This is a genomic window from Cohnella lubricantis (assembly GCF_014212015.1).
Lineage (GTDB): Bacteria > Bacillota > Bacilli > Paenibacillales > Paenibacillaceae > Cohnella > Cohnella lubricantis.
Window position 1 is genome coordinate 1 of the sequence record NZ_JACJVN010000026.1, and the last position, 43763, is coordinate 43763.

The 43763-nt window shown below is 54.2% G+C and carries 40 protein-coding genes and 2 pseudogenes; 10 read left to right on the top strand and 32 right to left on the bottom strand.

Annotation, left to right across the window (positions count from 1 at the left end):
* Positions 1–107 precede the first annotated feature (107 nt).
* Entirely contained in the window at positions 108–653 is a 546-nt protein-coding gene (locus H4Q31_RS06675; RefSeq protein WP_185178304.1) for a TetR/AcrR family transcriptional regulator, read from the bottom strand.
* Between the two features lie 158 nt (positions 654–811).
* Between H4Q31_RS06675 and H4Q31_RS06680 the strand changes: the two genes are divergently transcribed.
* Positions 812–1141 carry a YkgJ family cysteine cluster protein gene (locus H4Q31_RS06680; RefSeq protein ID WP_311771697.1) on the top strand — a complete coding sequence of 110 codons (330 nt, stop codon included), beginning with the start codon at positions 812–814 and terminating at the stop codon, positions 1139–1141.
* Between the two features lie 158 nt (positions 1142–1299).
* Complete coding sequence (locus tag H4Q31_RS06685; protein ID WP_185178305.1) at positions 1300–3336, top strand: methyl-accepting chemotaxis protein; 2037 nt, start codon at positions 1300–1302, stop codon at positions 3334–3336.
* Positions 3337–3384: 48 nt separating this feature from the next.
* Here H4Q31_RS06685 and H4Q31_RS06690 read toward each other — a convergent pair whose 3' ends face one another.
* Entirely contained in the window at positions 3385–4179 is a 795-nt protein-coding gene (locus H4Q31_RS06690) for a MeeY/MeeF family manganese export membrane protein (protein WP_185178343.1), read from the bottom strand.
* A gap of 269 nt (positions 4180–4448) precedes the next feature.
* Between H4Q31_RS06690 and H4Q31_RS06695 the strand changes: the two genes are divergently transcribed.
* Positions 4449–6497, top strand: coding sequence for a methyl-accepting chemotaxis protein (locus tag H4Q31_RS06695; RefSeq protein WP_185178306.1), 2049 nt, complete (start codon positions 4449–4451; stop codon positions 6495–6497).
* A gap of 49 nt (positions 6498–6546) precedes the next feature.
* On the opposite strand, the gene H4Q31_RS06700 is transcribed toward H4Q31_RS06695, so the two are convergent.
* From H4Q31_RS06700 to H4Q31_RS06710, 3 genes are all read right to left on the bottom strand, one after another.
* Positions 6547–8367, bottom strand: a complete 1821-nt coding sequence (locus H4Q31_RS06700) for a beta/alpha barrel domain-containing protein (RefSeq protein WP_185178307.1) — start codon at positions 8365–8367, stop codon at positions 6547–6549.
* Positions 8368–8710: 343 nt separating this feature from the next.
* Entirely contained in the window at positions 8711–10105 is a 1395-nt protein-coding gene (locus H4Q31_RS06705; RefSeq protein ID WP_185178308.1) for a glycoside hydrolase family 32 protein, read from the bottom strand.
* 164 nt (positions 10106–10269) lie between these two features.
* Entirely contained in the window at positions 10270–11550 is a 1281-nt protein-coding gene (locus tag H4Q31_RS06710) for a methyl-accepting chemotaxis protein (RefSeq protein ID WP_185178309.1), read from the bottom strand.
* 169 nt (positions 11551–11719) lie between these two features.
* Between H4Q31_RS06710 and H4Q31_RS06715 the strand changes: the two genes are divergently transcribed.
* Positions 11720–12508, top strand: coding sequence for a nucleotidyltransferase domain-containing protein (locus H4Q31_RS06715; RefSeq protein WP_185178310.1), 789 nt, complete (start codon positions 11720–11722; stop codon positions 12506–12508).
* A 159-nt stretch (positions 12509–12667) separates the two neighbouring features.
* Here H4Q31_RS06715 and H4Q31_RS06720 read toward each other — a convergent pair.
* Positions 12668–12823, bottom strand: a pseudogene (locus tag H4Q31_RS06720) (MATE family efflux transporter); the annotation flags it as partial.
* Between the two features lie 85 nt (positions 12824–12908).
* The gene (locus H4Q31_RS06725) at positions 12909–13787 is read right to left on the bottom strand and encodes a LysR family transcriptional regulator (RefSeq protein ID WP_185178311.1); all 879 of its coding nucleotides are present in this window, start codon (positions 13785–13787) and stop codon (positions 12909–12911) included.
* Between the two features lie 114 nt (positions 13788–13901).
* On the opposite strand from H4Q31_RS06725, the gene H4Q31_RS06730 reads away from it, so the two are divergent.
* A complete protein-coding gene (locus H4Q31_RS06730; protein ID WP_185178312.1) occupies positions 13902–15080 on the top strand; it encodes an MFS transporter in 1179 nt (392 codons plus the stop codon).
* A 63-nt stretch (positions 15081–15143) separates the two neighbouring features.
* On the opposite strand, the gene H4Q31_RS06735 is transcribed toward H4Q31_RS06730, so the two are convergent.
* The 4 genes and pseudogenes from H4Q31_RS06735 to H4Q31_RS21570 all read right to left on the bottom strand — a co-directional run.
* Positions 15144–15656 (bottom strand): DUF2798 domain-containing protein, encoded by a 513-nt coding sequence (locus H4Q31_RS06735; RefSeq protein ID WP_185178313.1) that lies wholly within the window; start codon positions 15654–15656, stop codon positions 15144–15146.
* Positions 15657–15678: 22 nt separating this feature from the next.
* Complete coding sequence (locus H4Q31_RS06740) at positions 15679–16233, bottom strand: TetR/AcrR family transcriptional regulator (RefSeq protein ID WP_185178314.1); 555 nt, start codon at positions 16231–16233, stop codon at positions 15679–15681.
* Positions 16234–16600: 367 nt separating this feature from the next.
* Positions 16601–18133 (bottom strand): MGH1-like glycoside hydrolase domain-containing protein, encoded by a 1533-nt coding sequence (locus tag H4Q31_RS06745; protein ID WP_185178315.1) that lies wholly within the window; start codon positions 18131–18133, stop codon positions 16601–16603.
* Positions 18134–18496: 363 nt separating this feature from the next.
* Positions 18497–18694, bottom strand: a pseudogene (locus H4Q31_RS21570) (antibiotic biosynthesis monooxygenase family protein); the annotation flags it as partial.
* Between the two features lie 8 nt (positions 18695–18702).
* On the opposite strand from H4Q31_RS21570, the gene H4Q31_RS06750 reads away from it, so the two are divergent.
* The gene (locus H4Q31_RS06750) at positions 18703–19146 is read left to right on the top strand and encodes a LysR family transcriptional regulator substrate-binding protein (RefSeq protein WP_245347413.1); all 444 of its coding nucleotides are present in this window, start codon (positions 18703–18705) and stop codon (positions 19144–19146) included.
* 209 nt (positions 19147–19355) lie between these two features.
* On the opposite strand, the gene H4Q31_RS06755 is transcribed toward H4Q31_RS06750, so the two are convergent.
* The 3 genes from H4Q31_RS06755 to H4Q31_RS06765 all read right to left on the bottom strand — a co-directional run bounded on the left by H4Q31_RS06755 (position 19356) and on the right by H4Q31_RS06765 (position 21215).
* Positions 19356–19703 (bottom strand): aspartyl protease family protein, encoded by a 348-nt coding sequence (locus H4Q31_RS06755; RefSeq protein ID WP_311771698.1) that lies wholly within the window; start codon positions 19701–19703, stop codon positions 19356–19358.
* Between the two features lie 29 nt (positions 19704–19732).
* Positions 19733–19990 carry a hypothetical protein gene (locus H4Q31_RS06760; protein WP_185178317.1) on the bottom strand — a complete coding sequence of 86 codons (258 nt, stop codon included), beginning with the start codon at positions 19988–19990 and terminating at the stop codon, positions 19733–19735.
* A gap of 784 nt (positions 19991–20774) precedes the next feature.
* On the bottom strand, positions 20775–21215 hold the full coding sequence (locus H4Q31_RS06765; protein WP_185178318.1) for an Lrp/AsnC family transcriptional regulator: 441 nt from the start codon (positions 21213–21215) through the stop codon (positions 20775–20777).
* A gap of 169 nt (positions 21216–21384) precedes the next feature.
* On the opposite strand from H4Q31_RS06765, the gene H4Q31_RS06770 reads away from it, so the two are divergent.
* Complete coding sequence (locus tag H4Q31_RS06770; RefSeq protein WP_185178319.1) at positions 21385–22680, top strand: APC family permease; 1296 nt, start codon at positions 21385–21387, stop codon at positions 22678–22680.
* Between the two features lie 95 nt (positions 22681–22775).
* Here the strand turns inward: H4Q31_RS06770 and H4Q31_RS06775 are convergent, their stop codons facing one another.
* From H4Q31_RS06775 to H4Q31_RS06805, 7 genes are all read right to left on the bottom strand, one after another.
* Entirely contained in the window at positions 22776–23366 is a 591-nt protein-coding gene (locus H4Q31_RS06775) for a TetR/AcrR family transcriptional regulator (RefSeq protein ID WP_185178320.1), read from the bottom strand.
* Between the two features lie 88 nt (positions 23367–23454).
* The gene (locus tag H4Q31_RS06780) at positions 23455–23757 is read right to left on the bottom strand and encodes a hypothetical protein (RefSeq protein ID WP_185178321.1); all 303 of its coding nucleotides are present in this window, start codon (positions 23755–23757) and stop codon (positions 23455–23457) included.
* Positions 23758–24154: 397 nt separating this feature from the next.
* Positions 24155–25957 (bottom strand): DUF262 domain-containing protein, encoded by a 1803-nt coding sequence (locus H4Q31_RS06785; RefSeq protein WP_185178322.1) that lies wholly within the window; start codon positions 25955–25957, stop codon positions 24155–24157.
* A gap of 84 nt (positions 25958–26041) precedes the next feature.
* Positions 26042–26521, bottom strand: coding sequence for a 23S rRNA (pseudouridine(1915)-N(3))-methyltransferase RlmH (gene rlmH / locus H4Q31_RS06790; protein ID WP_185178323.1), 480 nt, complete (start codon positions 26519–26521; stop codon positions 26042–26044).
* A gap of 214 nt (positions 26522–26735) precedes the next feature.
* Positions 26736–27374: a GDSL-type esterase/lipase family protein gene (locus H4Q31_RS06795; RefSeq protein WP_185178324.1), complete on the bottom strand. Its 639-nt coding sequence runs from the start codon at positions 27372–27374 to the stop codon at positions 26736–26738.
* 53 nt (positions 27375–27427) lie between these two features.
* Entirely contained in the window at positions 27428–28183 is a 756-nt protein-coding gene (locus tag H4Q31_RS06800; protein ID WP_185178325.1) for a class I SAM-dependent methyltransferase, read from the bottom strand.
* A gap of 452 nt (positions 28184–28635) precedes the next feature.
* A complete protein-coding gene (locus H4Q31_RS06805) occupies positions 28636–30123 on the bottom strand; it encodes a DEAD/DEAH box helicase (protein ID WP_185178326.1) in 1488 nt (495 codons plus the stop codon).
* Positions 30124–30326: 203 nt separating this feature from the next.
* Here H4Q31_RS06805 and thrC point away from each other — a divergent pair, with 203 nt between their 5' ends.
* Together thrC and H4Q31_RS06815 are read left to right on the top strand one after the other, a co-directional pair.
* Complete coding sequence (gene thrC / locus H4Q31_RS06810; protein WP_185178327.1) at positions 30327–31718, top strand: threonine synthase; 1392 nt, start codon at positions 30327–30329, stop codon at positions 31716–31718.
* 130 nt (positions 31719–31848) lie between these two features.
* Positions 31849–34146 (top strand): putative bifunctional diguanylate cyclase/phosphodiesterase, encoded by a 2298-nt coding sequence (locus tag H4Q31_RS06815; protein WP_185178328.1) that lies wholly within the window; start codon positions 31849–31851, stop codon positions 34144–34146.
* A 244-nt stretch (positions 34147–34390) separates the two neighbouring features.
* Here H4Q31_RS06815 and H4Q31_RS06820 read toward each other — a convergent pair whose 3' ends face one another.
* Genes H4Q31_RS06820 through H4Q31_RS06830 form a run of 3 tightly spaced genes read right to left on the bottom strand, consistent with a single transcriptional unit; the run spans position 34391 to position 37335 of the window.
* On the bottom strand, positions 34391–35281 hold the full coding sequence (locus tag H4Q31_RS06820; protein ID WP_185178329.1) for a glycine betaine ABC transporter substrate-binding protein: 891 nt from the start codon (positions 35279–35281) through the stop codon (positions 34391–34393).
* Positions 35274–36116, bottom strand: coding sequence for an ABC transporter permease (locus H4Q31_RS06825; protein WP_376698224.1), 843 nt, complete (start codon positions 36114–36116; stop codon positions 35274–35276). The genes H4Q31_RS06820 and H4Q31_RS06825 overlap by 8 nt, the downstream gene beginning before the upstream one ends.
* Positions 36106–37335: a quaternary amine ABC transporter ATP-binding protein gene (locus H4Q31_RS06830; RefSeq protein ID WP_185178331.1), complete on the bottom strand. Its 1230-nt coding sequence runs from the start codon at positions 37333–37335 to the stop codon at positions 36106–36108. The genes H4Q31_RS06825 and H4Q31_RS06830 overlap by 11 nt, the downstream gene beginning before the upstream one ends.
* Positions 37336–37572: 237 nt before the next feature.
* Between H4Q31_RS06830 and H4Q31_RS06835 the strand changes: the two genes are divergently transcribed.
* A complete protein-coding gene (locus H4Q31_RS06835) occupies positions 37573–38139 on the top strand; it encodes a GbsR/MarR family transcriptional regulator (RefSeq protein WP_185178332.1) in 567 nt (188 codons plus the stop codon).
* A gap of 350 nt (positions 38140–38489) precedes the next feature.
* Here H4Q31_RS06835 and H4Q31_RS06840 read toward each other — a convergent pair whose 3' ends face one another.
* From H4Q31_RS06840 to H4Q31_RS06875, 8 genes are all read right to left on the bottom strand, one after another.
* A complete protein-coding gene (locus tag H4Q31_RS06840; protein WP_185178333.1) occupies positions 38490–38960 on the bottom strand; it encodes a hypothetical protein in 471 nt (156 codons plus the stop codon).
* Between the two features lie 22 nt (positions 38961–38982).
* On the bottom strand, positions 38983–39573 hold the full coding sequence (locus H4Q31_RS06845; protein WP_185178334.1) for an ATP-binding protein: 591 nt from the start codon (positions 39571–39573) through the stop codon (positions 38983–38985).
* Positions 39574–39618: 45 nt separating this feature from the next.
* Complete coding sequence (locus H4Q31_RS06850) at positions 39619–40194, bottom strand: hypothetical protein (RefSeq protein WP_185178335.1); 576 nt, start codon at positions 40192–40194, stop codon at positions 39619–39621.
* A gap of 107 nt (positions 40195–40301) precedes the next feature.
* Positions 40302–40889 carry a CDP-diacylglycerol--glycerol-3-phosphate 3-phosphatidyltransferase gene (pgsA, locus tag H4Q31_RS06855; protein ID WP_185178336.1) on the bottom strand — a complete coding sequence of 196 codons (588 nt, stop codon included), beginning with the start codon at positions 40887–40889 and terminating at the stop codon, positions 40302–40304.
* A gap of 13 nt (positions 40890–40902) precedes the next feature.
* On the bottom strand, positions 40903–41619 hold the full coding sequence (locus H4Q31_RS06860; protein ID WP_185178337.1) for an endonuclease/exonuclease/phosphatase family protein: 717 nt from the start codon (positions 41617–41619) through the stop codon (positions 40903–40905).
* The gene (locus H4Q31_RS06865; protein ID WP_185178338.1) at positions 41619–42008 is read right to left on the bottom strand and encodes a hypothetical protein; all 390 of its coding nucleotides are present in this window, start codon (positions 42006–42008) and stop codon (positions 41619–41621) included. The genes H4Q31_RS06860 and H4Q31_RS06865 overlap by 1 nt, the downstream gene beginning before the upstream one ends.
* Positions 42009–42047: 39 nt before the next feature.
* Positions 42048–42431 (bottom strand): hypothetical protein, encoded by a 384-nt coding sequence (locus H4Q31_RS06870; RefSeq protein ID WP_185178339.1) that lies wholly within the window; start codon positions 42429–42431, stop codon positions 42048–42050.
* Positions 42432–42476: 45 nt separating this feature from the next.
* The gene (locus tag H4Q31_RS06875; protein ID WP_185178340.1) at positions 42477–43409 is read right to left on the bottom strand and encodes a polysaccharide deacetylase family protein; all 933 of its coding nucleotides are present in this window, start codon (positions 43407–43409) and stop codon (positions 42477–42479) included.
* Between the last annotated feature and the right edge of the window lie 354 nt (positions 43410–43763).

Genomic DNA, 43763 nt, shown 5'->3' on the forward strand with positions numbered 1-43763 from the left:
ACACGATTTCATAAAAAAAGGACTCTTGCTCCTTAAAGCGCCCGGCCTGCTTCGGATGAGGCAGACCGGCTACCCAGCTACCCGCCTGTCTGCTCTCCTTAGCTCTCTCAGCAGCTGTCGTCATCCGAATCCAATATCGCCAACTCCGGCAGATCCAGCACCTCCGACAGGGAGATGATCATACCGTACGCGATGAATTGGTTCGCCAACAGCTTGGGATTCGGCAATCCGGCATTCTCGAACCGCTTCACGATCAACTCGAGAATTCGCTCGAACTGCCCGCGCACATGCGCTCGAACGTCCGCCTCGGGCGTCGTGAACGACTGCATGCACAGCAGAATCTCGTCGCGGTGCGTCTCCATCAACACGTTGAAGGCGTTGCCCATCCGATGGGCGAGCTCCTCAGGCGGCGCCTCGACGCCTTGAAACGCCTCAACCAGCCGGCCGGTCGCCCGATCGAGAACAGCCAGGTACAGCTCTTCCTTGGACTTGAAAAAATGGAATACGTACGGCTGCGTCACGCCAACCTCGGCAGCGACCATTGCCGTTGTCGTCTTGTAGTAGCCGTTCGTCGCGAACAGAGTCGCCGCAGCGTCCAAGATTTGATCCTTGCGATTAGGGGAGACGAGGTGACTATTCTTCGGTCTGGCCATGGCGTACCTCTTTTTATTTATTTACCAATAAATTAATATATGGACTCGACGATGTCAACTATCTTTTCCCCCTAAAATAATCTTGCGCCCGCTTGCAGACGTGCCTATAATCCTCTAAGCTTGTAATACTTATGGAAGCTTGGGGGGGGAATGAACTCGTGGAATGCCGAATAGGCTGCGCCGCGTGCTGCATCGTCATCTCGATCTCCTCGCCGATTCCCGGAATGCCGAATGGCAAGCCGGCCGGCGTCCCCTGTGCGAACCTAACGGCTGACAAACGATGCGGCCTGTTCGGCAAGCCCGAACGCCCTGCCGTCTGCGGCAGCCTGCCCCCGTCCCTCGACATGTGCGGAACGACGAACGAAGAAGCTTACGCCATCCTAAGCGCGCTTGAGCAGGCGACCCGTCCCCGCGGTTCCGCCGCTTCAAGCCATCAGCCCATCACCCCCCCTGCCCACTATCAAGATATCGGCGAGACATCGATCTAGGCACTCTGATGGGTGTCTTTTTTACTATTTCTCGGGTTATAGGTGTGTAAATCTTTGCGGAATTCTGTCGAATCTAGTAGAATTAATTGCCAATGAACCTCTCACAATCTGGAAGACAAGGGATGGTCCAACATTCACATCAGGAGGCTATTACTTCAATGACGGTCAAAGGACTTAAGCTTCGGCTTGCCGTAAACGGCAAGCAATTCTCGCTCAGATCCATCCGAACGAAGATCATCGCTTTATTCCTCGTAATCTCGCTTGTTCCGCTCGTATCCATCTCCATCTTCTTCTCTACTTATTTGAAGAATATCGTTACCGACGAGATTCACGCCAAGCAGGATGCTTATGTATCCTCGAACGTCGAAGCGATCGACAATACGATTCAACAGGATGTCTCTGTCCTGACGCAGTTGCTGAAGAACGAAGCGATTCAGAGCGGCAATGAGGAAGAGATTGTTGCCTTGCTTCGCACGATGCAGCAGACCAATTTGGAAGTAGGCGAATATACGTATGTAACGGCTGATGATATAGCCTTAACCGCCAATGGAGAGCACATATCGGTAGCCGATCGCGATTACGTGCGGCAAGCGCGAGAGACCAAACAACTGGTCATTAGCGACATGATGATCAGCAAGTCAACAGGGGACTATATCGTCATTGTTTTCTTACCGCGGCTTGATGAGAATCAGAACTATATCGGCGGTATCTTCTGCGCGCTGAACCCGGACAACCTAAGCGTATTCACCAACAGCATCAAAGTGGGAGACAGCGGCTTCGGTTATCTGGTCTCCCCATCGGGCAAGCTCCTCACTTACCCGGATCCGTCCAGTGTCGGCAAGAGCCTTGAAGAAGCCTTCGCAGCCGAAGATGCCGCGAGCCTGCGAGCAAAGCTACTGCAAGAAGCGCCTAAGGGGACCTTCACCTACGTGAGCAGCAGCTCGAACGCATCGATGGAGATCAGTTACGAGACGGTGCCGACGACTGGCTGGCGGCTGGCGACCTTCGCCATGGCGAACGAGATGTACGCCTCTGTCGACAAGGCTAATCAAACGTCTGTCACCTTGATCATCATTACGGCAGTCGTTGTCATGGCCATCGCCTTAGTCATGGGCTTCCTCATCGCCAAGCCGATCATTACTATCACGAGAACCGTGCGAACATTAGCCACTGGCGATCTCACGCCGCGGCTAACGATCAGAAGCAAAGATGAATTCGGCGAGCTCGGCAGCCAAATGAACTACATGCTGGATTCGTTCACCGATATCATCAACAAAGCCAGCAACGTATCGGAGCAGCTGGCCGCAGCTTCAGAAGAGCTTACTGCGGCCTCATCCGAATCCGTCGGCATCTCCAACCATATTGCGAGCGCTACTCAGGAAGTGCTGAGCGCAAGCGAAGCCCAGCTGCAAGGCTCCGAGCAGACCTCTACGGCTATGACCGAGATGGCTCTTGGCGTCCAACGGATCGCGGAGTCCTCCGCTGTGGTAGCCGAAGCCGCCAATCATTCGATGGATGAAGTCCAGCAAGGAGACGCTGCCATCCAGCAAGCCGTCAGCCAGATGAAGGCCGTTCGCGAGTCCGTCAGCCGATCCTCCGAGAAGCTTCGTACGCTCGAGACCTATTCGAAGCAGATCGACGAAGTCGTCGCGGTCATTACCGAGATTACGAACCAAACCCGGCTTCTATCGCTGAACGCGTCCATCGAAGCCGCGCGGGCCGGCGAGCAAGGACGCGGATTCGCCGTGGTCGCCGCAGAAGTCAAGAAGCTAGCGGAGCAATCCTCCCAATCCGCCGATCATATCTCCAAGATGATTCGCGAGGTCCAAGCAACAACGGGACAAGCCGTGGAAGCGATGGCGCAAGAAGTGAGGGACGTCGAGAGCGGCTCTGACCTGATCGTGGAAGCCGGCGATATCTTCACTCGCATCTCCGACACCTTCCAAGAGATCTCGCATCAGATTCAAGAAGTGTCGGCCGCCTCGCAGCAGATGTCTGCCGGCACCGAAGAGGTCACGGCGTCCATGAGCGAATTCGTGCACATGACGAAGTCTTCCTATAATCATACGGAAGGAATCGCCGACGGCTCGAAGCAGCAAGCCTCTTCGATGCAGGATATCTCCGTATCGGCGGAGGAATTGAGCCGAATGGCGCTAGAGCTTCAAGAGTCGCTGAGCCAGTTCCGGATTAAATAACCGAACGCAAGAAGGGCACCCCGGCAGGCCCGGCAGGGTGCCCTTTATCTATCCTGCGCTTCCCGCCTTGGAAGATTTGGTCGGCTTGTTGGATTTGCTGCTTGGCGCGAACCACCCAAGAAGAGCGATTGCCGCCAGAACGACGTAGAAGACGATGGTCCAACCCGTACTATGGGGAAAATGGTGATCCAGCAGCCCGATGTCCTCATGGGCCAACGTGATGACGGCGAGCTTCACGCCGACCCAGGCTACGATCGCATACGCCGTCGTCTCCAGCGCCGGCCGCTGTCCGAGCAGCTTCACGAACCAAGCGGCCGCGTATTTGATCAGGATCAGCCCCGCGACCCCGCCAAGCACGACGACGATGAATTGGCCGGTGTCCATCCCGCCGAACTCGCCCAGCGGGGAATCCGGCAGCCCAAGCGCCAGCGCCACCGCCGCCAGGATGGAGTCAATCGCGAAGGCGAGGTCGGCCAGCGCGATCTTCCCCACCGTCGGCCAGAAGCCCTGTCCCGCGGATTGCTCCTTCTCGTCTGAATGGGAATCCCCTTGCTTCTTCCCGAATCGGGCCTGCACGATATGCTTAATGCCCAAGTAGAGCAGATAAGCCGCGCCGATCGCCTGCACCTGCCACACGTTCGCGATGAAGGAGATGGCGAAGAGCGCTGCGAACCGGAATCCGAAGGCCATCACGATGCCATAATTGATCGCCTTCTTCTTCTGTTCGCCCGGCAGATGCTTCGCGATAACCGCGAGCACGAGCGCATTGTCGGCCGACAGCAATCCTTCCAAGCCAATCAAGATGAGCAAAGCCCACGCATACTCCAACCACAAGGACTCCAGCATGGTTTCCCCCTTAACTTCACGGTAATTTTTGTCGCCTGCTAAGCTAGCGTTCAATGCCGACTTCCTCCCGGCAATAGGTATACGTGTTAAGGCGCCGTTGGATTTCAAATATTTCCTCCCGCATCGTGTCCAGCCACAACTTTCCAAAATAATTCTTGAATTTTGCAGGAATGTGTCGAATTATAAAGAATATGATACCATTCTCTCTCAAAATATTTTGAGCAGCAGGAAGATTGGCAAATGACATCCAGGAGGTCTACACATCCATGAAGGCTAAGGAAAAGACATCACGATTTGCTGCAAGCAGATTTAAGCTCAATAGCAAGCTCTCACTCCGATCCATCCGCACGAAGATCATTGCCGCATTCCTTGTGATCTCCCTCGTTCCGCTGGTAGGCATCTCCATCTTCTTCTCCACCTATCTGAAGGATACCGTCACCGACGAGATTCATGCGAAGCAGGATGCTTATACGTCCTCCAACGTTCAAGCTATCGACCATACCATTCAGAACTATCTCTCCATTCAAACTCAGATGGTGGAGAGCGAAGCAATACAAAGCGGGGACCCGAATCGTATTATGGCTCTGCTTAATGACATGATGCATGTACATAAAGATGTGGAGATGTATGTGTACATAGACGCCAATGGGATCGGCACTACTCTCTCGAGTACGGGTGTACCGATTGGCGAGACCGGCTACATCAAAGTGTCGAAGCAGACGAAGAAGCCGGTCATTAGCGACATTCTCTACCCCGAAGAGACCGGCTCGGACCATCCGATTATCGTCATCTTCGTACCGCAGCTTGACGAGAATCAGAATTACAGCGGGGGGATTATTTGTACCCTCAATCCTGACAACTTGAACGTATTCACCAACAGCATCAAGGTCGGGGAGACAGGCTTCGGCTACTTGGTATCTCCTCTGGGCAAGCTCATTACTTATCCCGATAAGGCGCAAGTAGGCAAGAGCATCGAGGAAGCCTTCGCAACTTCAGATGCTGCCACGCTCAAGAAGAAACTGATGCAAGAAGCAACATCAGGGAACTTCACCTTCACGAGCAACGGCGCATCAATGGAGATCAGCTACGATACGGTTCCGACGACCGGCTGGCGGCTCGCCACATTCGCGATGGCCGATGAGATGTACACCTCAGTCGACAAGGCGAATCGGACGTCTGTCATCTTGATTATCGTCGTGGCAATCGTCGTTATCGCTGTCGCCCTGTTCTTGGGCCTAGCCATCGCCAAACCGATCATTACCGTGACGGCGACCGTGAAGAGGCTGGCGACGGGCGATCTGACGCCGCGCCTCGCGATCCGAAGCAAGGACGAGATCGGCGAACTCGGCAATCAGATGAATCAGATGGTCGACTCGTTCACGGAGATCATCGACAAGGCGAACAGAGTATCGGAGCAGCTGTCCGCTTCTTCGGAGGAGCTGACGGCCGCTTCGGTCGAATCCGTCGGCATCTCCAAGAATATCGCGACTTCGACGCAGGAAGTATTGAATGCGAGCGAAGCTCAATTGCATGGCTCCGAGCAGACCTCTACGGCGATGGTCGAGATGGCGCATGGCGTGCAGCGGATCGCGGAGTCTTCCTCCGTCGTAGCCGAAGCGTCCAACAGCTCGTTAGAAGAAGTTCGAAAGGGCGACGCGGCGATCCATCAAGCCGTGAATCAGATGAAGGCGGTTCGCGAGTCCGTCAGCCAGTCCTCCGAGAAGCTGCGCACGCTCGAGACTTACTCGAAGCAGATTGACGAAGTCGTATCGGTCATCACCGAGATTACGAACCAAACGCGGCTTCTGTCGCTTAACGCTTCGATCGAAGCTGCGCGGGCAGGCGAGCAAGGGCGAGGCTTCGCCGTGGTGGCGAATGAAGTCAAGAAGCTGGCGGAGCAATCCGCCGCGTCCGCGGATCGGATCTCCACGATGATTCGCGAGGTCCAAGCGACGACCGCGCAAGCCGTGGAAGCGATGGCCCAAGAAGTGAAGGATGTCGAGAGCGGCTCCGAACTGATCGTAGCCGCCGGCGATATCTTCGCCCGGATCACCGACGCCTTCCAAGAGATCTCGCACCAAGTGCAGGAAGTATCGGCCGCGTCGCAGCAGATGTCGGCGGGAACGGAAGAAGTTACCGCGTCGATGAACGAATTCGTCCACATGACGAAGACGTCATTCGACCATACGGAGGGCATCGCCGACGGCTCCAAGAAGCAGCTCGCTTCTATGGAAGATATCTCCGCTTCGGCAGAGGAGTTAAGCCGGATGGCCCAGGAGCTGCAGCAGTCGCTGAGCCGGTTCCGGATTAAGTAACGAGCAACCAAGAGCAACAAGGAATCAAAGAGAAGCCCCTTCCGCTGAACTAAAGGCGGGAGGGGCTTCTGGTTGTGGATTCGGGAGGCGATGCCGAACGGGATTGACTGTGCATATAGGGGTACAGCAAGATCAGCCCGGCGATGTATAGCGCCAATGCGATCCAAGCGGGCAACAGGTGGACAACGTCGGTGTAACCGATGTCGAAATGAACGCTCAGGGCCGAGAAGAACGCGGGAGCGCCGCCGAGAAGCAGCGTTCTCCATAGCCAGCTCTGGCCGAGTTGGATTCCCCATAGAGCCGTAATCAGCAGGACGATCGCGTCGGCGAACAGCGCGCCGCCGAAGCCCGCCCGATCGTGGGCAATGAGCGGAATCAGCCGCGGGTTGAAGGCATCCAATTCGCCCGTCGTCACTTGCATATACGCGAGGTCAGTCGGCACGAACACACGCGTCACGCCGAATCCGGCAATGGTCACGCCGCCGACCGCCAGCGCAATTCCTAGCGTGATGAAGCAGAGTTGTCCCCACATAGCCCGTCTCCAGATTCGATCGTTGATCAAGGTAACCAAGCCCCGATAAGGACGATCCGGGTTCCGCCGCATGGACAGCAGGAACATCGGGAGCAGGATGATGGCTGCCGCCGCATGCAATGGATCGAAGAATCCGTAGCCTAAATAGAGGAAGAAGCTCGGGAACCCCGCGATACAAGAGGCTGCGACAGCCGTTCTCGCCCAGTGCAGTCCGCAGCGCATGCCATGCTTAGCCAGTTGGTAATAGAGGACGCCCGTGGAGACCATCGTTCCGGCCAACGTAATGCGGTCGTGGGACATGAAATGAAGCAGGTGACCGTTAAAAGTCTTCAGTTGCGCTCTTGTCATGCCCAGGAAATCTTCGTCATACGGCAGAAGCACCGTCGATGCAGCGATGATGAAGGCAAGGAACCCGCCGATCATCATGCCTATGCCGAGCAAGCACATCCATCCCCAATGCCGCCAGAAGGACGGGGGATCGGGCTCGGCCATGTCTTGGACAGCCTCATGAATCACGGCGTCATTGATGCGCTTCGGAAGGCCCGGCCCGGCGAAGACAAGCCCGCTGCCTAGCAATACAGCGTTCGCCCCCGCGCGGAGATAATCTATCGCATCCTGAGGCTCGTGGACGCCTGCGGCAACCTTGATCGTCCAGTCGGCAGAGCCGAACTGCCGCACGGACTGAAGCGTTGCTAACGCTGTTGCCTTCGCACCGGCCCCTTCGACCGCACCGTCCTCTTCGCGGACCTCTCCGCCGATGACCACGCCGTCCCATGCCGAGCGGTTGATATTACCGAGGAGATATCGGAGACGCTCTTCCGGTTCGTCTGGCGAGAGATACAGGAATAGCGAACTTCCTTCTTCAGCTTCGACCGCGGCTGCGGCGGTTACGGCTGGGACTGCGGTTGCAACCCGATTCAGCACACGCAAGCATTCTGAAGCCTCAAGCTCGAGAGACAGCGTGTCCACATACAAGCCGGCAGCGCCGGATGATAGCAGATCGCCAATCAGTTGAAGCAATTGAGACTCTGCATCTTCTGCGGATGCTCCCGGCATTGGGGCGATCCGGACGTATTGGGGCAGATCGTGGCTCGGATGAGCCAGTACGACTGCTTGAGCCGTTGCTGTACGTCGGCGTCTGCCATTCGATCTCAGCTCCGAATTCATCTTCTCTCCTATGCCGACAACCGGAATATGCCTCAGCTCGCATTGCTCCCGAAGTTCATCCCCTGTGTTCAGATGAGCGATCTTCTCTGTGTCCTCTGCCAGCCGGGCATCCGTGTCGAGGACCACGCAATCGGGGATGGGCGCGTCAATATCGACAAATAAATCCAACATTCGATAGCGGGGTCTGCATCGTGGGCCATGCGCCCGCTACAAACCATTCGTTGTCACCGCCTTTAAGAACTATCTCGTTATGTGAAGTTATGAATGTTATGAGTTTCGACATGCTTCCGCGTTACTTCCTATTCTTTATTCTGTCCTTACATTAACAGCGCCCGCTTGGCACCGCAATATATAAATAAAGGGTGGCTCATGACAAACAAAAAAGCAGCCGCCAGTGGATGGGGGCTGCATGCAGGAAGTCCAGAATCTGCCTTGGCTTGTTCGCCTTGTGTTCCAAACTTGTCGCCGTCACCGTCTATACCCGCGTCAGCTTACCCGGGTTGCGCGCAGAGATCTAGCTGTGAATTGCCGCTGCTCGCATCTCCCAGATGTCCATCCGAGTGACAACCGTCTCGGCGCTTGCTCGCAGCAGTATTCCGTCGCTGTCTTCCAAGGACGCATACACTCTGGCTGTTAGGCAGACTTCGTCGCCAACGAATACTTCGATGATCGATTGGTCTGCGAAGATCCGCAGGCGCAGCGGCTCATCGGCGCTGGCGGGCGGGAGCTCGCCCTTGATCGGCGTCCTGTGGACATTCGGGAACAGGCTTGAGCTCGAACGGTCGATGGTGATCGAATGATTCGCCAGATCCAGGCGGACGTCCGTATGCTCGCGGCCGCATGGTGACGCGAAGACGGAGATGGCCAGTTCGCCGGTCTCCAGGCTTCGTCTATCGACTTCCACTGAACATTCGAAGGAAGTCGATCTCACGCCGGTGAGGGTGGGCGCCGGGGTGACGGGTATGTTTTCGAAGCGGCTGCTCTTGCCTCTCAGTGTCGCCAACTCAGGAACCGGAACCATCGCAAGCGCGCCGCTTGGCTTCAGGTCGACGATCCGCGGCAGCGCGAGCGCCCCCGCCCAGTCCAAGCGAACGGGGAAGTCCTCCCCCCTGCCCTCCGGAATCCATCCGAGCAGCACGCACCGCCCCTTCTCGTCGACGAATCCGGTGGAGGCGTAGAAGCCTTCCCACCCGCCGTAATCGACGGTGCCGTGCTTGCGAACGTCCGTGAGCCTATCGCCGCTGATCGTGCCGGACAGGTACCGCACCGGCCCGCTCGGGGAATAGCACAAGACGGCTTGGCCGCCGAAGCGGAACAGATGCGGACACTCCCAGATCCACTCCTCCCCCCGGTAGAAAATGTGCCTAAAGCTCCAGTTCTCCAAATCGTCGGAGCTGTAAAGCAAGCCGCAGCCCTTGCCGTCCGCGATCCCGCCGAGCAGCATGCGCCAGCCATCCGGCTCTCTCCACACGTACGGGTCTCGCCACTCGGTCACCTGAAGCTCGCCGTGCAGCGCCAAGGTTAACAGAGGGTTGGCATCCGGCTTCACCCAGCTGCGCAGATCCGCCGATCTCGCCGTCCACTGCTGCGCGCCGCTCGTCGCGTCCCGCTCCCCTTCGCCGATGCTCGTGTAGAACAGCTTGGCTTCATTGCCGTCTACTACCGAGCAGCCCGAGAAGCAGTGGAGTTCTCCCCGCTCCCGGGAAGGCGAGAGCGCGATCGGCTGATGCGTCCAGTTCACCAGGTCAAGACTTGAGGCATGTCCCCAGTGAATGTCGCCCCACTCCGGCGCCGAAGGATTATGCTGATAGAACAAATGGTATTCGCCATTCAGCTGAAACGGACCGTTCGGATCGTTCATCCAATTGCGCGGCGCCGTCAAATGATATCTCGGTCTGTATCGATCCACAGAATCACGCTCCATTCGATTACGATGCACACATTATAGCCACGACGCCGAACTGTTCATGCTGCCTGCAAATTGTATTTTCACCCGCCGCTTGCCATGACTCCTGTCACCAGATAGAGCCCCCGGGCTTGTCATCTACATGACTTCCTTCCTGCTCATTTCATTCACACCTTAAACGTCTTGACCTGCTCTTGCAATTGCCCAGCCATTGTTTGCAGTTCCGCCGAGGAGGCGGTGATCTCTTCGCCGGAAGCGAGCTGCTGCTGTGCTGCAGAAGAGATGCTCTCCGTTCCGACCGTATTGTCTCTAGACAATGTCGCGATGCCCTCTATCTTCTCAATGACCGTATCGGCGCTCTGGGCGATGATAGAGGATACCGACGTGACTTCGGCGACGCCGCGCTGCAGATCGTCAAGCGAATGCTGGATATGCTGGAAGGAGTCTCCCGCGTTCCTGACCGCACCCATTCCCCGATCCACTTCCTGGCGTCCAGCGGCCGTTGCTTCGACGACCTTCTGAATATGATGCTGAATCTCTTGAATATACTGAGTGACTTGCTGCGTATTGCTCTCCGATTGGACGGACAACTTCTTCACTTCACTCGCAACGATGGAGAATCCCCGTCCATGTTCGCCGGCACGCGCCGCTTCAATCGAGGCGTTCAGCGCTAACAAATTCGTCTGGGCAGAGATCTCGGAGATCGTATTGACGATGTCGCCGATATGCCGGGATCTCTCTCCCAATTGGCCAATGGCCTCAGAGAGCAAGTTCATCGTCTCGTGAATCGAACTCATCTGCTCTACGGCAGATGCAATCGCACTGCTGCCTTCTATAACTTCTTGCAACGTATGCTGAGCGGCCTTCATCGCATGCTGTGACCCCGCCGCGATCTGTTGCGCGCCGGCCGCCATGGAATGGAACACGGCCGTGCCTTCTTCCACCATTCTCAATTGGCGCTCCGAGCTTTGAGCAATATCGCCGATCGTCCCCGCAATATACTCGACCGCTTTGCTATTCTGTTCGGCGCCGGCAGAGAGCTGCCCGGATGCGGAATTAATACGGTAGGACATGGCCTTCACTTGCTGAATGACCTTCTGAATCTCGATCGACATACCGTTGATGGAAGCGGCGATCGGCTTCAGCATTCTTAGATTGTCTTCATTCAGTTGTGTAGAGAAGTCGCCGTTGGCCATCTGGCTCATATGGGTCATGATCTTGCCCATTGGATAGACGAACCTGCGGAAATTCAGCATTCCAATTCCCGCCCCTAACAATCCGCCACAGCAGAAAATGGCAAGGATACTGATGATCATCTTACGGGGATCTGCATCAGCCCCGTTCACAGCCAACACTCCCCAGCCAAGCAATCCGGCGCCAATGGCCGCAGGAATACCGCTTCGAATCAGATAACTGCTCAAAGTGATCGTATCCGTCTTCTTCGTCATGACCTATCCCCCAACAAAGGATGTAAGAGCATTCTATAATTCTACAAAGAGTGCTAATATCCTTTTTTTGGCGCGGATACGGGTCCTCATGTATCATTTGACAGAAGGATGGGGCTTCCTTCATCCTGAATGAAATGGTCTTCTACCGTTGAAGGGGGATATAGTCCGTATGAATCGTCACCATGAAGAGTCGATCGATAAATTCGTCGCCCTGTATAAGGATGATCCTGCTGTTCTCGCCATTCTGCTTGGAGGCTCCCTAGCTCATGGCTTCGCTAAGCCGGAGTCGGACGTCGATATCATGCTCATCGTCGAAGAGTCCGACTTCCAAAGAAGGAAGAACGAGAATGAGCTCGCGTTCAGTGTGCGGGAGAATATATGCAACTATCCGGGGGGTTACATCGATTGTAAAGTTGTCAGCCTATCCTTCATGAACACGATTATGGTTAACGGCAGTGATGCTGCGCGATACGCCTTCCAAGACAGCAAAGTCCTATGGTCCCGAATCGACAATCTGCTGGAGCTAGTAAGCCTTATCACACGGTTTCCAATCCAAGATCAAGAACGGCGAAGAACAAGATTCGCTTCGCAGGTATTAGCATGGAAGTGGTTCTACAGCGAAGCAGTCAAGAAGGACAACCTCTATTTGAAATACCTCGCGATTCAGAAGATAACGCTATTCGCTTGCCGCCTCATTCTCAACGAGAATCAGCTGTTGTATCCTTACCACAAATGGCTGCTCCGTGTCGTCGGCAACGCCTCCCGCAAACCGATTGACTTTGACAAGTCCATCGAGCACTTGCTGGCACATCATACGCTGGATGGCGTGAATGCCTTCTGCGAGCAGGTTCTGCGATTCGTAGAGCTGGATCCATCATCGCTGGATTGGCCGAATCAGTTCCTTCATGACAGCGAATGGAACTGGATCGCGCATGAACCGCCGATAGATGATCTATAAGGGTTGATCCGTGCAGCCCCCTTATTGCGGGGCTTAGATGTATAACATCATGTATCCCTCCGATTCCCGTAACGGAGTCTTGGCATCTACGCCACAATGCTCGCATCCTGCAGACATCGGCTTCACCAGCGCCTTCTTCTCCCCCGCGCCGACCATCTGTCCGACGACTCCCGTCGCCGTGTCTGATATTCGGCTTAACATAAATACGTCCACCGTACCTATCAGCATTCGAAGGACGGAGTCGATAAAGATGGGCCAAGTAACGGCAAAGAGACTGAGTTTCTTCCATGATGGTGTGCGATCCGATGCTGTCACTTTTAGATGCTCCTAGTATGTCTTCGTTTGGATGGTGTACCTAGTGTAGTGGTTGCAAGGCAGCGTCATGAGTTTATCCCCTCATTCATTTGGATAGTCGCTCCTTGACTGTACGGATAAACATCTGGGCGGGATAGCTGAGATATTTGTCCATACGGTGGACGATACTCATCTGCCGGTACGGTGCATGATCTCTAATTGGAATATACCTAATCCGAGGGTCTCCGACCGACTGGACGAGATGTGCGGTCTGCACGGTTACCCCTATATTCTCCGCAACGAAGCGAAAGAGCGACGGATTCGAGGTTGTCTCCACAAGCGTATGCAGTTCAAATCCGTGCTCGCGACACGCATTCTCTACCAGTTCTCTCCCCCAATAACCTGTCGGATAGATGACCATCGGCAGATCCTTCAATTCGCTCAACTGCACAGATTCCCTGCTAGCCAGCTCGTGCTGCGCGGATACGACCAGTCCATACTCTTCCCGAGCCAGCGGATGCACAGTCAGCCGTTCGTCGGGAAGCGGAGCCAGCGTTAATCCGATATCGATCGTCGTATCCAGCACCAGCTTGACGATATCAACCGAGGAGATGATGCGCAGCCCAACCTTCGGAAACTGGTGATGGAAATCGATAAACAGCGGAGTAAGCCGATAATCCAACTCCGAAGGCAGGACTCCTACTGCGAGCCGTCCGCCTTGATAACGGCGAATCTCGGATAACTCGTCGTAAGCGTTCTTCAGATCGACGAGCATGTTCCGGCTGTGCTTGTGAAGCACCCTTCCTGCGTCCGTGAGCGCAATCCGTTTGCCGATCCTGTCAAACAAAGGCGTGCCGACTTCCTCTTCCAGCGCTTTGATCTGAAGGCTTAGATTAGGCTGGGAGATGTGAAGCTTCTCGGCTGCTCTCGAGAAATGCAGTTCTTCACAAACGGCTATAAAATACTCCAGCTGCCTTAATTCCATCTCTTCGGCCCCAATCATTTGTAATACCAATGATAATAATAATTTCCATTGAATTGATCAATGGTTTAATTCAATCTACGATGAATTCACCACGAAATAACGAGGAGACTTGTGATGAACAAAATGAACAAATGGGCTTCCCTGTTCACCGGACTCGCCCTGTTTCTCGCGTCGCTTAACTTGCGGCCGGCCATCAACGCCGTATCGCCGATCCTCCAAACGATCCGCTATGATCTCGGCATGAACGCGTTCGTCGCCAGCTTGTTAACGTCGATTCCCGTACTCTGCATGGGTCTCTTCTCCCCAATAGCAGTCCAATTCGGCCGGCGATATGGGATCGAGAGAATGATCGGCATATCGCTAGCCATTATTGGCGCAGGCAACGCGCTGAGGTTAATCGCTCACTCAACCTTCCTCCTGCTAGTCACCGCCTTTGTAGCCGGCGTTGGGATCGCTATGATTGGGCCGCTGCTCTCCGGCTTCATTAAGCACCGGTTCCCATCCCATGTACCGACGATGATCTCGCTCTATACGATTGCGCTCGCGCTTGGCGCGACCGCAGCTTCCGGTTCTGCCATCCCACTTCAGTCCAGGTTGCATTCCTGGCAAGGCTCCTTATCCTTGTGGGCGACACTCTCCTTCTTCGCGCTGCTGACGTGGCGAATCGCCGTCTTGAGGGGAGCTCCGCGGTCGAACGTCTCTGTGGTGAGTAATGCCAAATTGCCCTGGGGTAATGCTAAAGCCTGGATGTTAACCCTTTCCTTCGGTATGCTGGCCATGCTGTTCTTCTCCTTGACCGCCTGGCTGCCTCCCGTAATCCATGGTATGGGCTATAGCACACCCTATGCGGCTAACTTGCTCACCTTATTCTCACTTATCCAAATCCCGGTCAGCCTCGTTCTTCCGAAACTTCTTAAGCGAATTCCATCCCGCGTATTGTGGCTGCTAACCGGTTCAAGCTTCTTCTTAGCGGGCTTTGTGCTTCTAGGGACGGGACGGTTGCCTTGGTTCGCCGTCATCCTGCTCGGCATAGCACCGGGCATTCTGTTTCCATTGAACCTCATGCTGCCAATAGACGAGGCAGAAGGGGCACCAGAAGCAGCCGCATGGTCTGCCATGACTCAGTCGATAGGCTATACTACCGGCGCCTTGGGACCGATTCTGCTCGGGTGGCTGTATGATGCTACTGGCGGAAGCTATCCCATGCTGGTGACGGGGATGGTGTTCATTAGCGTCATCATGATCTGCTGTCAGTTGAGGATATTCTATCAACGTCGGCCAAGCTTGGAGTAAGGTTACTGGTTCAAGGAGTTACCGTTCCAATCTACGTCGGCAATAGCAGCCGGAAGGGATTCCTCAAGCTCCGTTCTCTTCCGCATATTGAATTCTTTTATCTTGAGAAGCATGCAGCTTTACCATCGCGATTCGGGCAATAGGCTGGATCACTAAGCTCTCAGCGGCGAGTACAATGATGAAATTTCTTGGCCAATTCGTTACCCAATTGCTCAAGAGTTCAGCACTAAATCCTTGAGCTACAGCATTACCGATAAGCGTCATGCAGGCTGACATTCCTATGACAGTGAATAAAATTCGGAATAAAATTTGGGCATTAAAGCTATCCGTTGGTTTTGTGAACATATGGGTCAATTTCTCTGCGATTCGTCCAATAACAAGCGCCTCAAGTAACATGGCAATAACGATCATGATCGGCAACATCTTAAGAATGGATAACACAACGTCTCCATTGAAGTTCTTAACGGATAGAATCGTACTTAATGACGTCATTAATAGAGCGGTCATGGCACAGATGATTAAACCGTACAATGCACCCTCCTTACCGTTTCTCGGCAACCTTGTTTCTTGATTCATTCTTCTCTTCCTTTCAGCGCGATTATTCAAATAAATGGGGTAATCGTTTAGCTATCGTTTTTAACGGATCTGTCGATTTTTGCGTTAGACAAAGCATCATGGCCCCTTCAATCGAAGCGGTCAACATCAAGGCCAGATCAGAAGCTGATTCACTCGAGAAGCCATCCGTTACAAGTTTCGCGGCGTAAATGTGCTGTATGTTTTCATACAGCGCACTACACGCACGCCGGACCGGTTCACTTACCGTTGCCATCTCACTGACAATGCTGCTAAATGTATAGCCCGTAATGGTGCCCTCTGTTTCTAGGTTGTAAATTAACTTATCAAGAATAGCCTGCGTGGCTTCCTTAGTGGATTTATGTCCCCTGATTATCGTTTCGATTTCTGCCGTAATTGTTTCTTTCAAGCCGTTTAAACAAGCAATTAAGAGTTCTTCTTTGCCGTTTGGAAAATGATGATATAGCGCTCCTTTTGTAACGTTACAGGCTTTCAAGATTTCATTGAGTCCTACCGTTTTATACCCCTTCTGCTGAAAAAGAGCAGTAGCTGTATGGATCATCAGCGACTTTGTATCCAAAATTTATTGCACCTCCTAACATACCAACCGGTCTGTATGCCATGATAACAAATTTTAGACCCATGATGTAAGTGTTTTTTAATTAAAGTCCACTCTAAATAAGTTCAGAAAAGCATATTTGTCCTCGAAGTGTGCATAGAAGGTAGCACGGTTAATGTTAGCCTAAACGGATGCGGCGCTCCCGAAAGCCAGATACGTCGTTAGCGTACGATTCTTGTGCTGCGACTCCGTCTCGGATTAAACGCGGGAAAATCAAAGGATCCCCCTGACCACAAAAGGACCAGTCAATATGACTGGCCCACTCGCCCTTCCCTTCAATCAAATTACGGCGGTTCGGAGGCATAAAAAGGATTGTGCAAGGAAAGCTTCAAATAACTTCAATTCGGCTCAGCCCATTCGAACGTCCAACCTCGCAGCCATTCACATAAACTGCCAACCCGCTTCCCTTCTTATATCGCTCCCCTGTTTTATCATAAACAATGGTGACCATCTTCCCACGGTAATTCACTCGATCTAGACAGAAGTAGTCCCACTTCCCTTGCGGAACAAGCGGATTCACCTCAAGGATCTCATCACTTCTTGGACGCAAACCGACTAAACCCGTAATGATCAAGTCGGTATAGGTGGAATGGTTATAATCCTTGCCTCGTTCGCGTCCCCCCTTGTCCTTCGGCCAGCCCCAACCTTCGAGAATTCGCCGCGACAACCATTCACCCGTGAAGGGGTCCAAATTCTCATCCAACCAAGATACAACCGTTCCTTCCTTACGCTTCCTGTAATGACTCTTCGCATAGATCCGAAGGACATCCAAATAATCCGCTCGATCCAACCAAGGTTGGCTGTAATGATTCAATACATTAGCCAAAGCAGTGAGGGTCTGTGAGGTCGCGAACGGCCACGAAGGCCCGTTCCACAAACATTCGTGGGATTCAAGCGGAAACATAAACCGGTGGTGCCGTTGCTCGGCAGTCGTTGGTCCGTGTTGCGCTCCGAATCCCTCCGGATCCAGGAGTTGCTTCCAGGCCTCCTCATACCCGGGGTCAGGCAAGTTGAAATACCAAGGAATAAAGCCGATTTGTTCTCTAACATTATGAGCCGGATCCATGGAGCGGAAATCCCAATCCTGAACCAAGTCCTCTGCCTTCTCCAGGGGGATTACTTTGAAGAACCGGTCTTGCTCATCCCAGAGCCTCTCCTGTACTCCCTTCTTCAACCGATCTGCTTTAGCACGGAATTCGGATTCGGATTGAGGGTCGCCAGCCGCAGCTGCGATCTGAGCAATCGCCGTTGCATCCGCATACATATATGAATTCAAGGTAGGACGAAGGCCCGACCCGCTAATCGAATGCTCCATCGCGTCCCGATCGTCATAAGACCAGAATAACCCGCTCTCGTTTAAATTGCTCTCTTCCCATTGTTTGAAATTATCGATCAAATCAGGGAGGAACCTAATCGCGAACGATAGATCGCCCGTTACTTGGCAATAACTCCATATGGAATCAGCCAACCAACAGCTGTAAGATCGGACACTGCCGCCCTTACGAAGCCAGAACTGTATGTAATCGTCTAGAAACTCGCGGCGATGGCTCAACCAACGGCCTTCATTCAGATGATGACCGACAGCGCAATTGATCGAATTGTGTTTGCCTGCCCATGGCACGTCGGGATGAAATTCAGTGATAATCGAGCCGTCAGTCGTATGTTTAAGGTGCTTTCTATAAACCCACCAACGGAAATAATAGGTTTCTTCCAACTCCCGATCAGGGCATTCGAATAGGGGCATCGTATCGCCTAGCCATTGCCAGGCCGATTCGTTCGGAATAGCCTGCGCAACTGTTTCTTCGTCCTGTTCGTTGAAGCGATCTATATAATGTTTGAACCGATTAGATTGAAGCAACATAATCTCTCCGCCTTCCGATTAAACATGTACGCTAACTGTCTACCGGTATTTTCACTATAAAAGATGACGTTACGTAAGGTGCAAGCAAAATTTAAAATTGCATGTAGTTCCACGTCAAAAGTTAACCTCCTGTCCATTTCGTGAACAGGAGGCTATGTTGTCGGCGGAGCGAAAGACGGTTTTCCACTGCTGCACTCTCGAGACTTCTAACTTTACCAATTTATTACCATAGTATCACATGATGATATATTTATAGAACAACTATCGATAACTTGCCGTTACTAGTGGTACGGGAGTCTGTAACATCTATAGAGCGATAAATTAAGGGCATCCGTAGAGGTGCCCTGCTTGGTGTTATCTCACTTACATTTCAAAAAAATTGTCTCTTTCTACCTTGCACACTCTTAGCCCAAATCGTTTATACCAAACCGTTTTCCCCTTTTCCTGCGCCACCTTATGCATCGCATGATCTTTCCAATTCTGGATTGACTCCAGGGAATCCCAATAAGAAACCGTAATCCCTAGACCTTCTAGATCGCGATCGCTGCTTTCTAAAAGAAATTATGCAATTGAACGAGAAACTTCATCAAGAACTCGCTTTGATTAAGGGACTGGAGATTGGCACAGTAAGAATTGGCACCTTCTCAAGTGTATCGATTCAATGGCTGCCCAGACTACTTAAAGAATATCACGATCAGTTTCCTCTAATCGAAACGAAATTACTAGATGGAAACTATCATGAAATTGAAAACTGGATCGTTAGCGGGGAAGCTGATTTTGGTTTTGTGAATGTTCCTACACAAGAAGGATTAGAAGTGATTCCGTTGAAAAATGATAAAATGCTCTGCATCTTGCCATCTAATCACGTTCTTCGAGAGCAATCAACAATCCGATTAGAACAAATCGTGGATTTGCCTTTCATAATGCCTGTCGCAGGTTGTGACATTGAAGTACAGCGCATTTTCTCTACTGTCACAGACTCAATACGATTTATGTATACGACCATTGGATGAGGAGCATTTCCGTTCAATCGGTATAGCTGCCGTTTCTTTTACAAATGTTTCTCCGGCGGCCAAGAAATTTATTAATTTTATTGCCGAGCGGGTTGATAAATTATAAACAAAAATTCGCCCTACCCTTATGATAGGGTTCGCCATAACTTCTATAGAGCGAAATCGAAGGCACCCGACCGGGTGCCTTCTCTGCGTAACTGTATATAAAACTACTCCGCCTTCACCGTCTGCCGCTTGGCGTCGATGACCAGCCCCGCCGACTTCATAAAGTCGTAGCCCAAAATACCGTCCATCTCCAATCCGTACTCCATGCTCCCGATCTCTACCTGAAAGCCCGGCACCAACTGCCCATCGAGCTCAATCCCGTCCAGCGTCTTCGTGTAGACATACTCGATGCCCCCCACGCCTCGGATCGTGTCCACAATATCGTCCTCTTCGGGTACAATGCCGATCTCGCCCACGATGTCGGCCTTAATCAGCGTGCTCGCCGAGCCTGTGTCCAGCAGCACCTTGCCCAGTTCGAGCGTCCGGCCCCGAAAATGAATGGTAACAGGCACGAAAGGCAATCCATGCTCCTCGGAGAAAATCATCGCGGCCCCCGAACGCCGACGTACCGTTCTCTGGCGATCAGTTCTGGACGAGACGTGTGGAAGAAGCAATACTCGCGGCTCGGTTCCTCCCGGTGCAGTTCGTTATAGCGGCGGAGCGCCGAAGTGGAGTCTGCGAACGAGTCGATGACAATGACATCCTCAATGTACCGCTGCCCGCCTTCCGAGTGAGCCTTCTTGGCCTCCAAGACAACCCACTCCTCCGGGAAACGCTCCTGAACTTCCTTCCAGCGCATTCCGCCACCTCCGACCTTTCCATTTCCATTATTATACCATACACAGCAAAGGGGATCCGACATGATTAGCTTCCACAACCCCCTGCTGCAGCTACTCAAGCAGCGATTCGAGCATCATGCTCTCCATCAGGCTGATTAGCAAAATGCATGGATCATGTCCACTACCGTTGTCTCGTTCGTCGAGAAGATCGCCATGCAGGAACCGGGAGAATGTTTAAGATCCTCCTGCTCCCCGATCGCGAGGCCGTAGACAGTGTGGGCTACTGGCATCAGAGCTGGCCAGCACCCCCTCCTCCAATGCGATTTGTCGCAAGCTCGGCTTCTCGCTCATGGGCGAGTGTGATTTTGAATACCCCATTGGGACACCATCCGGTGCAATGACTGGAGATTAACCGTCGGCGAGACAGGCGGACGTTGACCGTATCGCGACCTGCAGCTTGTTGCATTCTGCGCGTGATGCGGCACTGCGACCGGGGACGGGCAATAGAGAGCTGACTGCAGGCCCGTGATGAGATGCCGGTGATCCGCACTGACAACGGTCCACAATTCCTGATTGATTGAAGAAGATCGGGCCAAATTCCGTAGAACATTGTAATAGATTGCAAAACTGAGCATTCATACGATAACCATAATTCATACGGTGTAGACTCCGGAATTAGAGGGCCTAGCCGAAGGTCTATCATCAAATCCCTCCCAAAGTCGAGCATTCCATTACGGAATACCTTTCGCAACTGAGCATTCTTTGAGCGCTTGGACAGCAACGGATTGATGATCATAACTGTGATCACTTTGCCGGAGGAAGCATGGGCCGCAAGGAGTCCGAGGATGACAATACGATAGAGGTTTTTAAGTTTCCGTACGGCGACAGCCGATCCACGAGATTTGTTAATTCATCTATGGACGCCAACGACACCTTCAGAAAAAAACAGGCCTCTCCGGTAACGCGAAAATATTCGAAAATATCAGGATCGCCGGTTATGATTTCCTCAAATTTTCGATGATGCAGATTGAGGTCGCTTACTTGAATAATAACAGATATAGGCCTTCCGATGGCTGCGCTGGAGACAGTAGCCTTGAAAGAAGTGATGACGCCTTTATCTTGCAGCTTCCGAATCCGGTCCGACACGCTTGGCCGGCTTAGATTTAATTTCTCCGACAACTGGCTGACACTTACTCGGCCATCGATCTGAAGCTCCTGCAATAGCCGGATATCCAACTCGTCCATTCGGTTTCCTCCTTATTTTCAAATTGAAGAATTATCGAGAAATAAACATAATTTATGAAGCTCCGATATCTCAATTCCCTTCCTTTTAGTATATCGAACCCGGTTCTTCCTTACTATAATTTTATTATCATCAAGTTTTCGGTGTATTCACAAAGGAGTAGATAACCCTATGAGCTCAATCAATCGGACGATCGGTCTTCCGGAGGCCACTGCACTTACGATGGGATCCGTTCTCGGAAGCGGAATTCTTATTCTGCCTAGTTACACAGCTGAGTTGGCCGGACCGGCTTCAATCGTATCGTGGATCCTATTATGCCTGCTAAGCATACCAATTGCCTTTTCCTTCGCCAAACTTGGCTTGAAGTTCAATCATTTTGGGGGCATAACGAATTTCGTTCAGCATGCCTTCGGCTATACATGGAGTACTCTGACAGGATGGTTGTCATTCGCCTGGGGAGCAACCGGCAATTCGGTGGCTGCGCTTGCCGGCGCTGCTTACGTAACGGAAGCTTTCCATTGGTCTAGGGAGGCAGCCTACGCTCTGGCGCTCGCTTTTCTTATCTTTGCTTTTGTCAGTAATTATTTCGGGCTGAAAATAAGCGGAACCGTCTCGTTAATCCTCAGCGGGGTTGTTCTTATACTACTGTTGGTTACCATTGCCTTTACATTTCCCGCTGTCGATGGGGAGTCTTTCAAGCCGTTTGCCCCGCATGGCGTCTCGGGGATCGGGCAAGCCTGCGTGGTTATATTCTGGGCGATGTTCGGCTGGGAAAATATTACTCATCTTGTCCCGGAATTGAAAAATCCTAAACGGGACGTAATGCGCAGCATGTGGATCAGCGTCGGTGTGATCGGCATTGTTTATATACTGCTGTCACTGGTTACCGTCGGCACGCACACTTTCGGTTCCGGGGAAGCAGCCGCTCCGTTAACTCTGTTGATGAACCGCGGCCTAGGCATAGGAGCTGGCGCCGCAACAGCGATTATCGCCTGCATCGTATGCACAGGAACGCTGAATGCGTATCTCGCCAGTTCTTCCCGGCTTGGCTATTCCATGGGGCAAGAGAACAAACTGCCGTCCTGGTTCGCCGCCATGAACAAGAGGCAGTTCCCTTATCGCTCCGGCCTCTTTCTATTTCTTGTTAACGCCGGAGCATTAGTCGTCAGCTATGCGGCGAACATTTCCGTTAATCAGCTTATGTTGATCCCGACTACGCTCGGTATCGTCGTATACGTCATTGCCTCGCTCTCCTGCTTGCGATTGCTGTGGACCGACAAGAAGGGACGGATATTTGCCTTCATCGCATCCGTAAGTTGCCTCGCTATCGTTCCATTCTCCCATGGATATGCGGTCGTCCCCATTATCGTGGCCACCGGGTGTTTATGTTACCTCGGAATTAGAGCAAGGCAGTCACGGAAGGTATCATCAGCCAATTTGTCTTTAAAAGACAATTTTAAAGCATGACCGCATGACAATTTCAAATAAAATCAACCCGGCAGAATGGGAAGACTGCCGGGTTTTTGTATTATCGCTTATGCTGTGTTCTTTGGCATTAATGATTATTTAGTCAGCATGCGCATCATAACATCGACATCCGGGAAGCCGTATTCTTCTTCGCCCTGTTCCTGCAGAATGAGGCTATTGATGACGGAGATGTACCAGCACAATAACTGCCGGGGATCCCCCGCGGAGAATTCGCCGATCTCTTGGCCTTGGACGAAAATGGGCATCAACTGGTTGATCATCGTGTTAGGCGAGTATTCCTCAAGAATCTGCTTAACCTCCGCAGGAACTTCATCCGTCTTACGCGCTTTGAGAATGAGCATAAAAGCATATTTGTTATTGTCGTCCAGCATGTTCTGGGTTAGCGCTTTGATCTGTTCATAAGGGGTTCCAGGCAGTTGTCGGCTATCATCGATCTCGCTGGCCGCATCTTCCAACAATTCATGGACGATCATCGTGTAGAGCGCATCCTTGGATTGAAAGTAGCGGAAGATGAGTCCTTCGCTAATGCCCGCAGCCGCTGCGATCATGCTCGTCTTCGTACGGGCGAAGCCGTGGCGCGCGAAGATCTGGAGTGCGGCTTGTTTGATCTGCGCCGTGCGTTCGTCGCGGATTCGCTCGAGCTGTTGTTTGTTTAAGGGGGACATGAATTCAAGCTCCGATCTGTGGATAAGTTGCTTTTATTATATCATAGCAATTCTCTTGTCAGATCCCTCAGGCCGATAGGTGGAGGATTCAGTGAAAGGCAGTACCCGTTGGATCAGCAGCTCGAGATATTGCTCTGGACGGGCAAAGCAGGCCAGATGCCCGGCATTCCGAAATAAGCGCATACTCCTTGTGCGGCGCGTCGATATCCTGGAAAAACTCTTGGGCTGTCGCAGTCGGCGTAACCAGATGCGTATCCCCTTGGAAGATGAAATGGTGATATACCGGCTCTCCGCAATTCCGTTCGGCGATTGCATCCGGAGTTTGCGCGCGTTTTTGTATTGGTTGAACTTCCTCAGAAATCAGATCCGGCAGAACGTTTGTTTTGCTCATAATGACATCTCCTCATTTGTTTATTTTTGAGTGAGTAGATCACTCATTAAACGTATGCAAATTTCCTTTAAATGTCAATTGTTTTAAGGCTGAGTTATAGATGACTATTGTTTATGAAACCATTTTCTGAATTTCGTTCTCGCATTAGTCCAGTAAGCAGCTGATCCAGGGTGGCGGCGCCCAGACGACCAAAGGCGGCGACTTCTGTAAAACTATGAAAGACCCGAGTTAGCCGTATTTCAAGCTAATCGGGCCTTTTTTCGTCCAACTGCCGCTCTATCCTCTTTAACACCAGAAAGCCTTTTCCCAAATAACGATTCGCCTTACTTGTGATAAGGTTCTCCGCGCTGTCTATAACGGCAAGTTTATAAGGCACCCTGTCAGGGTGCCTTATATCTCAAAATAACTTAACTATTTGAACTACATCCTTCCCTGTAACCTCTACTGTTTGAGCACCAACTCTTTTATACATTACATCCCCTAAGAAACAAGGCTCATCCCCTGTTTCAATTCGAATTATAAAAACTGCTCTTTCTTTGTAAACTAACGATGTTATATTTGAGGCTACTCGAACTTTTATGTGATCGGATAAACTACTTTTATTGATTCGGTCTGAAATAAACTGGTGATATTTATCAATATTTGTGTGGAATTGCGCTTCGTGGTCGATACCAACAACATTAAATCGTCCCACTTTGATTGGATCAATATTGTATAATTCTTTGACTCGTCTTGCATCGGCATCTTTATCGCATACGCCAATCACTATGTAGCCAACCTTATTTCGTCCAAGGTTAGCTATTCCACAAATTGTTTGCAATATCTTTTCAAAAGCCTCGGAATCAAAGGCTTTATGTTGATCAAGTCTATGCAATCCTTGCTTAAAATCATAGCTGGCAGCTTCTGTACCTGACTTTTTAATTAGATTTTCAAATTCGGTAATACCCGTAATAACAACTGGGTCCAATGGATTATCCCTGAAATACTCACGAATAATTCCTTTAATTGCATTTATGTTAGTTCTTCTATTTAGCGCGCTCCAATTTCCCCCGGTGGTAATATTAATATGTTGATCAATGCCTTCAAGTGCTTTAATTAACCCATTCAAGTCTGCTAACTGCTTTTTCTCCAAAAAAAGTATCTCATAGAATGCTAGAAAGATAACTTGATAATGTCGAGGAATGCGATTATTGCCATTAGTCTGTCTTGTGAGTTCCCTAAAACCTGCTCCCGCATTTTTAATTACTTGTGAAATTAGGTCATGCGTTTGTAAAAAAGCCTTTTCAATTACCTCTTTTCCCTGCGCGTTAACAAGCCTATCTACTTCCAATTTTGTTCCTTTTGCGCTCGCTAACGCCTCGTCACTGGAATCTGTAGGACGTCCATAATAAGAATCTAAAACTGGGTTAGAACTAGCTGGCTTATTATCATCCGGATAAATAATAAAGCCAAGTATATCTGCTATTAAGTCTTCGTCTCGACTATCTCGAATATCTTCTTTTCTAAATATTCCATTTTGAACCCAATATATATCCTCAACCTTAATGCCGTAGTCTAGGTCCCTATTAGTTATGCTTATCGTATCCATATTGTTTAACAACAGAACAGAGCTATGAGAGACATCTCCTCTGATCTCAGATGATAAATCTCTTACAGCGTCCGCAAAGGCTCCAATTACTCCTGCTTGCCTTATTTCCTGATTAGAAAGTCGTCTTCCATTAGAATTTATTCTACGAAATATCTCATCGATATCTTCCACCTTGTCTAGGCGATACGTCGAGATTGGGAGTTTATAGTTTGCAAAATGGGTGCATAGACTCCTTTCAAATTTAGGTTCCTTTTGTGTTAACTTTCCTTCATCAAGTAGCTGCTTTGCAGATGCCATTGTCTCTAAATCAAAATGTTGTCCTCTAACATCTAATTTATTTTCAATAAAACTAAACATAGCATTTAATCGTTGCATTCCATCGATAATTTCATATTTTGCAACTCCGTCAATCTCCACCTCTGCAAGAAGTATTAACGGAAGAGGGTATCTTTTAATCATAGTATCAATTAATTGAGACTTTTCGTCTTTAGTCCAAACTAACTTTCGTTGATATCTTCTGTTTACAATAAGCTTTCCTTCAAGATACCAAGAGTAAACTTCCTGAACATTCTCAGCGCGAATATTAAGATCAATTCTTGATGGTTCCGCCATATTTAAACACCTCTTTGGAAGAAAGTTAACATTAACATAATTCTTGATCGAACAGGAGAATCCTCTAATTCAAAAAACTTGCCCTTATTTATGATACGGTTCCCCCCGATTAATCTTAAACGCCCGGTACACCTGCTCCAGCAGCAGCACCCGCATCAGCTGATGCGGATACGTCATGCGCCCGAAGCTCAGCTTCTTGTCGGCGCGGGCGAGCACCGCCGGCGACAGGCCGAGCGAGCCGCCGATGACGAACGCCACGGAGCCGCCGCCGTAGACGGCCTGGCGCTCCAAGTGCGCGGCGAGCTGCTCGCTCGTCCACGCCTCGCCGTCGATGGCTAGCGCCACGACGTGCGCGCCGTCCCGCAGCGCCGCCAGGATCCGCTCGCCTTCGCGCGCGCGCACTTGCTCCTCCTCCGCCGGACTCATCGTGTCCGGCGTCTTCTCGTCCGGCAGCTCGCGGATGTCGAGCCGGGCGTAAGCGCCCAGCCTTTTTGAATATTCCGCCACGCCGTCCGACCAATACTTCTCCTTCAGCTTGCCTACGCACACCAGTTGAATCTGCATGACGCGAGTCTCCTCCGCTCTCCGAATTCCACGTTAGTTGCTCCTATCGCAGCACAACGCAGGAACAACCAATAACCCGGCACCCCAACTAGCGAGTCACCGGGCACAGCCATCCTGCTCAACCCATTCCATTCGCACCCACCGACCACCGTACCCGCCGCATCTGCCGCGCCAGCGCCAACTACGGCCTTCTCGCCGCCACGCCACGCACCGCCTACAGATACTTCCGCAAATTGTTCAATATCACCGCATAACCGTTCGCGAACAGGTGAATGCCGTCGATGGCATACTCCGCCTTCAAGTTCCCTTCCTCGTCCGTTAGCCCCTCGTTCACGTCGATGAACGCATGCCGATGCTTGGCCGCCAGCCGCTCGATCGCCAGATTCGCTTCCCGGATCGCCTCATTCGTCCGCCGCTCGAACACCTCAGCCATCGACTCCCGCGGAACATAAGGGAACTCCGCCTTGGCATTCACGGGATAATAAGCCATCACATAGACTCGGCAATTCGGCAGCCGCTCGGCGATCCGGCTCAAGATCTCGTCGTAGTTGTCGATCAGGCCCTCCAGCCGGTAGTCCGGCGCGCTGATGTCATTAGTGCCGATGTTGATGAAAATTCGGGACGGCTCCAGCTCGAAGATGCATTCCTCCATCGTCTCGAGCAGCTCCGACGTCACGAACCCGGCGATCCCGCGATTATAGATGCAGCCCTTATATTCCATCGTCTGCAGCAGCTCATGGATCGGGAAGAATTCCATCAGCGACGAGCCGGCCAGCACCGTCTGCCCCTTCATAGCCAGCCGATTCAGAATCTTGTATTTCCTAACCTTCTCCAGCTTCTCCCCCGTTATCATTCCTCGCCCTCCCGAACAGCTTCGTCATCGCATTCATGCGCCTGCACCCTTCTCTATACCTCGCCCCAGAACACCTGCGTCACGTACTCGAACGGCACTTTGCCGTCCGCCTGATTCCGGTCGAAAATCCCGCGCAGCTCCTCCAGCATCCGGTCATGCCCCGGCGCGCCGGCCACCGGTATGTACGAGGAAGAGAGCAGCCGCCCGCGCAGCCCTTCATAGTCGAACAGCTGACGATTGGGGAACCTCCCCTCCTGCACCCGCCCACTCTTGAAGAACGGCGCCAGATCGTCCGGCCGAATGTTCGTGTGCTTCGTCGCCTCATAGTCCGTCCCGAAGTCGCGCAGCAGCTTATCGTACTCCTCCCGGAACGGCGTGCCCTCCGTCAGCCGCGTGTTCCAGATGAGCGCGACCTTGCCGCCCGGACGCAGCACGCGCTGGAACTCCATCCGCGCCGCGTCGCGGTCGAACCAGTGGAACGACTGCGCGCAGACGATGAAGTCCGCCGCCCCATCCGGCAGCCCCGTCGCCTCCGCCGAGCCGGATACCGCGCGGAAGCCCGGATTCCCGCCGAGACGCTCCACCGCGGCAGCCCTCATCTCCGCGTTCGGCTCGACCGCCGTCACCCGGCACCCCCGCTCCAGCAGCAGCCGCGAGAAGATGCCCGTCCCCGCGCCGACATCCGCCGCCTCGCAGCCCGCACGAAGTCCGACCGTCCCGAACAAGTAATCGATCGCCTCCCGCGGATAATCCGGACGGTACTTCACGTACGTATCGACCCGATTCGAGAAACGCCGCTTGCTATCCATGCCATCCACTCCCGCTCCGTATTGGCCGCCGCATAGCGACCCTCTATATCCCCCTCATTCTACCACAATGACCGCGCGTTCTCCTGCCCTACGCCTAACGCTGATTGATGAATACCCCATTGAGACGCCGATTCGGTGCAATGACTGGAGATTAACCGTCGGGGAGGCAGACAGACGTTGACCGCATCGTGACCTGCAGCTTGTTGCATATGTACATCTAATCTGCGCTCATGCGGCTTTGCGACCGATCTTGTTGCATATCAGCAATTAGTTGGGGCAATCTGTCGCGATTGGAGCGAACTTCGAGGATCTAAGTGTACGTAATACAACTAGAGTTCAGGAATACCAGCCACGTCGTGAAAATAGTTGTACATCTGCACTTAGCATCGATCACGCTCAAGCCATGGAACACAGAAGCGGACCGGGAACCCCCGATCCGCTTCACTTCCGCCCTATCTGCCGGCGTTTATCGGCCGCCGCTGCGGGCCGCGCGAACCGCCGCCCGCGTTACCGCCGGCTCCGCCTCTGCCGTAGCCGCCGTCCGCGTTGCCCCCGCTCTGGCCTCTGCCTTGGCCGCCGCGCTGCGGGCCGCCCGTACCGCCCGTACCGCCCTGGCCGCCTCCCGCTTGCCCGCCTCGGCCCTGACCGGGCCCCGCCTTGCCATCGCGTCCGCCAGCGCCGCCTCCGCCTCTCCCTTGCCCGCCTTGGCTCCGTCCGCCGCCATTGCCGCCTCTACCGCCGCCCGCGTTGCCGCCGCGGCCGCCGCCGCTCGGCGCCTTCGGCGCAGGCTCCGTATTCACCATCGGGTACGGGTGATCCTCCACCACCGGAATCTTCTGCTTCGTCAGCTTCTCGATATCCTTCAAGTACGGAATCTCCTCGTACTCGCAGAACGAGATCGCCACCCCGCTTAAGCCCGCGCGGCCCGTACGGCCGATGCGGTGCACATACGTCTCCGGGATGTTCGGCAAGTTGTAGTTGATGACGTGCGACAGCTCCTCGACGTCAATGCCGCGCGCCGCGATATCCGTCGCCACCAGCACGCGCGTCGCGCCGTTCTTGAAGTTCGTGAGCGCCGCCTGGCGCGAGTTCTGCGACTTGTCGCCGTGAATCGCCTGCGCGGTGATCTTCGCCTTCGTCAGGCCGCGCGCCACCCGATCGGCGCCGTGCTTCGTGCGCGTGAACACGATCGCGCTCTCGATCGCCTTGTCCTGCTGCAGCAGATCGATGAGCAGCTGCAGCTTGTTCGGTTTATCCACGAAGTAGACTGACTGCTCGATCCGCTCCGCCGTCGTCGAGACCGGCGTAATCTCGATCTTCACCGGCTCCTTCAGCAACGAATCCACGAGCGATTGAATCTCCGGCGGCATCGTCGCCGAGAAGAACAGCGTCTGCCGCTGCGCCGGCAGCTTCGCGATGATGCGCTTCATATCGTGGATGAAGCCCATATCGAGCATACGGTCCGCCTCGTCCAGCACGAGAATTTGCACCTGGCGCAGATCCGCGAAGCCTTGGTTCATCAGATCGATGAGCCGCCCCGGCGTCGCGATCAGAATGTCCGTGCCCCGCTGCAGATCCTGCTCCTGCCCTCGCTGCGAGACGCCGCCGACGATGACCGCGCTCCGCAGATTGACATACTTGCCATACGCCCTGATATTGTCGAAGATCTGGATGGCCAGCTCCCGCGTAGGCGTCAGAATCAGCGCGCGTATCGCGCGCTTGCCCCCGCCGCCGCCGGCCTGCTGCTCGCTCAGCCGCTGAATGATCGGCAGCGAGAATGCGGCCGTCTTGCCCGTGCCCGTCTGAGCGGCGCCGAACAGGTCCCGTCCGGCCAGCGCGGGCGGGATCGCCTGCTCCTGGATGGGAGTAGGCTGCGTGTATTTTTCCTCGGCTAATGCCTTCAGAATCGGGGGAATTAGGTTAAGTTCTTGAAATGTCATGGGTTCTCCTTAGGCTCCTATTCAAGCTGCCGCGCCGCCTTGGCGCGTAGCCGTATCCTTGAATTATACACTAGTTGCGCCCAACTCCTAACGGGAACTTCAGGGGCGCCCCTTCCGTCCGCCAATATCCTCCAAAATACCGGTTGGGAAACAGACTGATATTTGTTACAATTATTGAAAATCGCTTGCACAAGGGGATCGTTATGGACTACATCAGCACTCGGGGCAAAGTAGGCGCAATCGGCTTCATCGACGCCGTTCTGATGGGACTGGCCGACGACGGCGGCCTGCTCGTTCCCAAGACTATCCCGCAGCTATCGGCGGACACGCTCGCGCAGTGGCGGCAGCTCTCCTACCCGGAGCTCGCGCTGGAGCTGTTCTCTCTCTATATCGGCAATGAGATTCCGCGCGCCGACCTGCAGAAGCTCGTCGACGACAGCTATGCGACATTCCGCAGCCCGGACGTCACGCCCGTTCGCCGGGTGGACGACAATCTGGAGATTCTGGAGTTGTTCCACGGGCCGACATTCGCGTTCAAGGACATTGCGCTGCAATTCCTCGGCAACTTATATTCTTACATCTCGCGCCGCGAGAATGCCGTCATCCACATCCTCGGCGCAACGTCGGGCGACACGGGGGCTTCGGCGATCGAGGGCGTTCGCGGCAAGGAAGGCATCCGCATCTGCATCCTTCATCCGCACGGCAAGGTGAGCAAGGTGCAGGAGCTGCAGATGACGACGGTGGACGACGCCAATGTGCTCAACCTGTCGGTGGACGGCAACTTCGACGACTGCCAGCGCATCATCAAGGAGCTGTTCGCCGACGTCGCGTTCAAGCAACAGTATCACCTGCGCGCGATCAACTCGATCAACATCGCCCGTGTGCTGGCGCAGACGGTCTACTACTTCTACGCCTACTTCCAGCTGGAGAACCGCGGACAAGCGTCCGGGACGGTCAACTTCAGCGTGCCTACGGGCAACTTCGGCGACATCTTCGCAGGCTTCTTGGCCAAAAGGATGGGTTTGCCCATCGGCAAGCTGATGCTGGCGACGAACGAGAACAACATCCTCGAGCGCTTCGTCCGCGAGGGCGTGTACGAGCCGGGCGAATTCCATATGACGTACAGCCCGTCCATGGACATTCAAGTGGCGAGCAACTTCGAACGCTACCTCTATTATCTGTACGGCGAGGATGCGGCAACCGTAGCGATGCTGATGGACGCCTTCAAGCGTGACGGCAAGATCGCCGTCCCGGCTGACAAGCTGCAGCAGGTGCAGAAGGACTTCGCGGCCTATGGCGTACAGAACGACGAGTGTCTCGCCACGATCGGCGAGGTGCAGGACGAGTACGGCTACCTGCTCGACCCGCATACGGCTTGCGGCGTCGCGGCAGCCCGCAAGCTCGCAGCGCCGGGCGATGTGACGGTAGCGCTGGCGACTGCGCATCCGGCGAAGTTCGGCGAGGCGATCGAGCTGCTCCAGATCGAGCAGAAGTTCCCGCCGCAGATAGAGGCTCTGTTCGATAAGCCGCAGCGTCAGACGCTCGTCGGCGGCACGAATGATGCGGTTAAGGCGGAGCTGCTCAAATTCTTCTAAACGATCCAACGACGGTGCCGCAGCCCCCGGTTCTCTTGTCGGACCGGGGGCTATCCTATGCTGCCTATGGCGGCTCCCGTCGCTCCCATCCACATCCCAGACCAACATCATGGGCGAGGAGAGTGCAGGAATGGTTCGATTCTTACAACCGAAGCACTTGATCATTTGCTTTGCCTTATATATCTCCGCCGAATATGCCTTGTTTCCCTTCTTGTCCCGCCATCCCGATCTGATCTTGGCGATCGAGACCCTTCCTTACCTATTCTCCGTCTTCGCCTTGCAGCATCTAGCCAGAGCTTGCCATGGCCGCTACCGCCGGCGATTCTGGATGTTCATCTCCTGGGCCAGCGCATGTTATGCCGCAGCGCAGCTCTCTTGGATTACCTACGATCAGCTGCTGAATATTAAGGCGCCTCTTGTCAGCTTTGGCGACGTGTTCTGGAACCTGCAGAGCGCGATTTATTTGTTCGCACTAATCTATCTGATATCCAACAAGCGCGGCTCTGTCCAGACCTTCCGCCTTCTCTTCGATACGATGATCTTCGTCGTCAGCGCGGCCGTCATGAGCTGGGAGTTCGTCCTTCGGCCGAATCTAGACTATCTGCTGGCCGGGTCGGGTTGGTGGGGCGTCTATACATCGGCGTCATACCCCGTCTCCGATGTGGCGGTTCTCGGCTGTCTCTTCATGATGCATGGCAAAGCGTTCCCGAAGGCAAGCGTCCTACCTCTATTCGCCGGATTCTGTCTCTACATCGTCGCAGACACGGTCTATCTGCTGCAGGTCGCCTCGAACACCTATCGGATCGGCAACTGGTCTGACCCCTTGTACACGGGAATGATCTTCACGATCATGGTCGCTGCCAGCTACTCCGCGCGAGTCGCGCCCGAGGACATCGACAAGCCGGTCGATCCCCGATACGGCTCCAGAACCCGCTATGCCCTCACCTACGGCAGCATGGTGGCGCTTCTCATCTTAATGCTGCGCCGGTTGGAATCTTATAACATGGGCATCGTATTCTACACCAGCCTAACGGTCGTAGGGCTTATCATTATTCGTCAAGTGACCATTCTGCTGGAGAATGACAGGCTGATGGGCCGCCTGCAGCAGATGCTGGAGCGTACGAGAACGCTCGCGTTCTACGATCAACTGTCGCTGCTGCCGAATCGCCGCTACTTCGAGATGAAGGCGAAGGAAGCGCTGGAGCAGGCGGAATCGTCCAAGGCGGAGCATCGAATGCTGGCCGTTCTGTTCATCGACTTGGACCGGTTCAAGAACGTGAACGACAGCTACGGTCACGATGCCGGGGACTCGCTCATTCATGCGGTAACGGAACGGTTGACGAAGCTGGCGGGGGAGCGCCATTTCGTTGCCCGTATGGGCGGAGACGAATTCACTATGCTGTGCCAGGAGATCGGCTCCGAGCAGGAGCTCCAGCAGCTTGCGCAGGAGATCCTCGCGGAGATTGCGAAGCCGATTCGGCTGGAGCCAGGCGAATTCTGCATGTCGGCGAGCATTGGCATCGCCGTCTATCCAAGGGATGGAACAACGATCGCCTGCCTGCTGAAGAACGCCGATACGGCGCTGTACAAGGCGAAGGCTCTCGGCAAGAACCGCTGCGTTCTCTACACGGAGAAGTTCAGTCAGGATTTGGCGGCTAAGCTTGTGTTGGAGAACGAGCTGCGCCGCGCGTTCGAACAGCAGGAACTGATGCTGTATTATCAGCCGCAGATCGAAGCCGCCAGCGGGCGATTGGCCGGCGTCGAGGCGTTGATTCGCTGGCGGAAGCAGGGCGATGTCATGGTCTCCCCGGCGGAATTCATCCCGGTCGCGGAGGAGAGCGGCCTCATCGTCCCGATCGGCGAATGGATTCTGCGCACCGCCTGCCTGCAAGCGAAGCAGTGGATGGACACGGGCTGCGGGCCCCTCCAGATGTCGGTCAACGTCTCGCCGCGGCAATTCATCGAAGCGAACTTCGTGGACCGCGTCGCTTCTACGCTGCAGCAGACAGGACTGCCTCCTGAGCGGCTCGTGCTCGAGATTACCGAAGGCATCGCCATTGCCATGGAGGACGAACAGGAGACCGCCGAGAAGCTGCGCGAGCTGAAGCAGCTCGGCGTGCGGATCTCCATGGACGACTTCGGAACCGGCTATTCGTCGCTCGGCTATCTGAGGCGATTCCAGGTCGATGAGCTGAAGATCGCGCAGACGTTCATCTTCGAAGTGCCCGGCGATTCGGAGAAAGCCTCGATCGTCCAAGCCATTCTGGCGATGGCCCGCACCCTGAAGCTGAAGGTCATCGCGGAAGGCGTCGAGACGGAGGAGCAGTATCGCTTCTTGCGGGATGAGGGCTGTGATTGGATCCAAGGGTACTTCTTCCACAAGCCGATGACTTCGGAAGAGATGAGCCGCCTGCTAACGGGGAACTAGTCTCGCTGCAAGCACACGGCATGATTCCGTCCCCTGCGAATAGAAGCCGCCGGCATAAGCCTGCGGCTTCTTCGTATATCATGTGGCGAATCTCTCCGGGTAGTTCAACATGGCTGCGAATTGTCCTCTATACCCCATCAGCCCCTACATCATGTTCCACTTAAAAAAAAGCACCAGCCTCCGCCCCGATAAGCGAAAGTTGGTGCTTGATTAATAGCCTCTTCAACCGTGATTCTCCGAATGCTTAGTTCTTCAAATCCTCGATCGAAGTAATATCCATATACTCCGGTACGACGAGGCCGAGCTTCGTGCCGATCAGGTTCGCGCCCAGATCCTCGAACTTCCCTTGATATTCGTTGAAGTAATCTTGGTGAGTCGTCGGCAGCCACGCGGCAACCATCGCGTCCGCGCTTCCGCCTGCGATGCCGGCCCACATCGGACCCGCTTCAACCTGAAGCATCTCGACCTTGTAACCCAAGCGGCCCTCCAGCACTTGCTTCACGACGTTCGTGCTGGCGATCTCGGAAGCCCATGCGACATATGCGACCGTGAGCTCCTTGCCCTCTTCCTTCGGCAGATCCTTGACCCATGCGTCCACCTTGTCCGCATTGTCTTCTACCCACTTCGCAGCCGCATCCTCCGGCTTCGAACCGTCTTCCACGGCCGACATGACGACCGCCATATCATCGGCTGTCCATTCGAAGTTATCCAGCATGGCGTATGCGGAAGGCGCGTCGTCCTTCAGGCCGTTGCGCACGATGGTATGTATCTCTTCATCCTTGCCGTAAGAGCCCTTCGGGTCTTCCAGATACTTCAGCTTGTACTTGGCGAACATCCAGTGCGGCGTCCAGCCGGTGACGATGATCGGATCCTCGTTCTTGTACGCCTTGTCCAGCGCAGCCGCCATAGCGGCGTCCGACCCTTCAACGAGCTTCCAGTCCGACAGCTCATAATCATCCATCGCCTGCTTCGTCTGCTTCATCAAGCCGGCGCCCGGATCGATGCCGATGATCTCATAATCCACCTGATCTCCGACGCTGCCGCTTGCATTAGAGTTCCCCTTGGAGCAGCCGGTCAGCGCCAGCGCCCCTGCCAATCCGACGACCATCAGTGCTCGAGTAGACAGTTTAAACATTCGATCCTCTCCTTTTCCTCTTCACAATGTTCTGCGTCATGCGGTCCAGCACGATCGCCAGCACGACGATCGCAAGTCCTCCTTCGAAGCCCTGGCCCGTCTTGATCTGCGTGACGGCCCCGTAGACGTCGGCTCCGATGCCTTGCGCGCCGATCATCGCCGCGATGACGACCATCGACAGCGACAGCATGATCGTCTGGTTAATGCCCGCCATGATCGACGGCATCGCCAGCGGAATCTGCAGCTTGAACAGCTTCTGGTTCCGGGTCGAACCGAAGGCATCCGCGGCTTCAACCAGATCTTCCGGCACCTGGCGAATGCCCAGGTTCGTCAGCCGGATGGTCGGCGGTACGGCGAAGATGACCGAGGCGATAACGCCCGGCACGACGCCAAGCCCGAAGAACGTGACGGCCGGAATGAGATAGACGAACGCCGGCATCGTCTGCATGAAGTCCAGGATCGGCGTCAGCACGCTCCTGACCTTGTCGCTCTGCGCGCACCAGATGCCTAGCGGAACCCCGATGACGATAGAGATGAGTGCGGACGTTAACACCAGCGCCAGCGTATCGACCGTGTGGTCCCAGTAGCCGAGATTATCAATTAATAGCAAGCCCAGCACGGTGAACAGCGCGAATTTCCACTTGCCCAAATAATAAGCCAGCGCCGTGAACAGCAGGATCAAGACCAGCGCCGGTATCCAATGGAACAGATCGGCAATGCCGTGCACCACGCTCTCGATGCAGACCGTCACGACGTTGAAGACCGGCTCCAAGTTATTCACCAGTCCATCCACGACATCCTCAATCCATTCATCTAGCGGCAGTTTAGGAAACATCGACATCGACTGCCACCTCCTCTTCCATCTCGGACTCCGACTGAACCGGATGGCCGGCCAGAGCGCCCAGCACGGCGCCGCGGACAATCACGCCGACAATCCGCTCATTATCATCCACGACAGCCACCGGGAGTCTAGCGGTTGAGCAAATGTCGAACAGCTGATGCAGCAGCAGATCCGGCTTAACAATAGGGACATCCCGGATGACGATATCCTCCAGGCTCCTGCCGTCCCGTACCGCTTCGGAAGCGTCGTCCGCCGTAATGACGCCGATCAGCTTGCGGCCTCGGTCCACGACGAACAGATTGGAGATACCGCTCTCACGCATGAGCTGCAAGGCAACCCGCGGCCCTCGATCCAGCGAGATCGTCTCCGGCCGGCGCATCACCGAAGCGGCAGTCAGCACTTTGGACAGGTCGACGTCCTCGACGAACCGCTCCACGTATTCGTTGGCCGGGTTCATCATGATCTCCTCCGGCGTGCCGATCTGCACGACGCTGCCGTCCTTCATGAGCGCGATCCGGTCGCCGATCCGCAAGGCTTCATCCAGATCGTGCGTGATGAAGATGATGGTCTTCTTCATTTTCACCTGCAGCTCTAGCAACTCGTCCTGCATCTCCTTGCGGATCAGCGGATCGAGCGCGCTGAATGCTTCGTCCATCAGCAGAATATCCGGATCGTTGGCCAGCGCTCTCGCTAAGCCAACCCTCTGCTGCATGCCTCCGCTCAGCTGCGACGGCAAGCTGTTCGCCCAGTCTCCCAGTCCGACCAGACGCAGCGCTTCAAGCGCCTTCGCACGGCGTTCCGCCTTCGCGACTCCCTGCACCTCGAGCCCGTACTCCACGTTCTCCGCTACCGTCCGATGCGGGAACAGGGCGAACTTCTGGAACACCATACTGATCTGCTCGCGCCGGACGCGAAGCAAGCTCTCCTTGTTCATCTTCACGATGTCCCGGCCATGAATGGCAATAGTCCCCCGCGTCGGATCGATGAGCCGATTCAACATCCGAACCAGCGTGGATTTGCCGCTGCCGGACAATCCCATGATGACGAAGATCTCGCCGGGCTCAACCGTGAAGGACACATTATTGACGCCCACTGTATGATTTCTCTCGCGGTAGATCCGCTCCTTCGACCATCCTTCATCCAGCAAGCGAATGGCCGAATCCGGATCAGGACCGAAGATCTTGGTTGCCTGGCGTACCTCAATAATTGCCATTGGTTCACCTCTCTCTTCTTCAATGTCAATCCGGCTATGTATACCAGTGTAAAAACATCTGGCGATGATTGTCAACGATATTTACCGTATTATCCGTTTGTACAGTAAATTCTGTACGAAGTTTACTCCCAAATGCTCCGATTTCCTCGTTATTTCAGTTAGAGGCCTTTCTTTACTTTGCAGGCGTTGTTTCTTACAATAACGATTAACATCACAAAGGGTCAGGTGAACATACAGATGGAGCGTATCGAGGGTGCGACCCTTGAGCAAGAGCTGGCGTTGCAGAAGGCAAGGAAAAGGGTTATCGAGGCCATAGGGAATAACATGGATCTGTATGGCATCACACAATCTACCGGCCATCTGTACGGCCTGCTGTTCTTCCAGAACAAACCGATGACGCTGGACGAGATGGGCCATGCGATGGAGATGAGCAAGACCAGCATGAGCACAGCCGTGCGTACGCTAGTGGACTTGAAGATGGTGAACAAGGTTTGGGAGAAGGGCTCCCGGAAGGACCTGTATGAGGTCGAGCTGGACTGGTTCCAAACATTCGCCGATTTCTTCTCGCTCAAGTGGCGGAAAGCGTCGGAGATCAATCTCCACGCCTTGCGCAAGTCGAAGTCGGAACTGCAGGAGCTGAGCGCCAAGTACGCAGAGGACGAAGCCTTCCTGCAGCAATTGCAAGCGGATCAGGCCAAGGTTGATGAAGCGATCCGATATTATTCGTGGCTGAACCGGCTGATCGAGGCGTTCGAATCGGAAGAGATCTTCAAGCTGGTGCCGAAGGATCTGCCTTCGAGATAAAAGAAGGAACCCCAAGACGATGAGGCTCGCTCCCCATAACGGAACGCGGTTCCGTTATTGAAGAACCGAAGCGCGGTGTACGTGAAATAACGGAACGCCGTTCCGTTATTTCCGCGATTTAAGCCGGGGACTCGAATAACACCCCCGAATAACGGAACCCTGTTCCTCTATTGCGTCTGCGAGCAAGTAGTTGCGGCCAGATAACGGAACGACGTTCCGTTATGGCGTGAAGCTGCATGCGCTGCGGGCTTCTCCGATAATGAATACAAACATGCCCCCGGCTCTAGGAACCGGGGGCTTCTGTCTATGTTCTGATTCCGTTATGGAGTACATATAGTGCGTCTAAGAGTTTAAGCGGGAGCAGCCTTAACTACCAATTCGTCGAGAACACCCGGCGGCACGAGCCACACCTCGTCCCGCTCCGGATGCTGCGGATAGATCTTGGCTTGGAAGGTCGAGCCCGTGCCCCGGAGATCGTTCAGCTCGTAGACTTCGCTTGCGGAGCCCTGCACGAACTCCACTTGATAGAGCTGGCCCATAGGCTCCGGATCTCCGAAGAAGGTGCGCTGCGCGCTTGAGAGCTTCGAGAGAATCTCTACGATCGTGTCTCCATCCTCTATGTCATTGATCATCTCGGTTCCGTCGCGTTGAATCTCATACACTCGAATCGAGGTCACCCCGACGATCTTCAAGGTTGCCTCCGGCTTGCCGAACAGCTTCTCGCCTGGATGCTCCCGCTGCCAAATGCCAACGAAGGAAATACCGGCGGCTACTGCGAGAAGAAGCGTCGTGACAATGGTTATAATAGAACGTCTCAGCATCACCATTCTCCTCGCCCTACACTCAGAATCGAATATGCCGGATCTGCGTCGCGATGCGGTCCTTCCACCGGCTCAGTCTGCTCCGGTTGTCCGGCAGCAGCGCAATGCCGAGCCGCTCCGCGATCGTCTCCGCCACCTGCCGGATGCTCAGCTCGTCCGTGTGCAGATGCTCGCGGAACGCCTCGTCCGCGAGCCCCGCCAAGCAGCGGTCGATCTGCTGCGCCGGCCAGCCGGCCGCCCGCTCCCCGCGCGAGCGCAGCCGCTTCAGGAGCGTCTCCCTCGTCGCGCACAGCGCGAAGTGGCGGACGACGACGCCGTCTTTTCGAAGCTGGCCTACGATCTCTTCGAAGTACCGCGGATCGACGACCGTCATGGGCACGATCAGCGTGCCGCTGTAATGTTGGTCCAGGTATCGCAAGAAGGAAGAATTGAACTCGCGCCACAGCGGGTAGTCTTGGAAGTCCGGCTTGGCCAACTCCCTCGGCACGTTCTTGCGGATGTAGTAGCCGGCATTCTCCGGATCGAACACGAACGAACCCGGCAGCCTTCGATGCAGCTCGAACGCCGTCTGCGTCTTGCCAGCGCCGAATGCGCCGTTCAACCAGATGATCAAACCGCCCATCCTCTCTCTGCGAGACTTTCTTCTGCCTCGTACCCTCTACCTTCTATGCGTGCTCCGCCTTCTCCAGACGATGAGCGCCAGGATGACAAGGATCAGAGCAGCCCCGCCCATAAGAGTAAGGCTGCTTGAAGACGACTTCGAGTCCCCGTAGATCGGCGCGCTCGTATCGTGATCGATTGCGATGCCCGCACCCAGCAACTCGAGATCCGCTCCCGCTTCCGAGATCGGGACATTCCCGCTGCACAGGTTGGTCTGAAGCTGATCCCCTTCTTCATTTGAGTAGGAGAACACGAGATACGTCTCGCCTTCCTTGAAGGTATAGCCGCACGCCGCTTCCCCATTGTCATAGCTGTAGACCGTCATCGGACTGCCGGATACGCCCTTCCATGCCTGCTCCACTCGGAAGGTGTACTCTCTTAGATCGCCGTGCTCGAAGGATTCCCTCCCGCCTCGATCGACCACTTGTCCGACGAACACAGCCGAGGCGCGCTCCAGCCTCTCCTTGGCATCGCCGCCTACGCAGCTGCAAGCGGATGCTTTGCCGTTCGGCAAGGAGACGATCCCCGATAGCACGACCAGCAGCATTAGCATGATCAGTGAAGTGCGCTTCATTGCTTGCCCCCCCTTGGCATTGCGGAATCCATGCACACCAAGCACACCAATAGACGGAACCCAGCCGGCGAAGTTGCAGAGAGCAGGCAATCGAGGCTCCCGGGGACTTACGGATTCGGAAGGAGCCTCCTGTAATTTTGGAGAAGATAATTTAGCCCTGAATAGATGGTGAGCAGAACCGCTATCATCATCAGAATAAGATCAACCGGAATATCCGTCACGAGCGCGAAAGGGTAATTGTTCAGCAGCGCAGCCGTTATCGCGGCCACCTGAGCAACCATCTTGAGCTTCCCCAGCCGATCCGCCGCCAAGGCGATCCCGCTCGCGGAAGCGACGGTTCGGATCGCCGTTACGACGACCTCGCGGCCGAGGATGACCATGACCATCCAAGCGGGCGTCATATGCAGGTACGCAAGCATGAGGAGAGCCGCCGAGATGAGCAGCTTGTCCGCCAACGGGTCAAGCAGCTTGCCCAGGTTCGTGACCATCTTGTACTTCCTCGCGACATAGCCGTCCAATTTATCCGTCGCCGCCGTGAGCAAGAAGAGAGCCGCGGCGTAGTAGACGCCATATTGATTCAGATGGGCGAACAGCGGAGCAGCGTCCCCCAGCCATTGCGGATAGGGCTGCAGCAATAGGACGAGGCATGGGATGAGCAGAATCCGTGCAATCGTGATTCGGTTAGCAAGGTTCATTCGGCCGCGCTCCTTAAAGTTCAATCTTCAGGTCAACGATAATTGGAACATGGTCGCTGTATGCGATCCAGTCGGAGTACTTACCAACTGTGAAGTTAGATGCCGAGTGGAGGAGCTTAGAAGAAAGAAAACAATAATCAATATGATATGGCTTATCAATTTTGCGATGCATATAAAAAGTTGGCAGAAGCTCTCTTCCGTGTTTTTCTCGATAGAAGTGGTGATAAGCGCTTTCGATCTGATACTTCAGCAATACATCTACTACGTCTGAATGATTTGCAATTCTCCTTTCATGATCCCAAATTGCATTGCTGTTGAAATCTCCTAGCCAAACAACATTCCCATTGACCTCTGGGCCATAATATATAAGAGAATTCCAGACCTGACCGATATAACGATGTTCACGATTTACTCTATCGTTCATTGCCCATACAGCGAATAGGGTGAATTCAACTGGGCCAGTCACCAATAGAGGAATTATGTACTTGTAGTCAGGGTTATATCGGGGGTGAAGTTCGAACCGGAATTCCGAGTAAGAAAAAATACCGAGTCCCTTGGTTGCGTTGTCGCCATACCACTTCATGTCTTTGGCTTTGGGCAAAGAGCTATTAAAGCGCAGCCGTTCCGGACTTTCACATTCAGGAACGACTAGTATATCCGGTTTATAGGGTAAGATCTGGGATGCTTTTTTGCGATAAGCCATATTGCAATTCCAACTAGCAATCCTCATCACTTCTCACCCTCTGCAAGCTGCTTCACTTCCAACACTTGTCTAATCCGTCTAGTCAGCGTGAGCTCTAATTGCTGGCCCTCCCTGTACTGTCCGGCTTCATCGCTAACCACGCGAATTCTTCGTTTCCTCCCATTGGGCTTTAGCACCTTGATGATATCACGTCTCGTCTGAATGACTTGCACCTGCATCGTTGTCGTATCCTTCAAGATGAGGTCCAGCGCCGTTAGAATCAGCAGCACAGCGAAGACGACCAGCATGACGCTATACAGAATAACGAATACGATCCGATCATCGCGAATGTTGAGAGCCAGCTGGAGCGCGGCTAGCAGCGTGAACCAGATAGATAACACGAGCGTCTTGCGAATGGAGCCCCGGTAGTTTGTCATTCCTTCCTCCTTGTATAAGGCTTATCAAGAAAGCTAATCTCATCCTGCATCGACCGGCTTCACCGCTAAGACCTGTCCGGTCCGCCTGGTTAACGTCAGCTCGAGTTCCCGGCCTACCCTATATGCCTGAGCGTCGTTCCGGAGGATCCGTACCCTTCGTGTCTTCCCGTTCGGCTTTGTTACTCTCAGGACGCCGTCTTCTGCTTGGATGACGCGGACCCGCATCATTCTCGTGTCCTGGGCGATCAGATCGATCGCCAGCAGAACAACGAATAGAAGAGATGGAATGAAGATAATCGCGAACAGAATCATCAGCAGGAAACGCTTGTGAACCATATTCAGATTGACCTGCGTGGCTGACAGCGCCAGCACAATGACGGCATATACGAGCAGAGACCGAATTAAGCTTAAATAACCTTTCATTCTACCTCCTAGTCCAAAAAGGTGTTGTCCCGCTGCCGCGCCGCGTCAGCCGCGGAACAGCAAAGCCTTCGCCAGCCGGACGGCGGCCGGAAGCCGCGGCCGTCTCCGATACGCTTGCACGTAGCGGTAGTCCGTCAACTCCACTCCCGCGTCCTTCAGGGCATAGGCGAAGTCTTCTTCTTGCAGGAGGCGGTATTCCCATACTCTTTTCTCCCATGAAGGTATTCGCTGCGCGAGCTCCTCATCCTCCACCGCCGGGTGAAAATACGTCTCGCTCACCCCATCCTCCGGCAGCTCATACAGCTTCGCCAGAATCGAGCGGCGGAACGACTCATACGTCTCGCCCTCCTCCACATGATAGGGATGGCTGAGAAGGTAATCCGGCAGACCGACGCCCAGCACATCCGCCAGCGCAGCGGCCATATCCACCGTGCGCTGCGCGCCAGGGTGGGAGGCGATCTCCGCCATGAACGCGTCCTTCAGCCAGATGCGGCGGAACATCCGGAACGGCAGCCCCCGGCGGGAGCACAGGAGGAACGCCTGCGGCAGATAGCTCTTGCCCGTCGCCATACCGTACAGACTGCCCATGTGATTGTCCGCATGGGAGATCTGGATGCCGGCCTTGCTCACCGCCTCGAATTGCGCCCGCAGCTCCCGCTTCACCGCCTCGGGACGGGCTCCCCTCTCGAACTCCTCCACTGTATGGTACATAGACCCGCTCTCGTCGTGCAGCGACGAATCGCCGGTGAGGCTGCGCCAGCGGATGGCGTCGTACTCGCTCGTGAACGTCAGATGCAAGCCGACGTTCGCCGCTCCCCGCTTCCGGCACCAGGCCGCCGCTTCCTCGAACCCCGGCGCCGGCGGCATGACCGTCGCCGAGGACACCTTCCGCTCCTCCAGCAGGTGGATAATCGCCGCGTTCGCCGCCGCGCTCTGCCCGAAGTCGTCGCAATTGATGATGAGCTGCCGCTTGGTCATGCTGAGCTCTCCCTTCCGCACCGTGCGTGCGCCGAGTTAGTTTGTTTGCAGACTAATTCTGCACCTCCGCGTCCGTCAAGGGTCGAGTTAGTTCGTTCGTAGACTAATTCCCACCATTCGCACCAGCCGTGCGCTGAGTTAGTTCGTTTGCGAACTAATTCTGCACTCTCGCACACGTCGCGGGCTGAGTTAGTTCGTTTGCAGACTAATTCTGCACCTCCGCGTCCGTCAAGGGTCGAGTTAGTTCGTTCGTAGACTAATTCCCACCATTCGCACCAGCCGCGCGCTGAGTTAGTTCGTTCGTAGACTAATTCTGCACTTCCGCGCCCGTCGAGGGTCGAGTTAGTTTGTTTG

Bases quoted from the DNA above. Each gene is read 5' to 3' on its own strand.
- H4Q31_RS06675 (WP_185178304.1), bottom strand. From the start codon at position 653: ATGGCCAGACCGAAGAATAGTCACCTCGTCTCCCCTAATCGCAAGGAT.
- H4Q31_RS06685 (WP_185178305.1), top strand. From the start codon at position 1,300: ATGACGGTCAAAGGACTTAAGCTTCGGCTTGCCGTAAACGGCAAGCAA.
- H4Q31_RS06695 (WP_185178306.1), top strand. From the start codon at position 4,449: ATGAAGGCTAAGGAAAAGACATCACGATTTGCTGCAAGCAGATTTAAG.
- H4Q31_RS06700 (WP_185178307.1), bottom strand. From the start codon at position 8,367: ATGTTGGATTTATTTGTCGATATTGACGCGCCCATCCCCGATTGCGTG.
- H4Q31_RS06710 (WP_185178309.1), bottom strand. From the start codon at position 11,550: ATGACGAAGAAGACGGATACGATCACTTTGAGCAGTTATCTGATTCGA.
- H4Q31_RS06715 (WP_185178310.1), top strand. From the start codon at position 11,720: ATGAATCGTCACCATGAAGAGTCGATCGATAAATTCGTCGCCCTGTAT.
- H4Q31_RS06725 (WP_185178311.1), bottom strand. From the start codon at position 13,787: ATGGAATTAAGGCAGCTGGAGTATTTTATAGCCGTTTGTGAAGAACTG.
- H4Q31_RS06730 (WP_185178312.1), top strand. From the start codon at position 13,902: ATGAACAAAATGAACAAATGGGCTTCCCTGTTCACCGGACTCGCCCTG.
- H4Q31_RS06735 (WP_185178313.1), bottom strand. From the start codon at position 15,656: ATGAATCAAGAAACAAGGTTGCCGAGAAACGGTAAGGAGGGTGCATTG.
- H4Q31_RS06745 (WP_185178315.1), bottom strand. From the start codon at position 18,133: ATGTTGCTTCAATCTAATCGGTTCAAACATTATATAGATCGCTTCAAC.
- H4Q31_RS06760 (WP_185178317.1), bottom strand. From the start codon at position 19,990: ATGCGCTGGAAGGAAGTTCAGGAGCGTTTCCCGGAGGAGTGGGTTGTC.
- H4Q31_RS06765 (WP_185178318.1), bottom strand. From the start codon at position 21,215: ATGGACGAGTTGGATATCCGGCTATTGCAGGAGCTTCAGATCGATGGC.
- H4Q31_RS06770 (WP_185178319.1), top strand. From the start codon at position 21,385: ATGAGCTCAATCAATCGGACGATCGGTCTTCCGGAGGCCACTGCACTT.
- H4Q31_RS06775 (WP_185178320.1), bottom strand. From the start codon at position 23,366: ATGTCCCCCTTAAACAAACAACAGCTCGAGCGAATCCGCGACGAACGC.
- H4Q31_RS06780 (WP_185178321.1), bottom strand. From the start codon at position 23,757: ATGAGCAAAACAAACGTTCTGCCGGATCTGATTTCTGAGGAAGTTCAA.
- H4Q31_RS06785 (WP_185178322.1), bottom strand. From the start codon at position 25,957: ATGGCGGAACCATCAAGAATTGATCTTAATATTCGCGCTGAGAATGTT.
- rlmH (WP_185178323.1), bottom strand. From the start codon at position 26,521: ATGCAGATTCAACTGGTGTGCGTAGGCAAGCTGAAGGAGAAGTATTGG.
- H4Q31_RS06795 (WP_185178324.1), bottom strand. From the start codon at position 27,374: ATGATAACGGGGGAGAAGCTGGAGAAGGTTAGGAAATACAAGATTCTG.
- H4Q31_RS06800 (WP_185178325.1), bottom strand. From the start codon at position 28,183: ATGGATAGCAAGCGGCGTTTCTCGAATCGGGTCGATACGTACGTGAAG.
- H4Q31_RS06805 (WP_185178326.1), bottom strand. From the start codon at position 30,123: ATGACATTTCAAGAACTTAACCTAATTCCCCCGATTCTGAAGGCATTA.
- thrC (WP_185178327.1), top strand. From the start codon at position 30,327: ATGGACTACATCAGCACTCGGGGCAAAGTAGGCGCAATCGGCTTCATC.
- H4Q31_RS06815 (WP_185178328.1), top strand. From the start codon at position 31,849: ATGGTTCGATTCTTACAACCGAAGCACTTGATCATTTGCTTTGCCTTA.
- H4Q31_RS06820 (WP_185178329.1), bottom strand. From the start codon at position 35,281: ATGTTTAAACTGTCTACTCGAGCACTGATGGTCGTCGGATTGGCAGGG.
- H4Q31_RS06825 (WP_376698224.1), bottom strand. From the start codon at position 36,116: ATGTTTCCTAAACTGCCGCTAGATGAATGGATTGAGGATGTCGTGGAT.
- H4Q31_RS06830 (WP_185178331.1), bottom strand. From the start codon at position 37,335: ATGGCAATTATTGAGGTACGCCAGGCAACCAAGATCTTCGGTCCTGAT.
- H4Q31_RS06835 (WP_185178332.1), top strand. From the start codon at position 37,573: ATGGAGCGTATCGAGGGTGCGACCCTTGAGCAAGAGCTGGCGTTGCAG.
- H4Q31_RS06840 (WP_185178333.1), bottom strand. From the start codon at position 38,960: ATGCTGAGACGTTCTATTATAACCATTGTCACGACGCTTCTTCTCGCA.
- H4Q31_RS06850 (WP_185178335.1), bottom strand. From the start codon at position 40,194: ATGAAGCGCACTTCACTGATCATGCTAATGCTGCTGGTCGTGCTATCG.
- pgsA (WP_185178336.1), bottom strand. From the start codon at position 40,889: ATGAACCTTGCTAACCGAATCACGATTGCACGGATTCTGCTCATCCCA.
- H4Q31_RS06860 (WP_185178337.1), bottom strand. From the start codon at position 41,619: ATGAGGATTGCTAGTTGGAATTGCAATATGGCTTATCGCAAAAAAGCA.
- H4Q31_RS06865 (WP_185178338.1), bottom strand. From the start codon at position 42,008: ATGACAAACTACCGGGGCTCCATTCGCAAGACGCTCGTGTTATCTATC.
- H4Q31_RS06870 (WP_185178339.1), bottom strand. From the start codon at position 42,431: ATGAAAGGTTATTTAAGCTTAATTCGGTCTCTGCTCGTATATGCCGTC.
- H4Q31_RS06875 (WP_185178340.1), bottom strand. From the start codon at position 43,409: ATGACCAAGCGGCAGCTCATCATCAATTGCGACGACTTCGGGCAGAGC.